Here is a 57,671-nt window from a genome sequence, read left to right as displayed (position 1 = left end):
CGACAACAATTACGCGCCGAGCAACGAGACGACGTTCGTGCCGTTTACGATCGTCGTCACCGGCACCAACGACAAGCCGACGCTCTCCGCGACCGGCGGCGAGATCACCGAGCGGATCGGCACCGGCAATACGGCGGTCGATACTGTGACCGGCACCGTCACCTTCGCGGACGTCGACCTGACCGACCGTCCCGTCGTCAGCGCGGCGATCTCCTCGAGCGATCCGTTCCGTTACTACGACGCCGAGGGCAACGATGTCACCGCGACGCTGACCCCGGAGCAACTTGCGGCAATTCTCGCCGTCGAGGTGCCGCTCAGCGTGGTACAGACAGCCGGCAACACCAATAACGGCACGGCGACCTGGACCTACAGCATCGAGGACAGCAAGTTCGACTTCATCGCCGAAGGCGAGACGCTGGTCCTCAATTACATCGCCAAGGTCGACGATGGCCATGGCGGCGTCGTCTCCATCCCGATCACGGTCACGATCCAGGGCGCCGACGTCGTTGTGGTCGGCACCAACGACGTGCCGACCATTGACACCACCAGCGATGGCTTTGCCGAGCTTTCGAGCCCCAGCCAGCCGAACCCGACCGGCTCCAACGCGCTCCATGTCGCGGCCGGCACCATCACCTTCACCGACGTCGACCTGACGGACCGGCCGGTGGCGAGCGCGGCCTTCACTTCGTTCAGCTACCTCGACGCATCCAGCGTCAACATCACCTCGCAGCTCACGGCCAAGCAGATCGCGGCGATATCAGCCGTCGACGAGCCGCTGACGGTGGTGCAGGCCGCCGGCAATACTAACAACGGATCGGCGAGCTGGAGCTACAGCGCGGCCGATGGTGCCTTCGATTTCCTCGCCGACGGCGAAATCCTGACGCTGACCTACACCGCGACCGTCGACGACGGGCATGGCGGCGTAGTGACCAAGCCGATCACCATCACCGTCACCGGCAGCAACGATACCGTCGAAATCACCAGCGATACGCAAGTTGCGACCATTGCGGAACAAGCCGACACCCACGGCTCCGTAACGCCGGATACGGCAAGCGGCGCGATCACGTTCATCGATCCTGACCTGACCGATACGCATCAGGTCAAGATCACCGGCGTCCACGCCCTCGGCGTGACGAGCGGTCTTGCCAATGGTGCGGTCCAGCTGAGCTGGCTGTCGCTGGGTGCGTTGAGCGATGCCACCGACGGCGTGCAGGGTTCGCAGGTCTGGTCGTTCTCGGCGCCGGACAGCAATTTCGATTATCTCGCCGACGGCGAATCCGTCACGCTGACCTATACGGTTGAGATCAATGACAATCATGGCGGGGTCGTTTCGCAGGACATCATCGTTACTATCAACGGCAGCAACGATGCGCCCGAGATCGCCGGCATCGCGCAGCAGAACCTCACCGAGCAGACCGACACCTCGGCCCTGACAACGACGATCCCGGTCACGTTCATAGATCGCGACCTGTCGGACGTCGGCCATACCGCCAAGATCGCCGCCGTGCAGGCGTCCGGCGTTACTGCTGGCCTTGCGCTCGATGAGGCCGCGCTGATCGCGTTGGTGACTCCGGGCGCGGTGAGCGAGGCAGCCGGTTCGTCCGCAGGCTCGGTCGACCTTTCCTTCTCCGCCGCCTCGATTGCTTTCGACTATCTCGCCAAGGGCGAGGTCCTGACGCTGACCTACACGGTTGCGATTGACGATGGCGACGGCGGCGTGACGCCGAGAACATTTGTCCTCACGGTTACCGGCACCGACGATGCGCCGGTGATCAACGCCATCGCGCAGCAAGATCTGACCGAGCAGACCGATACCGCGCCGCTGCTCGCGACGATCCCCGTCACGTTCACCGACGCCGACCTGACGGACGTCGGCCACACCGCGGCCGTCACCGGCGTTGTCGCGTCCGGCGTCACGGCCGGCCTTGCGCTCGATGAGGCCGCGCTGATGGCACTGGTAACGCCGGGCGGCGTAACCAAGAATTCCGGCTCGTCATCAGGCTCGGTCGACCTGTCGTTCGCGGCAGCCTCAACCGCATTCGACTATCTGGCGAAAGGCGAGGTCCTGACACTGACCTACACGGTCGCGATCGATGATGGCGACGGTGGCGTTAGCTCGAAGACGTTCGCCATTACCATCACCGGCACCAACGACGCTCCGGCCATCGCCTCCGACGGCGGTGGCGAGACCGCGATGATCTCGGTCCCGGAGAACACCACGTCTGTCACGACCGTGCAGGCGAGCGACGTGGATAGTTTATCGCTCAGCTATGCGATCCTCACCGGGGCGGATTCGCCGGATTACGCGAAATTCATCATCGATCCGCATACCGGTGCGCTGAGCTTCAGGGATCCGCCCAACTTTGAAAATCCGGCTAGCGCTGCCGGCAGCAACGTCTATACGGTGCAGGTACAGGTGTCGGACGGGGCCGGCGGGTATGACGTTCAAACCATCACCGTCACGGTCGCCGATGTCGCGGAGCCGCCGGTGGCGGCGGATGATTCGGTGGCCACCACCGAGGATTCTTCGGTTACGATTGCGGCCGCGACGCTGCTTGCCAACGACGTAAGCAACTCCGGCGGCACGCTGAGCATCGCCTCGGTCAGCGCGACCAGCGCCAAGGGGGCAACCATCGAGATGTCGGGTACCAACGTCATTTACGACCCGACGTCCGCTACCGCGCTCCAGGCGCTTGCGGCCGGCGAGAAGACGACGGACACGTTCACCTACACCATCGACGATGGCCATGGCGGCACCGCTACCGTGACCGTGGAGCTCACGGGCGTCAATGACGCGCCGGTCGTGCATGACGGTCTATCGGTCAAGGAGGCGAACCTGGCGAACAATCAGGGCGTGCTCGTTTTCGATGGCCACGTCTTCTTCGGCAACAGTGAGTTGACCGTCAGCGACGCCGATCACAACGCCCGGTTCGGCATTGCCGTTACCAGCGTCGACAATGCAAACGGCTATTGGGAATATGAGACCTCGCCGAACGGTCCCTGGATCAAGATCGAACTCGGCGCGGGCCAGGCGCTGCTGTTGTCGGCGGACGCGAAGGTCCGCTTCAGCGGCGCCGGGAGCGGCGACACGGAGCGGCTGACGTTCAAGGCCTGGGACGGCACCGACGGTTCGGCATCCGGCGCAATCATTTCCCTGCACGACACCGGCGGATCGACAGCCTTCAGCAGCGGCAGCTATACGATCGGCGCCAAGAATGTCAGCACCGACACCACGCAGCTCTCGATTACTGAAGATCCGCTCGGCGGGGCCACGACAGTTTCCGATACCGTCAACTTCGTCTTCCAGCAGGATGAAGCAGGTTCCGTGACGCAGACTGGAACCTCGGGCAAGGACATCATTTTCGCCACCAGCCATGACGACATTCTTACCGGCGGCGCGGGTGCCGACCGGTTCGTGTTTGCGCCGGCGAGCAATTTCAGCCACGACACGATCACCGACTTCAAGCCGGGCGAGGATACGATCGATCTTCGCAAATTCGCCGAGGTGGATTCGGACAATATTGGCGCCTGGCTGGCCAGCCATGTGGCGACGGCCGGCGCCGACACGGTGATCACGCTTGCTACCCACGACACTATCACCCTGAAGAATATCGCCATCGCCAGCCTGCACGCCAGCGATTTCATCGTGTCGCCGCATCACTAGATGCAGCTTTCCGCCTTGCGCTAGCCCGTGATATCGATGTTACCTTCTGGCTAGTCTGACGCTGTCAGTTGGCCGAACATCGGAAGCCATGAAGCGGATACAGGCGTTACCAAGGTGGTTCAAGCGGCGCATCGGCTTTGCCCGGCTGCTTTGCCTCGTGCTGCTGGTCGGGTTCGCCGCCTTGCGTGTCGCCGATCCGGCGCCGGTCGAGGAAATCCGCGTCAGGACCTTTGATGCGTTCCAGCGCATCGACCCGCGCAAGAAGACCGTGCGCCCGGTCACCATCGTCGATATTGACGACAAAAGCCTCGAAAAGCTCGGGCAGTGGCCGTGGCCGCGCACGCGGATCGCCGAACTGATCACCGAACTGACGAGGTTGGGTGCCGTGGTGATCGCGTTCGACGCGGTGTTTTCGGAACCTGATCGGCTCAACCCGGATGTAGCGGCCGAGGCCTTCCCGCAGCTCGACGAGGAAATCCGCGCCAAACTGCGCAAGCTGCCGAGCAATGACCAGATTCTGGCCGAAGCGATCAAGAAGTCGCGCGTCGTGCTCGGCGAGTCCGGGCTGCCGGAGGAAATCGCGGCCCTCGACAAAACGCTACCGGTCACTGGCGTTGCGATGCTCGGCGAGGAGCCGCAGCGCTTCATGTTCGAATTTCCCGGCCTGTTGCGCAACGTGCCGGTGCTGGAGCACGCCGCCGCCGGGCGCGGCCTGTTCACCATCAAGCCTGAGCGCGACGGCATCGTGCGGCGGGTGCCGATGATCATGCTGGCGCAGGGCCAGACCATGCCGTCGCTGACATTCGAGATGCTGCGTGTCGCCACCGGATCGGGCACCATCCTGATCAAGGCGGAGAAGGGCGGCATCAAGAGCCTCAGGATCAAGAGCGTCGAGATCCCGACCGATAAGAACGGCCAGCTCTGGGTCCACTATGCCCGCAACGACGCCTCGATCTACGTTCCCGCCGTCAACGTGCTGGAGAAGAACGTCGCGCCCGACATGATAGCGGGCAAGCTGGTCTTGATCGGCACCTCGGCGGTCGGCCTCAACGATATCAAGACCACGCCGGTCGCGCGTGCCATGCCAGGCGTGGAAATTCACGCCCAGGTGCTGGAAAGCGCGCTGACCGGCGCGGTGATCTCGCAGCCGATCTACGGCATTGTGCTCGAATTCGCGGCGGCGATGCTGTTCGGGCTTCTGGTGATTGCGTTCGCGCCGCTGTTCGGTCCGGTCTCGCTGGTCATCGTCGGCGGCGCGTTCGCAAGCGTGCTGCTCGGAACCTCCGCCTATTTTTACACGCAGCACCGGTTGCTGATCGACTTCACCTATCCCTTGATGTCGACCACAGCGGTCTACCTCACGCTTATCTTCGCAGCCTTCGTGCGCGAGCAGCAACAGCGCAAGAAGATCCGCTCGGACTTCGCGCAGTACATGTCGCCGGTGTTGGTCGAGCAGATCGCACAGCATCCTGAAAAGCTGGTGCTCGGCGGCGAAGAGCGCGAGATGACCATCATGTTCTCCGACATGCGTGGCTTCACCTCGATCTCGGAGACCTACAAGGACGATCCGCAGGGCCTGACCACGCTGATGAATCGCTTCTTGACGCCTCTCACCAACGCGATCCTCGCGCGCAAGGGCTATATCGACAAGTATATGGGCGACGCTATCATGGCGTTCTGGAACGCGCCGCTCGACGACAAGGATCATGAGCTCAACGCCTGCGAAGCGGCGATCGACATGCTGGAGCGCATCGACCAGCTCAATCAGGCGCGCGAGCAAGAGGCAAAGGAAGAGGGGCGCCCGTTCATTCCGCTAAATGCCGGCATCGGGCTCAATACCGGCATCTGTGTGGTCGGCAATATGGGTTCCGATCTCAAGTTCAACTATTCGGTGTTCGGCGACAGCGTCAACGTGGCCTCGCGTCTGGAAGGCCAGTCGAAGGAATACGGTTTTCCGATCATCGTCGGCTCCAAGACCGCGCTCGCGGTCAAGGACAGATTCGCGATCCTCGAGCTCGACTTCATCATGGTAAAGGGCAAGAAGGAGCCGGAGGTGATCTACGCCATCGCCGGCCGCGAGGACGTCGCACAGTCCGGCCGCTTCCAGCGCCTGCGCAACCTGACCATCGAGATGCTCGGCTGCTACCGCAGCCGCGACTGGGAAGGTGCGCTGGCTGCGATCGAGCGCGGCCGCAAGACCGACGAGGCCCATGCGTTGGAGCTGCTCTACGATTTGTACGAAGCCCGCATCCGTGGCTATGTCGACAACCCGCCGCCGGAAGACTGGAGCGGCGCATTTGCGTTGCTGACGAAGTAGTTCACTCACAACTGTCGTCACCCGCGAAAGCAAGTGATCCGGTACACCGCGACGTCAGCGAGTTAGCCGAAAAGCCGCGGCGTACTGGATACTCCGCTTTCGCGGAGTATGACGACTGTTATGCGCGGCGGGAATGCCCCACCTCACGCTGGCCTACTCCAGCCCGATCTGTGTCAGATCCTGGAACCAGTGCTGCGCCTGCACGAACTTCTTCACCTTCGGCGACAGCGCGTGCGGGTTGGTGTCGTGCACCACCCAGACCAGCGTGGCGTCGTCGACGATCTGCGCATGGGCCTGCGCCAATAATTCGTCCTGCTTGGTGACATCAAAGGTCTGCTTGGCCTCGTCGATCAGCGCATCGACCTTCGGATTCTTGTAGCCGCCCCAGTTGACGCCGACAGGCGCGACTTGGCCGGAGTGGAAGAAGCGCACGATGGCATAGAGCGGGTCCGACGTGACATAGGCGATGTTGTTGGAGGTGATGTTCGCGTTCATCTCATCGGCCGCGCCCTTGCGCCAATGCGTGTAGAGCGTTTCGAGCTCGACCACCTTGAAGTCGATGTCGATGCCGATTTCCTTGAAACTCTGCTGCAGGAATTCGTTCATCGGCAGCGACAGCATCTGTCCGGTGCCGCCCTGCGCTATGATAAAGGTCGTCTTCAGCGGCTTCTCCTTGGAGTAGCCGGCTTCCTGGACCAGCTTCTTCGCGGCTGCGACATCGTATTTCAGTTCGAACGAGGGCTTGCCGAACCACGGGCTCGACGGGTCGACCTGGCCCTTGGCGGGTTTTGCCAGGCCGTTCATCAGCCCGACCACGGCGTCGCGATCGATCGCAAGGTTGAGCGCCTTACGCAGACGGATATCGGTCCAGGGCGAGCCGGGCAGCACGCTTAAATGATAGTTCCAAACATGCGGCGTGACGTTGTCGACGATCTTCATGCCGGCGGATTTGAGCTGCGGCACCGCGTCCGGCGCCGGCGTCTCGATCAGGTCGACTTGGCCCGCCAGCAGCGCATTGGTACGCGTCAGCGCCTCCGGCATCGGGATCAGCACGATCTTGTCGGCCTCGGGCAGCCGCTTCTTGTCCCAATAGTCGGCATTCTTCGTCAGCTCGGCGAGCTCGCGCGGCACGAGCTTCGTGAGCTTGAACGGCCCGGTGCCGGAGGGCTGGCTGGCGAACTTGTCCCAGTCCTTGCCGAGCTTTTCATATTGCGCGGGGCTGGAGACCAGGAACCAGAGCATCTGGTACGGAAAGAATGAATCGACCGTCTTGGTCGTGATCTCGATCGTGTCGTCGTCGACCTTGGCGTAGCTTGCCACCGAGGGCAGGCGGGTCTTGACCTGCGCGCTCTGCCGCTTGTCGAACTGCGGTGCCTTCTCGTTGAGCACCTTGTCGAGATTCCAGATCACGGCATCGGCGTTGAAATCGCTGCCGTCGTGAAACTTGACGCCCTTGCGCAGGGCAAAGCGCCATTTCTTCTTGTCCTGATCGTCGACCTTCCATTCGGTGGCGAGCCCCGGCACCAGCTTGCCGGGACGGTCAGCAACGTCCATCTCCCAGGCGACCAGCGGATCGTAGATCGTATAGGCGGAAAACTGATAGGCGCCGGCGCCACGGTCAGGCTGGCCTGATGTCAGCGGGATGTCCGCCATCGATATGCCGTAGCGCACAACGCTCTCCGCCTGCGCCGAATTTGTAGGCAAGCCAAGAGGGAATCCGACGGCTATTGCCGCGGCAGCAAGAAGCATCGAATATCGGGTGCGCATGATTTAAGCTCCATCGGGCGGGGGTGGAGTTAAAAAATGCAAACTTGATGCCAGATGGAGCATGGAAGGCGCAGTTGCATGCACATACCCATGGGAGTTGTGCGGCTAAAGGCCCCCGGCGGCGCGCCATCCTTGGCACAGGCGTTGCATACCTTTGCATAAGAATTAGTCACCCAAGTCGAGAAGGGATTGCTGCATATGCGTAACGGGACAACGAGAAAGACGGCCACCGCGTGGCTGCTGGCAACGGCGCTGGTGGCCGGATTGCCGCAACTGGCGAGCGCCGAAACGGTACTGCGGATCGGCATGACCGCTGCCGATATTCCGCGCACGCTGGGCCAGCCCGACCAGGGGTTCGAGGGCAACCGCTTCACCGGCCTCACGATGTACGACGCCCTGACGATGTGGGACCTCTCGTCGGCCGACAAGGCGAGCGTGATGATCCCCGGGCTCGCGACCGAGTGGAAAGTCGATGAGGCCGACAAGAAGAAATGGACCTTCAAGCTGCGTCCCGGCGTCAAATTCCATGACGGCAGCGACTTCAATGCCGACGCCGTGGTCTGGAACGTCGAGAAGGTCTTGAAGCAGGACGCGCCGCAGTTCGACGCCAGCCAGGTCGGCGTCACCGCCTCGCGCATGCCGACGCTGGCCTCCGCGCGCAAGATCGACGACATGACGGTGGAATTGACCACCAAGGAGCCGGACAGTTTTCTGCCGATCAACCTGACCAATCTATTCATGGCGAGCCCCGCGAAGTGGCAGGCGCTTTACGACAAGGCTGAAGGCGCGGACGCCAAGGCAAAATCGCAGGCCGCCTGGGCCGCCTTCGCCAAGGACGCTTCGGGCACCGGCCCGTGGAAGATGTCGCAGTTCACGCCGCGCGAGCGGCTCGAACTCGTCAAGAACGAGGGCTATTGGGACAAGGGCCGGGTGCCGAAGATCGACAAAATGGTGCTGCTGCCGATGCCGGAAGCCAATGCCCGCACCGCGGCACTGCTCTCCGGCCAGGTCGATTGGGTCGAGGCGCCGGCCCCGGATGCCGTCAAGGAGATCAAGGCGCGCGGCTTCCATCTGCAGGCCAATGAATCCCCGCATGTCTGGCCGTGGCAGTTCTCGCGCATCGAAGGCTCGCCCTGGAACGACATCCGCGTGCGCAAGGCGGCTAATCTTTGCATCGACCGCGAAGGCCTCAAGGACGGCCTGCTTGCCGGCCTGATGGTGCCGGCCACCGGCACCTTCGAAGCCGGACATCCCTGGCGCGGCAAGCCGACGTTCGAGATCAAGTATGATCTGAAGGCCGCGCAGAAGCTGATGCAGGAAGCCGGCTACGGCCCGAGCAAGAAGTTGACGGTGAAGACGCAGACCTCGGCGTCGGGATCGGGTCAGATGCAGCCCCTGCCGATGAACGAATATCTGCAGCAGGCGCTGGCCGAATGCTACTTTGACGTCCAGCTCGACGTCATCGAGTGGAACACGCTGTTCACCAACTGGCGCCGCGGCGCCAAGGACCCGACCGCCAACGGCGCCAACGCCACCAACGTCACCTATGCGGCAATGGACCCGTTCTTCGCGCTGGTGCGCTTCCTGCAATCATCGATGGCGCCGCCGGTCTCGAACAATTGGGGCTATATCAACAATCCCAAGTTCGACGAGTTGGTCACCAAGGCGCGTCAGACCTTCGACCCCGCGGCGCGTGACGCGGCGCTCGCCGAGCTGCACGCGGCCTCGGTGGACGATGCGGCGTTCCTCTACGTCGCCCACGACGTCTCGCCGCGCGCGATGAGCCCGAAGGTCAAGGGCTTTGTGCAGCCGAAGAGCTGGTTCGTCGACTTCTCGCCGGTGTCGATGGCGCCGTAGTTCTGGACTGCGATGTTGCGCCCTCTCCCCTTGTGGGAGAGGGTGTCTTCGATGCGCAGCATCGAAGACGGGTGAGGGGTTCTCTTCGCGGACACACCTCTCTCGTTTGCATCGTCTGCATCCGCGGATAGAACCCCTCATCCGGCGCGGACCAATGCCCGCGCCACCTTCTCCCACAAGGGGAGAAGGCAAGAAGAGAGTTGCTCGTGCTCGCTTATACTGCCCGGCGTATCGTCTACGTCATTCCGATCGTGATCAGCGTCGCGCTGGTGTGTTTCCTGCTGGTGCACATCACGCCCGGCGATCCCCTGGTCGCGGTGTTGCCGGCCGATGCCTCGCAGGAACTCGCCGCGCAAATGCGTACTGCTTACGGCTTCGATCGGCCGCTGCCGGTGCAGTTCGGGCTGTGGCTATGGCGTGCGATCCATGGCGATCTCGGCGCTTCGATTGCGACCGGCCGCCCGGTACTGTCGGAAGTGCTGCGCGCCGTCGGCAATACGGTGACGCTCGCCATCGCAGCCGCGCTGATCGGCTTCACGCTCGGGCTGCTGTTCGGCCTGATCGCCGGCTATTTCCGCGACACCTGGGTCGACAAGGTCGCGACCTCCTTTGCCATCGCCGGCGTCTCGGTGCCGCATTACTGGCTCGGCATGGTGATGGTCATCATCTTCTCGGTGCAGCTCAACTGGCTGCCGGCGGTCGGCGCCGGTCCCGGCGGCTCCGGTGCGTGGGCGTGGGACTGGGAGCACATGAAATATCTCATATTGCCGGCGATCACGACGTCGGTGATCCCGATGGGCATCGTCACCCGCACGGTGCGGGCGCTGACCGGCGATATCCTGAGCCAGGACTTTGTTGAGGCATTGCGCGCAAAAGGCCTGCGCGAGACCGGCGTGTTCAAGCACGTCATCAAGAACGCGGCGCCGACCGCGCTTGCGGTGATGGGCCTGCAGCTCGGCTACATGCTGGGCGGCTCGATCCTGATCGAGACCGTGTTCTCCTGGCCCGGCTCGGGACTGCTGCTCAACTCGGCGATCTTCCAGCGCGACCTCCCGCTGCTGCAGGGCACGATTCTGGTGCTGGCACTGTTCTTCGTCACGCTCAATCTCCTGGTCGATATCGCGCAGGCCGCGATCGATCCGCGCATCAAGCGGAGCTGATCATGGCCGTGATGTCGGATACCGCGCTGCAGGCCGCCCCTATCACCAAGGCGCGCGGCTACTGGGCGACCGTCGGCCGCCGTATCGTCAGAGACAAGGTCAGCATGGTCTGCGCGTTCATTCTGGCGCTGATCTTCGCCTCCGCGCTGCTGGCGCCCTGGCTAGGCCTAGCCGACCCCTATCAGGGTTCGATGATCCGCCGTCTCCGCCATATCGGCACGCCGAACTATCCGCTCGGTACCGACGAGCTTGGCCGCGACATGCTGGCGCGGCTGATCTATGGCGGACGGCTCTCGCTGATCATCGGCATTTTGCCTGTCATTTTCGCGTTCGTGATCGGCACCTCGCTCGGTCTGGTCGCCGGCTATGTCGGCGGCCGGCTCAACACCGCGATCATGCGCACGGTCGACGTGTTCTACGCCTTCCCCTCGGTGCTGCTGGCGATTGCGATCTCCGGCGCGCTGGGTGCCGGCATCGTCAACTCGATCGTCTCGCTGACCATCGTGTTCGTGCCTCAGATCACCCGCGTTTCCGAAAGCGTCACGACAGGCGTGCGCAATATGGACTTCGTCGAGGCCGCCCGTGCCTCCGGCGCCGGCCCCTTCACCATCATGCGCGTGCACATGCTGGGTAACGTGCTCGGGCCGATCTTCGTCTACGCCACCGGCCTGATCTCGGTGTCGATGATCCTTGCCGCCGGCCTGTCGTTCCTCGGCCTCGGCACCAAACCGCCGGAGCCGGAATGGGGGCTGATGCTGAACACGCTGCGCACCGCGATCTATGTCAATCCCTGGGTGGCGGCGCTGCCCGGCGTCATGATCTTTGCGGTGTCGATCTGCTTCAACCTGCTCAGCGACGGCATGCGCAGCGCCATGGATATCAGGAACTGACGCGATGAGTGAGACATATCAGTCAGTCGAGGCGCTGGAGCAGGTCGAGGACATCGGCGGCGCGGCACAGCCGCTGCTGCAGGTTACCGGTCTGACCAAGCATTTCCCGGTGCGCGGCGATCTCTTCAGCGCGCGCAAGACCGTACGCGCGGTGGATGATGTTTCCTTCTCGATCGCCAAGGGCGAAACCGTCGGCATCGTCGGCGAATCCGGCTGCGGCAAGTCGACCACCGCGCGACTTTTGATGCACCTGATGAAGCGCGATGCCGGCAACATCATCTATGATGGCATGCAGGTCGGCCGCGCGCTCTCTCTTCGAGAGCTGCGTCGCGGCATGCAGATGGTGTTTCAGGACAGCTACGCCTCGCTCAACCCGCGCCTGACCATCGAGGAATCGATCGCGTTCGGTCCGAAGGTTCACGGCATGGCTGATGGCGCCGCGCGCACGCTGGCGCGCGAACTGCTCGGCAAGGTCGGCCTGCGGCCCGAAACCTTCGCCAATCGCTACCCACATGAGATCTCCGGCGGCCAGCGCCAGCGCGTCAATATCGCCCGTGCGCTCGCACTGTCGCCGCGGCTCGTGATCCTCGATGAAGCCGTCTCGGCGCTCGACAAGTCGGTCGAGGCCCAGGTGCTCAACCTGCTCGCGGACCTGAAGCGCGAATTCGGCCTGACCTACCTGTTCATCAGCCACGATCTCAACGTCGTGCGCTACATCAGTGACCGTGTGCTGGTAATGTATCTCGGCGAGGTGGTCGAACTCGGTCCGGTCGACAAGGTCTGGGATCAGCCTTCGCATCCCTATACGCGGGCGCTGCTCGCCGCCATGCCGTCGTCCGATCCCGACAACCGCACCGAGACGCCTCCGATCTCGGGCGATCCGCCGAATCCGATCGATCCGCCGCCCGGCTGCCGGTTTCACACCCGCTGTCCGTTTGCGGAGCCGCTCTGCGCAAACGCCACGCCAAAACTCAGCGATGTCGATACAATGGGCCATCAGGCGGCGTGCTACATGGCCATTGCAGGCTCCGGGCACAGCCGCGCACCGGCCAACAAGAACAACAAGGGAGCAACCGCCGCATGAGTAGACCCGAACCCAAACAGGTCAAGGTAATGACCGATGTCGCTGGCGTGCCGCAGGATGCAGAGGTGTCCGCGCGTATCGCCAATTCGATTGGACCTGCCTTTGACGGCTTTGCGCCGATCGCCGGCACGCTGCCGATGGATCTCGAGCCGGCAAGCTTTCTCCTGGTGCAGAACGCCAAGGTGTCGAAATGAGCGAACCGGCCCTGATGTCGCTCGTTGCGGTCGCCAAGGCGATCGCCGCCAAGAAGATCTCCTCGCGCGAGGCAACACAATCCTGTCTCGACCGCGTTGCGCAATGGCAGCCGCGCGTCAACGCCTACATGGCGATCGAAAAAGAGGAGGCGCTCGCCGCGGCTGACGCCGCCGATGCTGATCTCGCCAAGGGCGCAATTCGCGGCCCCCTGCACGGCGTGCCGATGGCGCACAAGGACATGTATTACGACGCCGGCAAGGTCGTGACCTGCGGCTCGAAGATCCGGCGCGAGTTCGTCGCGACCACGACCTCGACGGCCTTGCAGCGGCTGAAGGAAGCCGGCTCGGTCAGGCTCGGCTCGTTGCAGATGGTTGAGTTCGCCTACGGCCCGACCGGTCACAACGTGCATTACGGCGCGGTGCGTAATCCCTGGAATGTAGATCACATCACCGGCGGCTCGTCCTCCGGCTCGGGCTCGGCGGTCGCGGCGCGGCTGACCTTTGCGGCGCTCGGTTCCGACACCGGCGGCTCGATCCGGATGCCCGCGCATTTCTGCGGCGTCACCGGCTTCAAGACCACCGTCGGCCTGATCAGCCGCGCCGGCGCGATGCCGCTGTCGCAGTCGTTGGACACCGTTGGGCCGCTTGCGCAAACCGTCGAAGACTGCGCGCTGCTGGTCGGGCTGATGGCGGGTGCCGATCCCCAGGATCCGACCACCTCGACGCGGCCGGTACCGAACTATATGGCGGCGACCACGGCTTCGCTGAAAGGCGCGAAGATCGGCGTGCCCACAGCCTTCTATATCGATGACCTCGATCCCGAAGTGGCGCGGGTGCTCGACGAGACCATCGCGACGCTCAAAAAAGAGGGCGCCGAGATCGTCAAGGTCGAGCTGCCGGATCAGCGCCAGCTCACCGCTGCCTGCCAGATCGTGCTGGCCACCGAGGCCGCTGCCTTCCACAAGCGATGGATGATCGAGCGTCCGCAGGATTACGGCGCGCAGGTGCTGATGCGGCTCCAGAACGGGCTCGCGATCCCGGCCGTCACCTATCTCGAAGCGATGCGCTGGCGTGGCCCGGCACTGTCGGCCTATCTGGCGGCCGTCACCGGCACCGATGCGGTGATCGCGCCGGTGGCGCCGATGCCGGCCGCCACGATTGCCGAAAGCGATGTCGGCAACAGCCTTGAGGCGGAAGCTGTGATCCAGCGGATCACGCGCTTCACGCGCCCGATCAATTATCTCGGCCTGCCGTCGCTCTCAATCCCTGCAGGCTTCACCAAAAACGGCCTGCCGGTCGGCATGCAGTTGATCGGCCGCTCCTTCGACGAGGCAGGACTGGTGCGGATCGGCGCGGCATTCCAGCGCGCCACCGACTATCACCAACAGGTACCCAAACTGGCATGAGCAATCTCGTCGACGTCAGGGACCTCAACATCCGCTTCACCGGCGAGCGTACGGTTCACGCCGTCAACGACATCACGCTCTCGCTCGGTGAGGGCGAGGTGCTCGGCCTGCTCGGCGAATCCGGCTCGGGCAAGAGCGTGACGCTGCGGGCGCTGATGCGGCTGTTGCCGCGGAAGCGGACGCAGATTTCGGGCACGGTGAAGGTGCTCGGTCGCGACGTGCTGGCGATGAACGACGAGGAGCTCTCGGCGTTCCGCGGCCAGACCGTCTCGATGATCTTTCAGGAGCCGGCGCTGGCGCTCGATCCCGTCTACACGATCGGCCGCCAGATCGCCGAAAGCGTGATCCGCCATGAAGGCAAAAGCGAAAAGGAGGCAATGGCCCGCGCGCTGGAGATGCTTGAGGTTGTGCGCATTCCCTCCGCCAAGCGCCGGCTCGAGGCCTATCCACATGAAATGAGCGGCGGCATGCGGCAGCGCGCGATGATCGCGCTGGCGCTGGCCTGCAAGCCGAAGATTTTGCTCGCAGACGAGCCGACCACGGCGCTCGATGCCACCGTCCAGATCCAGATCCTGCTGCTGCTGCGCGAATTGCAGCGCGAGTTCGGCATGTCCGTGATCTTCGTGACCCACGATATCGGCGTCGCCATCGAAATCTGTGACCGCGTCGCGGTGATGTATGCCGGCCAGATCGTGGAGCAGGGCAAGTTGCGCGACATCGTCCGCAGGCCGGTGCATCCCTACGCCAAGGGTCTGTTGGCCTCGACCGTGCACGGCGCCAAGCGCGGCCAACGGCTGGAGACGATTCCGGGCACGCCACCTTCGCTCGACAAGGCGCCTGTCAGTTGTTCGTTCGCGCCGCGTTGCGCGGTAGCCGAGCCGCGCTGCGGCGAGCGCTTGCCGCCCAATGTGCAGGTGTCGCGGGATAGGACGGCGCGTTGTGTTCTGGCGGAGCCGGTGGAAATTTCTGCGGTCGACTAAAGCGGCGTTCCCCGGATGCTGCGCAGCGCGCCGCACTTCGCGGCGTGGTGCGCTGCTGATCCGGGGTCCAGTTGTTGTGGAGTATTGGGTCTCGGCTCTGCGTCGCATCACTGCGTGACGCGCCGCGTCCGGGACATCAGACCAGTCAGCCGCCCAGCCCTGGGTCGGCCCATTGCTCGATCTGTGACGGCCCTACGACTTGCTTCGGCTGATGGGGATTGAGGGTGCCGGCGCTGGCGGACCAGCCCTTGGCCAGGATTTGCATCGCAAACAGTTTGGCGTCGATTTCCGATTTGAAGGTGCGAGTCGAACGTGCCGTGCTTCCCGCAGCGGCCTCCGTCTTGTCCGGACCGAAAGTCACATACCAAATATCGCTTTGTTTCATGCCGACATAACGCGCGTGACATAAAAAAGTTTCACTTCGCAGCGCAGTTGGAATCCGGGACGGCTCATGCCATCGGCCGGCCCGAACCCTGGGGGACTTCAAATGGTGATTTCCAACGAAGGCATTCTCGTCATTCTTTTTGTGGGCCTGATCGCCGGCTGGCTCGCCGGCAAGATCGTGCGCGGCACCGGCTTCGGCATCATCGGCGACATCCTCGTGGGCATCGCTGGCGCGCTGCTGGCGAGCCTCTTATTTCCCAAGGTTGGCATTCGCCTCGGCACCGGCTTGGTCTCCGAGATCGTCTATTCCACGATCGGTGCCATCATCCTGCTGGTGATCGTGCGCCTGCTCCGCACCGGCGGGCGGTGGTAGCACGCTACTATTTCGCGCGGCTCACCGCGCTGATATCCAGCGCCGCACCACGGCGATCCGCGGTCGCGCACCTGCTCGGTGCGCGAGACCAGATAGATCGTCTCGCTATGCGCGGCTTCGAATGCAAAGGGCACGACCAGCTTTTTGCCGAACGAAGGCCGCGCTTTGATCAGCGGCGACATCGCGCGCGTGACGCCGAGCCCCCGCTCGGGCGCCTCCAGCATCGCCGGCAGGCTGTCGAGCCACAGATGCCCGCGCGGTGTGAGATGCTGGGCGGTCGCCAGCCTGCTCACGGCGGAAATCGAGGGATGTGGTGGCGGATCCGAACCCGAATTACGGTGCAACTGTTCCACCAGCCGGAAGGCGGATGGGTCGGCGTGCGCGCCGAGGCCAGGGGGGCGGCCGGCGGGTGGCCTGGGCGCCGGAAGCGGGGTCCTGCTCGACATCCACGGCGAGATCGGCCGGGTCTCGATGTCGGTGATACTTGTGCCGTTTCCGGGCAGCCAGAAGCCCGATTCCACCCCGGCACTGGCGCCAGCGTCAAATTAGCCGGCCAAACGCGCGATCTGTGACCCTTTCATAAGGGTGAACTGAATAGAGGTTAACGTGACTTAAAATAGACGGTGTCCAAAAACACCGGTAAAACCTGTACGTACCTTATCCGTTTGAAGAGATGCGCATTAATGGCAGCCGCCCCCGGCGTCCGGCGTTCCGAACTCGGTGAAGCGCTGCGCGCCTGCCGCAACGCCTTTATCGGCGTCGGCGTCATGAGTTGCATGATCAATATCCTGTACCTCACCGGCTCGATCTTCATGCTTGAGGTCTACGACCGCGTGTTGCCGAGCCGCAGCGTGCCGACCCTGGTCGGCCTCGTGATCCTCGCCGCCGGCCTCTACGCCGCGCAAGGCGGTCTCGACCTGATTCGCGGCCGCATCCTCGGCCGCATCGGAACCGCGCTCGATGAGGCCATCAATACGCGGGTGTTCGAGACTGTGGTGCGCCTGCCCCTGATTGTCGGCAGCCGCAACGAGGGCCTGCAGCCGCTACGCGACCTCGACAATGTCAGGTCGTTTCTGGGCAGCATGGGGCCGGGCGCGTTCTTCGATCTGCCCTGGCTGCCGTTCTATCTGGCGATCTGCTTTGCGTTTCACTGGCTCCTCGGCGTCACCGCGCTGGTCGGCGCCGTCATTCTCGTCACGCTGACGCTGGTCACTGAGTTCCTGTCGCGCCCGCCGGCGAAAGAGGCGATGACACTGGCGGCGCGGCGCAACGACCTTGCCGCCACCAGCCGACGCAATGCCGAAGTGCTGGTCGCGATGGGCATGGCGGGACGCCTGACCAAGCGCTGGAGCGAGGCCAACGAGAGCTATCTCGCCGGCAACCAGCGCGCCAGCGATGTCGCCGGCGGCCTCGGTGCGGTCGCAAAAGTTTTGCGCATGATGCTGCAATCGGCGGTGCTTGCGGTTGGCGCCTACCTCGTGATCCACCAGGAAGCCACCGGCGGCATCATCATCGCCGGCTCGATCCTGAGCGCACGCGCGCTGGCCCCGGTCGACCTCGCCATCGCCCACTGGAAAGGCTTTGTCGCCGCGCGCCAGAGCTGGCATCGCCTCTCCGGGCTGCTGGAGAAGATGCCGCCGGCGAACCAGCAGACGCTGCTGCAGGCACCTAGCACGCGGCTGTCGGTCGAGGCTGTCAGCATCGTGCCGCCGGGCGAGCAGCGCCTCGTCGCGCAGGACGTCAGCTTCGTCGTCGAGGCCGGCACCGGTCTGGGCGTGATCGGACCGAGCGGTTCGGGCAAGTCGTCGCTGGTACGCGCGCTGGTCGGCGTCTGGGCGCCGGCCCGCGGCAAGGTGCGGCTCGACGGCGCCGCGCTCGACCAATGGTCATCGGACGTGCTCGGCCGCTACGTCGGCTATCTGCCGCAGGACGTCGAGCTGTTTGCCGGCACCGTAGCGCAGAACATCTGCCGCTTCGATCCCGAGGCGAAGTCGGACGCGATCATTGCCGCCGCCAAGGAGGCAGGCGTGCACGAGATGATCATCAAGATGCGCGAGGGCTATGACACCCAGATCGGCGAGCAGGGCGCGGCACTGTCCGCCGGGCAGGCCCAGCGCGTGGCGCTCGCGCGCGCGCTCTACGGCAACCCGTTCCTGATCGTGCTCGACGAGCCCAACTCCAACCTCGACAGCGAGGGCGATGAAGCGCTGACGCGCGCGGTGCGCGCCGCGCGGGCCCGCGGCGCTATCGTCATCGTGGTGGCGCACCGGCCGGTCGGCATCGAGGCGGTCGATCAGCTTCTCGTGCTGAAGGACGGCCGCATGCAGGCGTTCGGGCCGAAGGAAGCCGTGCTCAGCCAGGTGCTGCAGCGCCCGGCCTCGCCGCCGATCAAGATCGTGTCCGAAGCGGGAGCGAAGAAGTCATGAACGCCGAGCTGAAGGGCGCACGCCGTTCGATCCGCAGCCATCTCATCGTGGGTCTTGCGCTGATGCTGGTGCTTGCCGGCGGCTTCGGCGGCTGGGCCTCGACGGTGCAGATTTCGGGTGCTCTGATCGCGCCCGGCTCGGTAGTGGTCGATTCCAACGTCAAGAAAGTGCAGCACCCGACCGGTGGCGTGGTCGGCGAGGTCCGCGTGCGCGATGGCGATATCGTCAAGTCTGGCGACGTCGTGGTGCGGCTCGACGAGACCGTGGTCAAGGCGAGCCTTGCCATTGTGGTCAAAACGCTGAACGGCCTGTGGGCGCGCGCGGCGCGGCTGGAAGCCGAGCAGCGCGGCCTCGATCAGATCAAGTTCCCGCCGCAACTCACCGAACGCGCCGACGATCCCGATGTGCGCGATATCATGGCTAGCGAAACCAAGCTGTTCGAGGTCCGCGTGTTTGGCCGCGCCGGGCAGAAATCGCAGCTGCGCGAGCGCGTTGCGCAGCTCAACGAGGAGATCGCAGGCCTCACCGCGCAGGAACAGGCCAAGGACAAGGAAATTGCGCTGGTCGAGAAGGAGCTGGTCGGCGTCCGGCAGCTCTATGAGCAGCGCCTGATCCAGATCTCGCGTCTGACGGTGCTGGAGCGGGACCTCGCCCGCCTATCGGGCGAACGCGCGCAATACATCGCCGCGCGAGCGCAGGCAAAGGGCAAGATCACCGAAACCGAGTTGCAGATCATCCAGATCGACAAGGACGTGGTCAGCGAGGTGTCCAAGGACCTGCGCGAGACCAATGACAAGATCGGCGAGTTCGTCGAGCGCAAGGTCACCGCCGAAGACCAGCTCCGCCGCATCGACATACGCGCGCCGCAGGACGGCGTGGTGCTGCAGTCGACGGTGCACACCGTCGGCGGCGTCATCACCGCGGGGGACGCCATCATGATGATCGTCCCGAAGGCCGACGATCTCTCGGTCGAGGCCAAGGTCAATCCGCAGGACATCGACAAGCTGCAGATCGGCCAGAAGACATTGCTGCGGCTCTCCGCCTTCAACCAGCGCACCACGCCGGAATTGAACGGCGTCGTCACCCGCGTCTCCGCCGACGTCACCACCGACCAGCGCACCGGCCAGAGCTACTACACCATCCGCGTCTCGATGCCGCCGGACGAAGTCGCCCGCCTCGGCGAGGTCAAGATCATTCCGGGCATGCCGGTGGAAGCGTTCGTCCAGACCGGTGACCGCACCATGATGTCGTATCTGATGAAGCCGTTCCGCGACCAGTTGATGCGCTCATTCAGGGAGCGGTGAAGTTCCTGATCCGTCCTTGCCGCGTCTTCGCATGGGCCCCGGCTCTGCGTCGCATCACTGCGTGCCGCGCCGCGTCCGGGACACGACAGCTTTTTGGGGGGCCTCCGTTCCCCGGACGCTGCGCAGCGCGAAGCGGTGCGCTGCAGAGCCGGGGCCGATGCACTGTGTCCGTAGACCTTGGCTCCTACCTCCTGTCATATTCATCCGGCCCCATCGCCCACGCCCACTCTTCGTGGCCGGCTGCGTAGGTGCGGTTGGTTTCGGCCGGGTTGCGGTTGACGAGCGGCCGCATGAACATCGGGTGGGTGGCGCTGCGCACCTCGTGCTCGACGGTGAACAGGTGTTTGCCGCTATCGAGATCGACGATGTCGCGGAAGCGGTATTGATATTGGTTGTCTTCCTGCGAGATCAGGCCGCGCTCGCCGAGGCGACGATAGGGACCGGAAAAATCCGTGATGTAGATCTGCACGTGATGACCGTCGTATTCCGGCTGCGCGCGGTCGGTCTCACGGAATTGCAGGTACTGGTTCTTGCCCGCCTTGACGCGCACGACGGTGCCGTCGCCATTCAATAGCTCTGCCTGCATGCCCATCACCGCGGGATAGAACGCAGAAATCGACTTCGCGCTTCCGACCGGCACGTCGAACTCGACGTAGGGAATGCCAAGCGTGATGCGCCCGAAACGTGCCGCATCCGGCTCATAGCAGCGCACGCGGTTGCCCCAAGGGCAGATCGCCTCGACATGGTCGTTGCGCTCGCTGAATGAGAATGCCGTCCCTTCCAGCTTCTTGGCCACCGACGCCAGCCGATCGAGCAGGGACTCGCGTCCGGCGATGACGAGGCCGGTATGGCCGCGCAGCACCTGCGCTGCGCCCTGCGGAAGATGAAACTGACTCCTACCGACATTGACCCACATGTTGCTATCGGAGACCATGAGATAAGGATCGCGCGTCAGCCCGAGCCCGGCGACATAGAACAGCGTCGCCAGCCGTTGATCGGGAATGGTGACGTTGACGTGCTCGAGATGGATTGAGTTGCCGAGATCTTCTGCGGCGCGGTCGAATTGTTGCATGATGCGATCCTCATGTGGGTCTACATTCCTAACTCTCGTAGCGTGGGCAAAGCGCAGCGTGCCCACCGTTCTTTCTTTCCTTGGATCAAATGGTGGGCACGCTTCGCCTTGTTTGCCTACCCGACGAATTCATCGTCACTTCGACAGATTCTCCAGCAACAACTCCAGCGCCGTCTTCGCAAACGCCTGCATATTTGCTTGCCGGTCATTGCTCCCCGTCTCCAGCGTGACCACGGTGCGTTGCGGGCCCGCGACCGCCGTGCAGCAATGCCCGGCGGCGTCCCCGTAGCGGTTGCCGGTCGGTCCTGCCGCGCCGGTTTCCGACAAGCCCCAGTCCGTTGCAAAACGCTCGCAGACCTTGCTCGCCAACAGCTTCGCGTAGGGCTCGGAGGCGGAACGGATGCCCTTCATCGCCTCATCGGGAATATCCATCAACAGCCGCCGCGCATCCCGCGTGTAGACCACGCCGCCGCCGAGGAATTAGGCGGACGCGCCCGGCACCGACAGTAGTGCCGCCGAGATCAATCCACCGGTTGAAGATTCGGCGACCGCAATCGTCTGTTTGCGCGCGATCAATTGAGCGGCAATCTTTTCGGCTATTGTTATGAGTTCTTTCATCTCACCTCCCAAAAATCCCGCCAGTCATGTCTTCCTAGCACAGGAGGTTCACGTTTGCCGAGTTGCGGCGCGCGGGCCGCCCTGATTGAATGGCTCGAACGACCGCTTGAAGCGGCACACGGGGAAACACCATGACGTCGCCGCTTCCCGGCGGCGTGGATTGCGATCTGCATCCCGCCGTTCCGCATTTGACCAGCCTGTTGCCCTACATGAACGACTATTGGCGCGACCAGGTAACGACGCGCGGCATGACCGATCTGGTCTCGCAATCCTATCCGACCAACTCGCCGATCTCTGCGCGGCCGGATTGGCGGCCTGCGCAGGGCAAGCCGGGCTCGGACCTCGCCGAGATGCAGAGGCAGGCGCTCGACCGGTTCGGCACGGCTTACGGCATCTGCAATCCGCTCTATGGCGTGCAGATGGTGTTTTCCGAGGACATGCAGGACGCATTCTGTCGTGCCTTGAACGACTGGCTCGCCAAGGAATGGCTCGACAAGGATGACCGCCTGCGCGGCTCGATCGTGATCCCCACGCAAAGCGTCGAAAAGTCCGTCGCCGAGATCGAGCGCTGCGCCAAGGACAAGCGCTTCGTTCAGGTGCTGATGCTGGTCATGGGCGACATGCCGCTTGGCAAGCGCGCCTATTGGCCGATCTACGCCGCGGCCGAACGGCTGGGCCTGCCCATCGGCATCCACGCCGGCAGCGCCTATCACAACCCGCCGACCTCGGTCGGCTGGGGTTCCTATCACATCGAGGATTATGTCGCGCAGGCGACCGCATTCCAGACCCAACTCACCAGCCTGATCGTCGAGGGCGTGTTCGCCAAGTACCCGAACCTGAAAATGGTGATGCTCGAGTCCGGTTTTACCTGGCTGCCGGCCTATCTGTGGCGGCTGCACAAGTTCTGGCGCGGCATCCGGATGGAGACGCCTTGGGTCGACCGCGCACCGCTGGAGATTGTGCGAAGCAACATCCGTTTCTCGCTGCAGCCCGTCGATGCGCCGCCCGATCCCGCAACCCTGAACCGCCTGTTTGACCATATGCAGTCGGACGAATTGCTCCTATTCTCGACCGACTATCCGCACTGGCAGTTCGACGGCGACGAGGTGCTGCCGCCGGGATTGTCGCCCGATCTGGTCCGCAAGATCATGATCGACAACCCGCTCGCGACATATAGCCGGCTGCAGATAGTCAGGGAGACGACGCCATGAACGTCCAGTTTCGCCCGGGGTCTTCGGCTTCCGTCATCATCAAGACCGCGATCGCCGATTGTGACATCCATCCGGCGCGCGCGACCAATGAAGAACTCTTTCCTTATCTGGCTAAACGCTGGCACGAACATCTCGAGGCCTACGGCAAACAGGCCTATCACGGCATGATGGAAGGGCCGCCCTATCCGAAGGCGCAGCCGAATGCCTCGCGCCGCGACGCCTGGCCGCCGGAAGGCGGGCCGCAAGGCTCCTCGCTGTCCTTCATGCAGAAGCAGCTGCTCGATCCCTATAATGTCGCGCTCGGCGTGCTCAATCCGCTCAACAGCGGGCAGGGGCTGCGGAACCAGGACTTGGCCGGTGCGATCTGTTCAGCGATCAATGACTGGCAGATCGAGAAATGGACCAGCAAGGACAAGCGTCTGAAGGCATCCATTGTCGTCGCCAATGAGGACGGCGTGACCGCCGCCGCCGAAATCCGCAAGCGCGCCGGCGATCCCAACTTCGTGCAGGTGTTGCTGCTCTCCCGCAATGTCGAGCCGCTGGGACAGCGCCGCTACTGGCCCGTCTACGAGGCGGCACAGGAGATCGGGCTGCCGGTCGGCGTGCACGCCTTCGGCTTTGGCGGCAATCCGCTCACCCCATCGGGCTGGCCGAGCTTCTACATCGAGGAGATGGTCGGCCATGCGCAGTGCCAGCAGACCGTGCTCGCAAGCCTCGTGGTGGAAGGCGTGTTCGAACGGTTCCCGAAGCTCAAGATGGTGATGATCGAGGCCGGCTTCGGCTGGGCGCCATCGCTGGCCTGGCGGCTCGACAAGCATTTTGAGAAACTTCGCAGCGAGGTGCAGCATCTGAGGCGCAGGCCGTCCGAATATATCCGCGACCACATCTGGTGGACCACGCAGCCGATGGAAGATCCGGAACGGCGCGATCATCTGTTCCAGGTGATCGAATGGATCGGCTGGGACAAGCTGTTGTTCGCGACCGACTACCCGCATTGGGATTTCGACGAGCCGTCGCGCGTGCTGCCGCCCGGCGTCAGCGACGCCAACCGCGAAGCGTTCTATCTGGGCAACGCAAAGAAGCTGTACGGGATATCCTGATGGTGCGTCACGTCATCGCCCCGGTGGACGAGCTGCCGCCGGGGACGCGAAAATTCCTCGACATCGACGGGCGGCCGATCGCGATCTTTAACGTCAAGGGCGAGCTCTTCGGCCTGTTGAACCGCTGCCCGCATCAGGGCGCGGCGCTATGTGAGGGACCGCTGATTGGGCTGGCGCAGTCCACCAACCCCGGCGAGATCGAATACACAAAACTCGGCGAAATCATTCGCTGCCCCTGGCATGGCTGGGAATTCGATATCCGCACCGGGAAGTCCTATTGCGACCCAAAACGCTTCCGCGTCCGCGCCTATCCTGTCAACGTCGAGCCGGGATCGGCCGTGGTGAAGGGGCCGTATGTCGCGGAGACGATCGCGGTGTCCGTCGAGAGCGACTACGTGGTGGTGGACTTGTAGTCGCCCGCGCCGTTACTCTCCCGCCCCATGCGCCATCGCTTTGCGCTCCATCGCATAGCGCACCAGCGCCACAAACCGGTAGATGCCGTGGACGAACTTGCCGTAGGGCATGGTGATGAACAGCGAAAACACTACGCCGAGATGCAGCGCCAGCAGCGGGCCCATCGCCGCCGTCTCGCGCAGCATCAACAGCGCTATACCGGTGAGACTGGCCAGGAACAGCATGACGATGAACGCGACGTCCATGCCGTAACGCGTTTCATCGACCAGCACGGTGTCGCGCTTCGATCGTTCGGCAAGCAGGCCGATCGGCCCGATCAGAAGCCCGATGCCGCCCAGCGTACCAAGCACGACGGGCAGGTCCCACCATGGGTAGGGCGCTTCTCGTGCAAGCAGATAGTGATACAGCGTGGCGACGCAGGTGGACGCAAAACACAGCGCGAAGCCGTAGAAGGTGAAATGGTGATAGAGCCGGCGCCGGTCGGTCGGACGGTCGTCCTCGTTGAAGCAGCCGACGCCGCCGCCATCGAGATAGCGTAGCTCGCCGGCATCGCGCATCGCCTGGAACAACGCGCCTGCATCGGTCTTCATGCCGACGGGCTCGCCGATGTCGCGCCAGAACGCGCGTACGCCCATCGCCAGCGCCACGATTGCGTAGAGGAATGCCGCGCCGAACAGCGCCGCCATCGCGTTGTGCGGCATCAATTTGTAGAACGCGCCCGGCCCGGTATGGATGCCGAACAGCACCTGCCGGTCATGCCAGGCTGCGAAGCCGAAAATGAATGCGGCGACGCTGAAGGCCGCGACCAGGCCGATGACGAGCCCGTTGCGCGCAAACGCGCCGGCGAAGGCGCGCGGCCAGACATAGGCCGCCCAGGATTCCGCGCGCGCTATTGCCAGCGTCTTCGGCACATTGACGTCGAACTCATGCGGCGGCGAGAACTGGCAATCGGTGTAGCAGGCGCCGCAGGCGTGGCAGAGATTGGCGAAATAGTTGAGGTCGCCGTCGGAGAACGCGCGGCGCATCTCCATCGCCGGGAAGACCGCACACAGTCCCTCGCAATAGCGGCAGGAATTGCAGACCGTCATCAGGCGGTCTGCTTCCTCGAGGATTTGCGTTCCGTGCATCAATTGCTTCCTGCCCCTTACGCGAGCCCGGTCACTTCGTCAGGCCCTTTCCCTCGAGCCATTTCTGGATCAGGCCCGCGACCTCAGCGTTGTTCTTGTCCATCATGATCATGTGCGAATTTCCTTTGATGCCGGCCTGCGGCAGGTCGACGACGTCGACGCTGCCGCCCGCCGCCCTGACGGCGTCCGCAAACGCAAGGCCGTTGGCGCGGATCTTGGGCCAGCGCGAATCCTTCTCGATGTAGTCGCCATAGATGATCAGCGTCGGAATGTTCTTCAGCGCGTCGACCTTGGCGGGATCGCCGAGACCGGCCGGCTCGACCGCAATCAGCGCCTTCACCTTGTCGGGCCGCGCCTGCGCCACCTTGAAGCCGAAACTGCCGGCCTGGCTGTGGAACAGGATGATGGAGGGACCGACGCGGTCGATCTCGGCGATATAGGCAGCGATGATGGCGTCGTCGGTCGTGGTCCAGCGCGGCACGTTCTGCTTGACGAAGTTCTCATAGCCCTCGTTCGGAAACTGGCTGCCCGGCATCAGCTTGCGCTTGGCGGGATCAGGATCGTAGGAGCCGGCGCCGTCACCGATCCGAAAGCGCTCGAACGGGTTGGCGGTGGTGAGGAACACCGGTTCGCCCTTGAAGATATCAGGGTATTGCGCCCAGCCGGCGCGGCCGCGCTCGACCGCATCGGAATTGTAGACCGCCCAGCCCTTGCGCAGGAAATAGTTCAGCCAGCCCTCGCGGCCATCAGGCGTCGTCTCATAGGTGACGCCGGTCAGCCCGCCGCCATGCCACATCAACAGCGGGTAAGCTCCCTTCTCGTTGGCAGGCAGAAAATACTGCACATACATCTGCTCGACCTGGTAGGTGCCGTTGGGATCGACCCTTGCCGGCACGCCGCCCGGCGTGAAGGTGACTTCTTTCACCGGCTTGCCTGAGATTTCAACCAGCCGCCCGCCGACATGAAACGAACCCATGTCGCGCAGCGCGATCGGCTCGGCGGCGTCGGCAAGTGTTGCGGACATCAGAACCGCAACGGCAGAAGCAATCCCTATGCGCACCATCGAATCCTCCCTGTTGCTTCTCCCTCTCCCCGCGAAGAGCGGGCGAGGTTACTTTCTAGTTCCTCGCATTCTTCGCCGCTTCCCGTCCCGCGACGCGGCCGAACACGCTGCCGATGGTCATGCCGATGCCGGCCGCATAACCCTTGCCGAGCACATTGCCGGCCATGATCTCGCCGGCGGCGAACATGTTGGCAGAGGGCTTGCCGTCCTTCATCACCATGCGCGCCTGCTTATTCACGCGAGTGCCGAGATAGGTGAAGGTGATGCCGGGCCGCACCGGATAGGCAAGGTAGGGCGGCGTCTCGATCCTGCGCGCCCAATGCGTCTTCGGCGGCGTGATGCCTGCCGTGCGGCAATCGTCGAGGATCGTGTGATCGAAGGTGCCGGGCTGCACCGCGGCGTTGAAATCGGTAACGGTCTTTTCCAGCGCGGCCGGCGCGAGGCCGAGCTTGCCGGCGAGCTCGGCCAGCGTTGTGCCTGCGATCGGCGGAAATAGCGTGGGCATGAAGCTGGTGAGCACGGTCGAATCGAAGATGATGTAGGCGATCTGGTCCGGCTGCGCCGCCACCAGGCGCCCCCAGATGGCGTAGCGCTTCGGCCAGATGTCCTCGCCCTCATCGTAAAAGCGCTCAGCGTGCTTGTTGACGACGATGCCGAACACGACCGAGTCGTGCCGCGTGATGATGCCGCCGTCGAATTTCGGCGCTCGGGCGTCGATTGCGACGGCATGACACTGGGTGGGATCGCCGATGTCCTGCACGCCCTTGTCGAGTAGCATTTTCAGAATCGAGCCGCGGTTATAGGGCGTGCCGCGGATCAGGAAATTGTCGGCTGCCTCGCCCCAATACTCCTTCAGCCATTCGATGTTGGCTTCAAACCCGCCCGCGGCCGCTACCAGCGCGGAGGCGCGGATTTCGCTTGCGCCATCGATCGGCTGCTTCAGCTTCGCTGACAGGAACATGCCGCCCTCGATCCTGATATCGACGACCTCCGCGTCATAGGCGATCTCGATACCGAGTTTTTCCGCCGTGAGATAGAGCGCATTCAGCATTGCCCGTCCGCCGCCGAGGAAGAACGAGTTGGTGCGGCCGAGGCTCAGCGTCCCGCCGAGCGACGGCTGCCAGCGCACGCCCTGTTCGACGATCCAGTTCAGGATGTCCTTGGACTCCCGGATCATGAATTTGGCGAGTTCCTCATCGGTCTGGCCGCCGGTCAGGCGCAGCAGATCATCCCAGAACTCTTCCTCCGTATAGGGGCCGGTGAGAATCTCGGTCGCGGCATCGTGCGCGCAACGCATGTTGCGGGTGTGGCGGGTATTGCCGCCGCGATAGAATTTAGGGGCGCCTTCCAGCACCAGCACGGAGGCACCCGCGCGTCGTGCGCTGATGGCGGCGCAGAGCGCGGCGTTGCCGCCGCCGATCACCAGCACATCGAACTTCTGCTTCAAATCGGCCATGCGCTCTTGTTGTCGTTGTTGGCCTGGAATCAAACCGGCGCTTGGCCAGGCAAATCCATCCGTCCCAGCGATTGTCTAGCCTGATGCAGCGGCCGCGTCACGCCTCTCGTGGCGCACGCATGCGTCATTTGCGCGGCTGCATGCGACGATGTCGCATGCGTGCGCGGTGCGGAATTTTCGCGCTCAGGGATGGTTCTGCACGGAGCCGAGCAGCCATTGCCGGAACGCGGACAGCTTTGGCGGATCGGCGCGCCCGGCGGGCGAGACCAAGTAGAAGCCAGCATCAACCGGAAAGGCAATCTTGAAAGGAACGACCAGGCGACCTTTGGCGATGTCCGCCTCGACATAGGCGGTGCGACCCATCGCAACGCCGAGGCCGTCGATGGCGGCCTGCACTGTCATGAAGATCATGTCGAAGGTGACGCCCGGCTGTTTGGAAAAATCGGCCGGCAGCCCGGCGGCCGTCAGCCACAGCCGCCAGTCGTCGCTGTTGGCGGCGCTGGTGTGCAGTAACACGTGATCCCTGAGGTCTTCGGGGCATTTCAGCGGCTTGCTGCCGTTTAGCAAAGCGGGACTGCATACCGGAAACAGTTCGTCCGCCATCAGCCAGTCGGCGCGGACGCCTTGCCACTGGCCGCGGCCATAGCGGATGCCGGCGTCGACCTTGTCACGCTGGAAATCGATCAGATTCGTCGAAGTGGTGATGCGCACATCGATGCCGGGGTGGGCTTCCTGGAAATTGGTGAGCCGCGGCAGCAGCCATTTGGCGGCGAGCGAGGCCAGCGTCGACACCGTCAGCACATGGTCGTCATCCTTGCGCAAGAGGCGGTCGGTTGCCAGGCGCAGGTCGTTGAAGGCGGCGCGGATGCCCGGAAGGTAGTCCTGCGCCTCCGCCGTCAGCGCGAGCGAGCGGTTCTGGCGGATGAACAGGCGAACCCCGAGCTCTTCCTCCAGCCGCTTGATCTGATGGCTGATCGCGGTCTGCGTAACATTCAGCTCGGACGCCGCCTGCGTGAAGCTCAGGTGCCGTGCCGCGGCTTCGAACGCACGTAGCCCATTCAGCGACGGCAGCCTGGCAGTCATCCCGTGATCCCCCGAAACATGAGTTTATTTCATCCGAAACGGTACAAAGTGTCGTTTGTGGAAGGCCCTGTAGAGGCAGATATTAGCGCCAACAGATTACTACAGGAGCCTAAAATGTCTACTTTCACCCATGAATCGATGATAAATCATCATGGCCCGGGGGTTTTGAGTCAATTGGCCGAGACCTTCCATGTCTGGCGGCAGCGCTACCAGGCCCGCAAGGAGCTGGCGAGCTGGTCGGAGCGGGAGTTGCACGACATCGGCGTCTCCTGGAGCGACATCGCCTACGAGACCGAAAAGCCGTTCTGGCGGGCCTAAATGGCGGCCGGGCTGGCGCCGCCTTCTCGAAGGGGCGCCGGCCATTTCCTTCAGCTCCACGGGAGCGACCCATGACCACGATGCGTCTCGACGATCTCAGGCAATATTCCGACGTGCTACGCTCCCGGCACGGCAAGGCCGTGACCGTGCGTTTCGTCGAGCCGCGCGATGCCGAGGCACTGCAGAGCTACTTCCGCTCGCTCTCGACGCGCTCCCGCTACAGCCGCTTCCTCGGCGCCGCCAGCGAGCTGCCGCCGTCCGAACTCGAGCACTTCATCCATGTCGGCGAAGCCGATCGCTTCAGCGTCGTTGCGACCATGCTGGTTGACGGCCGCGAGACCATCGTCGGCGAAGCCCGCTATGCCTTCGACAGTGCGGCCGCCTCGATCGAACTCGGCCTATCGATCGACGACCGCTGGCAGGGCCACGGCATCGGCGCGGCGCTGTTGAAGAATCTCGAGTGCCGCGCGGCCTCGCTCGGTGCCGAGCGCGTATTCGGCGACACGCTGCGCTCCAACGAGGCCATGATCGCGCTCGCCCGCAAGGCCGGCTACGCCTTCACCAACACGCCCGGCGACTGGCGGCTGACGCGCTTCCTGAAGCAGATCCAGAAACGAATTAAGGTCGAACCGCAGGAAATCCCTTGCGCCGGTTGGCGGCTCACCGCCGTCTCTCCCAGTGCAATGTCCTCGCTTGCGGTTTGACAACTGAGCCCGGTTCTGGCTCCGCACCAGGACCGGGCTATTTTCTCCAGAAGATAACCTGATCCTCAATTCCCCCGGAACACCGGCTTGCGCTTTTCAATGAACGCCTGCACCGCCTCTTTGTGATCGGCAGTCGTGGTCAGGCGAGTCAGGCGTTCGGCCTCGTGGTCGCGCGCGGTGGCGAAGTCGAATTGCAGCGCTTCGTCGAGATTGTCCTTAATGTAGCGCAGCGCCAGCGTTGGTCCCTCGGCCATGGATTTGGCGAGTGCAAACGCCTCGGCCTGCAGTCTGTCGTCAGGCACTACGCGGTTGACGAGGCCGATCGTCTCGCATCTCGCTGCCTCGACCTTGTCGCCGGTGAACATCAATTCGCGCGCCCGCGAGGTGCCGACCAGCCGCGTTAACAGCCAGGCGATGCCGTAGTCGCCGGAGAGCCCGACGCGGACATAGCCGGTGGCGACGAAGGCCGATTGCGCGGCGATACGGATATCGCAGGCCAGCGCGAGCGCGAGGCCGGCGCCGACCGCGGGGCCGGGCAGCGCGGCGATGGTGGGCTTGCGCACCGAGACCAGCGCGCCGGTCAGCAGGCGCTGCCGCTCCTGCAGGTCGGCGACCTTGTCCTCATAGGACATCTCCAACCTCTTCTTGTCGCGGTGCGCGCCCATGCCTTTGACGTTGCCGCCGGCGCAGAACGCTGGTCCAGCGCCGGTCAGCAGCAGTGCGCCGACGTCAGGGTTCTCGCCGCACGTCTTGATCATGGTGCGCAGCGCCGGTGTCAACGTATCCGAGAACGCGTTGCGCGCCTCCGGGCGGTTCAGCGTGATGATGGCGACGCGGTCGCGGATCACGCAGAGCAGCTCGTCGGTGCCGGTGTCGATCTTGGTTTCGGTGGTCATGGTTTCCCCTATGTTTGTTCTGTCATTGCGAGGAGCGAAGCGACAAAGCAATCCATCCATCCGTTATGCGGCGCGATGGATTGCTTCGCGGAGCCTGTCATCCGGCGGCGCTTCGCGCCGACCGGGTGGCTCGCAATGACGGCGGTGGGTGTCAAAACTTCTCCACCCACGGCCGCACCTCGATTTCCCAGGTCCAGGCGCTGCGCGGCTGCTGCAGCACGTTCCAATAACTCAATGCAATCGCGTCGGGATCGAGCATCGAGTCCGGCTTGTCGTCGGGCTCGGTGCGTGTGGCACTCCTGATGCCACCGTCGATGACGAAATGCGCGACATGGATGCCTTGCGGGGATAGTTCGCGCGCCATGCTCTGGGCCAGCCCGCGCAGCGCGAACTTGCCCATCGCGAACGGCGCCGATTGCGGATAGCCCTTCACGCTGGCGGACGCGCCGGTGAACAGGATCGCGCCGTGCTTGTTCGGCAGCATGCGCTGCGCCGCCTGCTGCGCCACCAGGAACCCGCCAAACGCCGAGACCGTGATCGCATTGGCGACCTCTGCCGGCACCAGATCGACAAACGCGCCGCGCGCCCGGCCGCTGGCGTTGTAGACGACGAGATCGGGCGTGCCGATCTCGCGCTCGACCAGGCCGAACAGCCGCTCGACCTCCTCGGGCTCGGTGGCGTTGCAGGCGAAGGCGCGGGCGCCGGTCTCCGCGCAGAGCGCGCCCAGCTTTTCAATCTTGCGCGCGGCGAGCGCAACCTTGATGCCTTCCCGCGCGAACAGCCGCGCAAGCGATGCGCTGAGCCCCTCGCCAGCGCCGACGATCAGGGCAATTTTGTATTTTGGCAATTCCATGGGAGAAGTCCTTAGCTAGTGGGACTTGCGTAATCTAGGAGCCGGATTCCGTCTGGCAATCGTCCGCCATGGGGAGGCCCTCCAATTATGCTTGTTGACGGCCCGCCCGCCTGCGCTATCGGTAGTTGATCAACATCGGGCAGAACGAACAAGGCTCAAAATATGCATCCACTCATGCATGATCGTACGGCGGCATCGGCCAATCAGCCGGGACTCCTTGCGCCTGATACGACCGGGATGAATTTCTACCGCGCCGATCCGGCGTTGACCGATCTGCTCAGGCTTCATCTCCCCGATGCGCTGTTTCGCCATATCGAGCCGCATCTCGATCGCCTCGGCGAACTCGCCGGCGGCTATCTCGACGAATGCGCGCGGCTTGCCGACCGGCATACGCCAGTGCTGCATCAGCGCGACAAGTTTGGCCGCGATACGCAAATTATCGAATATCACCCGGCCTATGGCGAGCTGGAGAAGGCGGCATTCGGCGAGTTCGGCATTCACGCGCTGTCGATCCGCAAGGGCATCATGGGCTGGCCCGACAAATATCCGGTCGTTGCCAAGCACGCTTTCACGTTTCTGTTCAACCAGACCGAATTCGGCATGGGCTGCCCGATCAACGTCACCGACGGTTGCGCAAAACTGCTCAACAATTTCGGCAGCGAGGCGCTGAAGGCAAAATATCTCGACGGCCTGACCCAGACCGACATGACCAAGCTGACGCAGGGCGGCCAGTTCATGACGGAGAAGGAGGGTGGCTCCGATGTCGGCACGCTCACGACGAAAGCCGTGCAGGAAGGCGATCACTGGCGGCTCTATGGCGAAAAATGGTTCTGCTCCAATGCCGACGCCAAGGTGGTGATGCTGCTGGCGCGGCCCGAAGGCGCAGGGCCTGGCACGCGCGGCGTCGGTCTGTTCCTGATGCCGCGTTTTCTCGACGACGGCTCGCAGAATCACTACCGGATCGTTCGCCTCAAGGACAAGCTCGGCACCCGCTCGATGGCGTCGGGCGAAATCAAGTTCGAAGGCGCGATCGCCTACGCCGTCGGCAAGCTCGACCGCGGCTTCGTGCAGATGGCCGAAATGGTGAATTCGTCGCGGCTTTCCAACGGCGTCAAATCGACCGCGCTAATGCGGCGCGCGCATCATGATGCGATGGTTGTGGCGAAGAATCGCGTGGTGTTCGGCCAAAGGATCATCGATTTGCCGCTGGCGCGGCGGCAGTTGATGAAGATCATGTTGCCGACCGAGCAGGCACTGTCGCTGAGCTTCCTCACCGCCGATGCGCTCGACCGTGCCGAAGCCGGCAGCCAGGATGCCGCGGCGCTGCTGCGCATCCTGACGCCGACGCTGAAATTCCGCGCGACGCGTGACGCCCGCAAGGTCTGCGGCGACGCCCTGGAGATGCGCGGCGGCATCGGCTACATCGAGGAATTCGCCACCGCGCGCTTGCTGCGCGACGCCCATCTCGGTTCGATCTGGGAGGGCACCGGCAACATCGTCGCGATCGATGCGCTGACGCGCGCGGTCGGCCGTCACGGCGCCGATGCCGCCCTCGCCGCCGACCTGCATGCCCGCCTCGACGATAGCCCCAAGGTGCCGCAGGCCTGGCGCAATACCTTGCGCGAATTGACCGACCGCGCCGTGGGTTTTGCGCGCGAAGTAGCCAGAAGCCGCGACAATGAGGGCGATGCGCGCCGCGCCACCAGCCTGCTCTACCATGTCGCCAGCGCCGTCGCGCTCGCCTGGGAAGGCGGCCGCATCCACGAGATGCGCGGTGACGCAAGAAGGCTGCTGCTCTCGCGCATGGTGATCGACCATCGCGTGGCAGTGGGCGATCCGTTCCGGCTTGCGGAAAATACCACCCAGCGCGCCATTACCGACCATCTGCTCGGCGAGCGCGATGTCGGCATGGCCGAGGTTGGCGAATTGCTCGTCGCAGCGTAGGCTGCGGCCAGTTCAATCATAAGAACAGAAACCAATGGGGAGACACCGATGAAGGCCGCCGTTCTGCATGAGGTCAACAAGCCGCTGGTGATCGAAGAGGTCAGCGTCCCGAATCCCGGACCGCGCGAGGTCCTGATCCGCACGCGCGTCGCCGGCCTCTGCCACTCCGACCTGCATTTCATGGAGGGGCTCTACCCGCATCCGCTGCCGGCGGTGCTCGGGCATGAATCGGCCGGCGTGGTCGAGAAGGTCGGCTCCGACGTCAGCTATGTGAAGCCCGGCGATCACGTCGTGACATGTCTGTCGGTGTTCTGCGGTACCTGCGACAACTGCACCACCGGCCGCACGGTGCTGTGCACCGACACCACGGTGAAGATGCTGCCCGGCCAGTCCAACCGGCTGTCCTGGGCGCGCGAGGAAAAGCTGCACCAGTTCCTCAATCTCTCTTCGTTCGCCGAGCAAATGCTGGTGCACGAGAACGCCATCGTTAAAATCCGCAAGGACATGCCGCTGGAATTGGCGGCGCTGATCGGCTGCGGCGTGATCACCGGCTATGGCGCGGTCGTCAATACGGCCAAGGTTCAGGCCGGCGAGACGGTCGCGGTGATCGGTTGCGGCGGCGTCGGCATGGCCGCAATCAATGGCGCGGCGATCGCCGGCGCCGGCCGCATCATCGCGATCGATACCAACCCGGTGAAGCTGCAGCTTGCCACCAAGCTGGGGGCTACCGACATCGTCGATCCCGCCAAGGGTGACGTCGTGCAGCAGGTGCGCGAACTCACCGGCGGCGGCGTGCATCATTCCTTCGAGGTGCTCGGCCGCAAGGAGACCGCGGAGCAGTCGTTCGGCATGCTGGCGCCCGGCGGCACCGCGACGATCGTTGGCATGATCCCGTTCGGCCAGAAGATCGAGCTGCACGGCTTCGACTTCCTGCGCGAGCGCAAGATCCAGGGCTCATCGATGGGCTCCAACCATTTCCGCGTCGACATGCCCCGCCTCATCGAGTTCTACATGCGCGGCAAGCTGCACCTGGAAGACTGGATCTCGGCCAAGCTGAAACTGTCGGAGATCAACGAAGGCTTTGCCAACATGAAAGCCGGCAAGACGCTGCGCAGCGTGATCGTGTTCGATAGCTAACGCTGCTTGTCATCGCCCGGCCTTGTGCGCAATTGCGCACTGGGACCGGGCGATCCAGTACGCCGCGGCGGCAGACGTACGCTTCAACTAACGGCTCGGGTTACTGCATGTCCCGCTTGAAGCGGGGCATGACAGCAGTGGGTGGGTCGTCACCGCGACACGTGTGCTGATACAGCTAACCATCTCCCGTTCTGCTTCGCCCAGCAATCGGTATAGCGGCCGTGCGCCTGTTGCCCATCCGGCGTGGTGTAGCTGGTGGCGGCGTGGATGATGGCGAAGTCGCCGAGGATACGGATTTTGACGTCATGCGCAGTCAGATTCCTGATCGTCACCGGCACCGCGGTCTGCTTCAGGAATGCCGCGCGATCGACCAGCGACTTGTCGGGATTGGAGCAGTAGAAATCGGGGCTAAGGATTTCGTCGAAGCGCTTGACGTCGGAATTCTGCACGGACGCGACATAGTCGTGGTTGAGCGCCGTCAGCTCGGCGAGGTCGTTGTTCATGATTTTCCTCCGGTTTGTTGGTCAATGCAGAGCGGCCATCACGCCGTTCTCGTCGAGCGCTTGATCGCGGCGCGGGCGAGCGAGCCAAGCACGTAACCCGCAAGCGAGAAGGCGACGGGCGGCAAAAGCCCGTTGAGATCAGAGATGGCGCGAGACAGGAATTGTCCAAGCGCCGGTGGCGCCAGCAGAAGGTCCAGGTTCAGGAAAACAAGCGGCGATATCACGAAGAGCGCCAGGCGCAGCCGGTGTTTGGCGAAGACGCATAGTAGCGCAACGATGACGGCTGTGGCGCCGAACAGGCCGTAGGCAATCTCGAAGCCGAGGGCGTGGCGGATGTTGAAACCGGTGGCCAGCAACAGACCCCAAACAAGGCCGGCAATCAGAGGCGCCGTGTCGTCAATACTCCTGAAAGCCGGTAGATAGCCTAGTGCCAGGAATACTAAAATCGACAGAGTGGGCCAGGCCGCGACAAAGGTGCCATGCATCAGCCCCCATAACTGGAATGTTGGCCAGCCAAGCGCGGCATAGGCATAGCCGAGCGGCCACATCAGCAGGAAGCCGGCAATGACGGCGATGACGCTCCGAATGAAAGTCCGCATGGCGCTTTCAACCGTACCGCTTCACCCTCGCTCCTCGCAACGACGTTGCAGGTAAGTTTCGTCCCTCAATCGTCGAACATCGGCGGCGGCTTGAAGCCGCCGAATTCGCGCTCGATCAGTTCGGCCAACTTCAGCGGCGTGCGGTCCTCCAGCCATGGGCCGACGATCTGCACGCCGACCGGCAGCCCCTCCGGCGAGAAGCCGGTCGGTAGCGCGGTCGCGGGCAGGCCGGGCAGGGTGGCGATGCCAGGCCAGGCGAGCTGGTCGGGATAGACGTGATCCTCGCCGTCGATCCTGACGCGGCGCTTCTCCTGCTCGTCGGAATGATCGTGCGGGTAGGCCGGTGTTGGCATGATCGGGCAGATCACGGCATCGAAGGTCTTGAACAGCTCGCGCCATTGCGCGCGCAGGCGGGCGCGGGCGACGTCGTCCATCAGCCAGTTGCGATGGCTGATCGCAATGCCGCGCAGGCGCTCGGCGCCGAGGCTGACATCGCTCGCGGGCAGCGCGGCTGCGGCGGCCTGCGCGCCGGCATAGACGTCCGGCGGGAAGGAAGCAGCGAGGAACGACATCAGCATCCGCATGTAGAGCCGCGATGTCTCGGCAAAGTTCGGTAGCAGTGGGCTGGTGCGGTCGACCTTGACGCCGGTCTTTTCGAGATTGGCGGCGAGCCGGTGAATCGTGCCGCGCACCACCTCGTCGGTCGGCATGATCGGATCGGTGTCGACGACCAGCACACGAAAATCCTTGAGTGCAGCGTGGCGCGGCCCCGGCAGCGCGAGCTTGTAGCCCTTGCCAGCCTCCAACGGATCGGGACCGGCCATGACGTCCAGCAGCAGCGACAGATCGGCGGCGCTGCGCGCCATCGGGCCGGTCACGGCAAGATCGCGATCGAGCGGCAGCGGCTGGAACGGCGGCGGCGTGTGGCCGCGGCCCGGCACCAGCGCGAAGGTGGGCTTATGCGCATAGACGCCGCAGTGGAAGGCCGGCACGCGCAGCGAGCCGCCGATGTCGGAGCCCAGTGACAGCGGGCCATAGCCGGCGGCCAGCGCGGCGGAGGAGCCACCGGACGAGCCGCCCGGCGTGCGGCCGAGATCGAATGGATTGTTGGTAGTGCCGTAGATCTCGTTGTAGCTCTGCCAGTCGCCGAGCCCGAGCGGCACGTTGGTCTTGCCGAGGATGACGCCGCCGGCGTCCTTGACGCGCGAGACCGACAGCGCGTCTTCAGTCGGCGTGAAATCCTTGTGCACGGGAATGCCCCAGGTCGTTGGCAGTCCCGCGATATTGTAAGATTCCTTCACGGTCACCGGCAGGCCGAGCAGCGGCTTCGTCACGCCGCGCGCCCGCTCGGCGTCGGCGGCGCGGGCAGCGGCCAGGGCACGATCGAAATCGCGAACGCAGATCGCGTTGATCTTGGCATCGTGCCGCTCGATGCGGCCGATCGCATCCTCGGCGAGTTCGACCGCAGAGACCTTTTTCGCAGCGAGTGCGGCTGACAGTTCGACGGCGGTTTTGAAGCTCCATTGCGATTTGGCCAAGGCGTATTCCCCGCTCTGTTATGAATAGGCGCGGATGATGCTCAGTTTAAATGCACGCCGCAAGAGCAATAGCTACACAGCGGCGCGCTCTTCACCTTGCTGTCGTTGGCGATTGAGGTGCTTCTAGGCCGCCCCGATCAATATCCCGACCGCGAGCACGATGGCCCCTCCCAACACGATCTGAAACACCGCCTGCAGGAATGGCGTGTCCATGTAGCGCGCGCGGATGAAGGCGATCGCCCAGAGCTCGAAGAACACGATGACGCAGGCGATCGCGGTGGCGATCCAGAACGCGTTCGGCCAGCTGTCCGGTACCAAATAAGGCAGGGTATGGCCGATGCCGCCGAGCGTCGTCATCAGCCCGCAGGTGATGCCGCGCAGCCACGGCGAGCCGCGCCCTGTCAATGAGCCGTCATCCGACAGCGCTTCGGCAAAACCCATGCTGATGCCGGCGCCGATCGAGGCGGCGAGGCCCACCAGAAAGGTCTGCCAGTTCTGATGGGTAGCAAAGGCGGCCGCGAACAGCGGCGCCAGCGTCGAGACCGAGCCGTCCATCAGACCGGCGAGCCCCGGCTGGACATATTGCAGCACGAACATGCGCCGCCGCGTCCTGTCCTCTTCGGCGCGCACGTCGGGCTTGAGGATTTCGCCGGTCAGTTTGACCGCAAGCTGCTCGTGGTGCTTCTCCTCCTCGGCGAGGTCGCCGAGCAGGCGCCGCACGCCGACGTCTTCGGCCTGCTCACTGGCCTTGGCGTAGAAGCGCTCCGCCTCAAGCTCCATTGTCTCGACTTCTTTGCGGATGGTGTCGAGCGGCAGGTTCTTGGTCAGCCAGATCGGGCGACGTCTCAGAAAGCCTTTGACGTCCTCACGGCGGATCGGCGGCAGATGCGGACCAAAGCGCTTCTCATAGAGTTCGAGCAGGCGATGCCGGTGGCCGCGCTCCTCCTCCGCCATCTCCTCGAACACTTTTGCCGAATCCGGGTAGCGCTCGGCGAGGTCCTCGGCGAAGCTCATGTAGATGCGGCTGTCTTCCTCCTCCGAGGAGATAGCCACGGCCAACACCTCGCGCTCGGTCAGGTCGGCGAAATTCTTCACGGCATGCGCCTTCTTCTTAATTTAGAATTATTCTAATCTTGGCGCTTGCCAGGGTCAATTGTCGGACCCGCTCTAGTCTGCCTTCGTCGTCGCTTCATGCAGGAATTGCACCAGCAGCCGGCTGACTTCGCCCGGCTGCTCCTGCTGCACCCAGTGCCCCGCACCCTCGACGAGATGGCAGCCGATCAAGTTGGTGCAGGCTTTGGTCTGCATCGCCTCGAGCACGCCAGGCCGCTGATAGGTGCCCCAGTCCTGCTTGCCCGAGATGAAGGCGGAAGGCACGTCGATGGTGCGGCCGGACCATAGCTGCAATTCCGCCGTGAACGCGCCGGAGGTGCCGCAGCGATACCATTGCAGCCCGCCCTGGAATCCGTTGCGCTCATACTCGGCGGCGTAAAAGGCAAGCTCACTGTCCGGCAGCCATTTGTTGGCGGCAATCTCGGCAGGTGAGGGCATCTCCTCGGCGACGGTCGCGGCCATGCCCTTGGCGAGGTCCATCACATAATAGGTCGGCAGCTTTGCGACTTCGTCCGCTGTCCAAGCCTTAAGCGGATACGGCTTGTTGTCTTTCCAATCCGCGCTCTTGTGATGATAGTAGGCACGCAGAAAAGCATGCAGCCCCTGCGGCGCGCGATGCATGTCGTTATCAGCCTCGCGCGTCGAGTAGTACCACTGGTAATGTTTTCGCGGGCGCGGCAGTGCAGCGAGGTCGCGATGGATGGGATCATCGGCGGGCTTGGCTGGCTCGTTCACCGTGTTGAACGGCAGCGACGGCGGTCCACCGAACGGTGCACTCATCATCACGACCGATCTGAACACGTCAGGCCGGATCAGCGCACACCAGGCCGCAACCGGCGAGCCGAAATCATGCCCGATAACGGCGTCGACGCTGCGATAGCCGAACGCCGACACCAGCCCCAGCACATCGCGCACCAGATTAGGAAAGCGGAACGAGGCGAGATCGCCGTCATAATCAGGGTCCCATCCGGTGGTGCGGCCATAGCCGCGCTGGTCCGGCGCGATCACGTGGTAGCCGGCTTCGGCGAGTGCCGGCATCACCTTGCGCCAGCTATAGGCCAGCTCTGGAAACCCGTGCAGGAGCAGCACGCAAGGGCGGCCGCGCGTCTCAAAGCCGGCTTCCAGCACATGCATGCGCAGGCCGTTGATGCCCTCGACATAGCGCGAGCGGATGGTGGAGGGCAGCGGAATGTCGGGGACGGAAGCAGTTGTATTCATCTGGCGAACCTCCTTGTCGTCCCGGACAAGTGAGCGTAAGCGAGCGCGATCCGGGACCCATCACCACAAATGTTTGCCGCGATAAAAGGCTGTAGCCCCAGCTTTGTAAAGCGATCAACAGCGGTGATTATGGGTCCCGGCATTCGCCGGGACGACAGTGGAGAGACTTACGCCTTGGTCGCGGCCTTCGGCCAATATCTGTCGCGCAGATGGCGCTTCACCAGTTTCCCCGTCGGTGTGCGTGGCAATTCCGCTTCGAAATCGATGCTCTTCGGGCACTTGATCGGCGACAGATGCTGGCGGCAGAACGCGATCAGTTCGGCTTCCAGCTCCTTGCCGACCTTGGCCATGTCGTGCGGCTGTACCACGGCCTTGACCTCTTCGCCCATTTCCTCGTTCGGCACGCCGAACACCGCGACATCGGAGACGGCGGGGTGGGTGATCAGGACGTCCTCGGTCTCCTGCGGGTAGATGTTCACCCCGCCCGAGATTATCATGTAGCTCTTGCGGTCGGTGAGATAGAGATAGCCTTCTTCGTCGAGATAGCCGACGTCGCCGAGCGTCGACCAGCCCTTGTCGTTATAGGCTTTCTTCGTCTTCTCGGGATCGTTGTGATAGGTGAAGGCGGGTGCGTCGGCGAAGTATACCGTGCCGATCTCGCCGACCGGCCGCTCCTCGTCATTCTCATCCAGAATTTTCACCTTGCCGACCACGGCGCGGCCGACGGTGCCGCGATGGGTCAGCCATTGCTGCGAGGTCGACACCGTCACGCCGTTCCCTTCGGAGCCGGCGTAATACTCGATCAGGATCGGCCCCCACCATTCGATCATCTTGGCCTTCACGTCGACCGGGCACGGCGCCGCGGCGTGAATCGCGCCCTTCAGCGTTGAGACATTGTAGCGCGCCCGCACCTCGTCGGGCAGTTTCAGCATGCGCACGAACATGGTCGGCACCAGCTGCGACTGCGTCACCTTGTATTTCTCGACCAGCCGCAAAAATTCCTCGGCGTCGAAATGCTCCATGATGATCGAGGTGCCGCCGAGCGTGATCGCCATCATGTTGAAGCGCAGCGGCGCGGCGTGATAGAGCGGCGCCGGCGACAGATAGATGCTGTCGGACGACATGCCGCACATGTCGGCGCAGAGAATTTTCAGGAGCGGATTAGGCTCGTCGATCGCCTTGCCCTCGAACGCCTTCTTGATGCCCTTGGGCCTTCCGGTGGTGCCGGACGAATACAGCATGTCATAGCCGGCGACTTCATCCGCGATCGGTGTCGTCGGCATCGCCATCGCTTCCTGGTCATAGGCACGGAAATAGGGTTCGGGCTCGTCCATCATGTAGAGCAGGGGACCGCCCACCTGGCCGACCAGGCCCTTGACCTGTTCGTGGCATTTCGGCGTGGTGATGAAGACTTTGGCGCCGCAATCCCCAACGATATAGGCGATCTCGTCCTGCGTCAGATAGCGGCTGATCGCGGTGTAATAGAGGCCCGCGCGCTGCGCCGCCCAGCAGATCTCCATGAAGGCGAGGCGGTTTTCCATCAACAGCGCAATGTGGTCGCCGGCCTTGAGCCCGAGCGAACGGAACAGATGCGCGCCCTGGTTCGAGAGCTCGTCGAGCTCGCGATAGGTGATCGCCTTGCCGGTGCCGGCCATCTGATAGGCGATCTTGTTCGGTGTGGTGCGGGCGTGAACGGACGGATGCGACACAGGTGCCTGCCAAGGATTGAGTTGTCGTCCCGGCCTTGAGCCGGGACCCATAACCACCAATCTAAGTCATTGAGACGCGCCGGAGCTCCAAGCTCGCCATAACCACGCACTCCTGTGATTATGGGTCCCGGCTCAAGGCCGGGACGACTCCCTTATGTAGAGACTTTCCGCGCGCTTCTTACAGTCTTTCCACAATCGTCACATTGGCCATGCCGCCGCCTTCGCACATGGTCTGCAGGCCGTAGCGCTTGCCCCGCTGCTTCAGCGCATTGACCAGCGTCGTCATCAGCTTTGTGCCGGAGCCGCCGAGCGGATGGCCGAGCGCGATGGCGCCGCCATTGACGTTGAGCCGCTCAGGGTCGGCGCCTGTCGTCTGTAGCCACGCCACCGGGACAGCCGCAAACGCCTCGTTGACCTCGAACAGGTCGATGTCATTGATCGACATGCCGGCCTTTTCCAGCGCGCGCTTGGTGGCGTGCAGCGGGGCGTCCAGCATGATCACGGGATCGCCGCCCATCATGGTCATGTGATGGATGCGCGCCAGCGGCTTGACGCCGAGCGACTTGAGGCCCCGTTCGTTGACGACCATTACGCCGGAAGCGCCGTCGCAGATCTGGCTGGCGCTGGCGGCGGTATGCTTGCCGTTCTCGGCGATCAGCTTGACGCCACGGATGCCGTCGAGGCTCGCATCGAAACGGATGCCTTCGTCGATATGGTGGGTGTCGGTCGAGTTATCGGCTCGGGTGATCTGCAGCGGAACGATCTCGTCCTTGAACTTACCGGCTTGGGTGGCGGCAATCGCGCGCTGGTGGCTGTTGTAGGAGTATTCGTCGAGCTGGTCCTTGGAGAGCCCGTACTTCTCCGCCATCATTTCGGCGCCGGTGAACTGGCTGAACACGATGTTCGGATATTTCTTCTCGATGCCCGAGCTCTTGTAATGACCAAAGCCGTTCTTGGCCGGGAGCTGCGAGGCAAGGCCCATCGGCACGCGGGTCATCGATTCCACACCGGCGGCGATCACGATATCCATGCTGCCGGCCATCACCGCCTGCGCAGCAAAGTGAAGCGCCTGTTGCGACGAGCCGCACTGCCGGTCGACCGAGGTGGCGGGCACACTCTCGGGCAGCTTCGAGGCCATCACCGCGTTGCGGGCGATGTTGTTGGACTGTTCACCGGCCTGCATCACGCAGCCCATGATCACATCTTCGACCTGGGCCGGATCAACGCCGGTGCGGTCGACCAGCGAGTCCAGCACGGAGGCGGCGAGATCGGCTGGGTGCCAGCCCGCCAGACGCCCCCCCTTGCGGCCGCCAGCGGTGCGCGCGGCGGCAACGATATAGGCCTCAGCCATGTCTGTTCTCCCTGGTCATTGTTGTCTGTTGGAAAAGTCGGGCCGGATTTAAGGGGCGCGACGGCATTTAGTCAATCAATCAATTAACTCTTGAGCGCAGCCGCGGCATGCGCTTATGTGCGGCCAGATTTCCTTCCCTCAGGCTGCGATGGGATCTCAGTTGAATACCAGCGTACCGACCAAGCTGCCGAGCGGCCGAAATGCCACCGCCGAGAAGCTGCTCGTCGCGGCGAGCGAGTTGATGATCGAACGCGCCTCGATCGAGGTCTCGCTGTCGGACATTGCGCAGAAGTCGGGCGTCAACGCCGCGCTGGTGAAATATCATTTCGGCAACAAGGACGGGCTGCTGTTGGCGCTCTTGGCGCGCGACGCCGCCACCGAAATGTCGGGCCTCGAATACCTGATCAGCCAGCCGATCACGCCGACCGCGAAGCTGCGGCTGCATATCGGCGGCATCATCCGCGCCTATCACCAGTTCCCCTATATGAACCGGCTGATCCACTACCTCCTGCACGAGAGCAGCGCGGAGGCCGCTGACGAGGTCTCGCAATTCTTCGTCGCGCCGCTGCTGGACTTTCACCGCCGGCTGCTCGCCGAGGGCGTCAAGGCCGGCGAGTTTCGCAATATCGATCCGGTGCTGTTCTACACCAGCCTAATCGGCGCCTGCGATCACCTGTTCTTCGGCCGCCACGCGATGTCGCGGGCGACCGGGGTGGGTCCGGTCACCGACGAAGTCTGCCGCGATTACATCAAACATATGGAAGCGCTGATCTTCGGCGGCATGTTGAATGGGCAAATAGCGAGTAGCGAGTAGCGAGTAGCGAATGGTCGTCCATTCGCCGGTCTAGAGAAGAAACCACCAAGGAAAGGCTCTCAAAAATGCAGTTGAAAGACGTTGCCGTAATCATCACCGGCGGTGGCTCCGGCTTAGGTGCCGCGACCGCCCGCGCCATGGCTGCCAAGGGTGCCAAGATCGGCGTGCTCGACCAGAACAAGGAAAACGCCGAGAAAGTCGCGGCCGAGGTGAAGGGCGTTGCGCTTCATGCCGACGTCACCGACGAGGAAGGCATGAAGGCCGCGATCGCCACGGCGGAAGCGGCGCATGGCGTGGCGCGCGTCCTGATGAACTGCGCCGGCATCGGTGGCTCGCAGCGCGTAGTCGGCAAGGACGGCGTCTATCCGCTGGCAAAGTTCGTGCGCATCATCAATGTCAATCTGATCGGCACCTTCAACGCGCTGCGCCTGTTCTCCGAACGGCTTGCCACCGCGGCGCCGATCGGCGAGGAGCGCGGCGTCATCATCAACACCGCCTCCGTCGCGGCCTATGAAGGCCAGATCGGCCAGATCGCCTATTCGGCTTCGAAGGGCGGCATCGTTGGCCTCACGCTGCCGGCGGCGCGCGACCTCGCCAGCCTGAAGATTCGCGTCAACACCATCGCGCCCGGCATCTTCTTCACGCCGCTCTTGATGGGCCTGAACGAGGAGGCCCGCAAGAGCCTCGGCGCCCAGGTGCCGCACCCGGCCCGCCTCGGCGAGCCCGACGAATACGGCGCGCTCGCGGTGCACATCGTCGAGAATGCAATGCTCAACGGCGAGACCATCCGCCTCGACGGCGCCATCCGCATGGCGCCGCGGTAGGTCACGCACTAGCGTCGTCCCCGCGAAAGCGGGGACCCATACTCCGCGGCTGTTCTTGTTGCAGAAGGTCTCTGCCACCATGCCTCATCGATATGACACGGCCTATGGGTCCCGGCTCAAGGCCGGAACGACGATGGATGGGAGAGTTGCGTGACTCAACCGCTATTGATCGCACATCATGACGGCGTCGATTGGGTCACGCTCAACCGGCCCGACAGCCTCAACGCGCTCGATCCCTCGCTGATCGATGCGCTCAACGCCTATTTCGAAGGCGTGCAGCGCAACCGCTCGACCCGCGTCGTGGTGCTCAGGGGGGCCGGTGCCTCGTTCTGCGCTGGGCTCGATCTGAAACATGCGATGAAGCGCCGCGCCGGGCAGCAGGAGCCACCTGGTGTGACCGAGTCGCTGGATTCGCAGCGACGGATCGCCGACATCGTGATGCTGATGCGGCGCTGTCCGCAGCCGATCATTGCGTTGATCCAGGGCGCGGCCGCCGGTGGCGGTTTTGCGCTGGCCCTCGCCGCAGACATCCGTATCGCCACGAAGTCCGCGCGGATGAACTGCGCCTTCATCAAGCTCGGTCTTGGCGGCTGTGATATCGGCACTTCCTATTTTCTGCCGCGGCTGGTCGGCGTCTCCGTCGCATCCGAACTGATCCTGACCGGCCGCTTCATCGGCGCCGAGCGCGCGCTGGCGGTCGGCCTCGTCTCTGAGGTCGTCGAGGAGGGCGGGCTCGATGCCGCAGCCGAGCCTTACGTCGATGCAATGATGACGGCCTCGCCGGTCGGCCTGCGCCTATCGAAAGAGTGCCTCAACATGAGCATCGACGCCGGCTCGATCGAGGCCGTGATCGCGATGGAAGATCGCAATCAGGTGCTCTGCAGCCGCTCGGAAGATTTCAACGAAGGCATCAGGGCCTTCCTTGAGAAACGAAAGCCTGTCTATATCAGGCGCTAGAACGAAAAGAGCTACGAGATCCGCAAAGGACGAATTCCGGGAGACGCAATATGAGTGGGAGTGCCGCCGCGGTGTTGAGCAAGCCAGCCTTTCGCAAGATTGAATGGCTGGCGCGCGACATTGCGGTCGAGCGTCGCCCCGATGGCGTCATCGTCCTGAAGTCGCGCATTCCACTGCAGTCTTACGAGAAGCATATTCCGGCTTCGCTGGCGAAATGGGCGAAGGAAGCGCCGGAGCGCACCTGGCTGGCGCAGCGCGGCGGAGCGGAGCGGCAGTGGCGAAAGGTCTCCTACGGCGAGGCCAAGCGCATCGTCGATGGCCTGACGCAGGGCCTGCTCAACCTCGGCCTTGAAGAAGGCCGGCCCGTTGCGATCCTGTCCGGCAATTCGATCGAGCATGCGCTGATGACCCAGGCGGCGATGCAAGCACGCTTGCCGGCAGCGCCGGTGTCGCCGGCCTATTCGCTGATGAGCCAGGATCACCTCAAGCTCAAATACCTCTTCAACCTGATCAAGCCCGCAGTCGTGATGGTGCAGGACGGGCCGACCTTCGAGAAGGCGTTGAAAGCGCTCGATCTCACCGGCATCACGGTCGTCCATGTTTTGCGGCCCTGCGACGGCATCGAGAGCGTGCCCTTTGCCGATCTGGCCGCGACACCGGTGACAAAAGATGTCGAGGACTCGATTGCGAAGATCACGCCCAAGACCGTCGGCAAGCTTCTGTTCACGTCGGGCTCGACCGGCATGCCCAAGGCTGTCATCAACACGCAGGAGATGATGTGCGCCAATGCGGCGATGATGATGCAGGTGCGCCCGCGCGATCCCGGCGGGCCGATCGCCACGGTGCTCGACTGGATGCCCTGGAATCACACTATGGGCGGCAATGCCGCGTTTCATCCGATCCTGGTCGATGGTGGCACGCTCTATATCGATGGCGGCCGGCCGATGCCGGGTCAGTTCGAGGAGACCATTAGGAATCTGCGCGAGGTGTCGCCGACCTATTACGCCAACGTGCCTGCCGGCTACGCGGCGCTCGCCGCCGCGATGGAGAAGGATGACGCGCTGTGCCGCAGCTTCTTCAAAAACCTTTCCATCATGGCCTACGGCGGGGCGCGGCTGCCGGACGATCTCTACGACCGCATGCAGGCGCTGGCGGTGAAGACCACCGGCGAGCGCATCGTGTTCTATACCGGCTGGGGTTCGACCGAGACCGCGCCGACCTCGACCGGCACCTATTGGGATACCGAGCGCGTCGGCCTGATCGGCCTGCCGTTCCCCGGTGTCGAACTGAAGCTGGTGCCGTGCGGCTCGAAGTACGAACTGCGCCTGCGCGGCGTCAACGTCACGCCCGGCTATTTCGGCCAGCCGGACCTGACGATGAAGATGTTCGACGAGGAAGGCTTTTATTGCATCGGCGATGCCGGCGTGTTCGTCGATGACAACGATCCGCTGCAGGGCATCATCTTCGCCGGACGCGTGGTCGAGGATTTCAAGCTCACGACCGGCACCTTCGTCCATGTCGGCTCGCTGCGCACCGATGCGATCGCGGCCGCGACGCCCGTGGTGCATGACGCGCTGGTCGCCGGGCAGGACCGCGAATTCATCGCCCTGCTCGCCTGGCCCAATCTGCATGCCTGCCGCCAGATCGTCGGCAACGCCGACGCAACCTTCGGGGACGTGATCAGGCATCCTGACGTCATCGCGTGTTTCAAGAGCGGGCTGGAAGCCCACAACGCTTCCGCCACCGGCAGCAGCATGCGCATTGCCCGCGCGATGCTGATGGCCGAGCCGCCCTCGATCGACGGCAACGAACTCACCGACAAGGGCTACATCAACCAGCGCGCCGGCCTCGAACGCCGCGCCGCACTGGTGGAGAGGCTCTATGCCGCTCAACCGGGAGAGGACGTAATCATTTTGAACTGACCGTAGGATGGGTAGAGCGCAGCGAAACCCATCAGATCCGACCAAGCCATCGATGGGTATCGCTTCGCTCCACCCATCCTACGAAACTGTTGCAACGCGAGTAGGCCAACATGAACTTCGATTTCTCCGACGACCAAAAACAGATGCGCGACGCGGCGAGGAAGTTTCTTGCCGAACAGTGCCCGCCGAAAGCCGTGCGCGAGGTGCTCGATGGTAAGGCGCCATATGACAAGGCGCTGTGGAAGGGGCTCGCCGAGATGGGATTTCTCGGCGTCGCGATCCCCGAGGAGTTCGGCGGCGCCGGCGCTGGCCATCTCGAGCTCTGCGTGATCGCGGAAGAAATGGGCCGCGCCAACGCGCCTGTGCCGTTCTCTTCCACCGTCTATCTCGCCGCGGAAGCGCTGCTGATCGCGGGGTCCGACGCGCAGAAGCGGAATTGGCTGCCGAAGGTTGCTTCCGGCGAAGCGATCGGCACGCTGGCGCTGTTCGAAGGCAAGGGCAATCCGTCGCCGAAGGCGATCAAGCTGCAGGCGTCCGGCGGTACGCTCACGGGCGTGAAGAAGCCGGTACCGGATGGCGCGATCGCGGATTTCGCGGTCGTTGCCGCGCGCACCGGCGTGACCGGGCGCGATAGTGATATCTCGCTGTTTCTGGTCGATCTGAAGGCCGGCGGTGTCGAAGCCAAGGCGCTGACCAATATCGATCCGACCCGTGGCCAGGCCGAACTCACTTTCAAGAACGCCAAGGCCGAGCCGCTCGGCGCTGCCGGCGAGGGCTGGAGCATCCTCACGCAGGTGCTCGACCGCGCCGCGGTGCTGCTGGCGTTCGAGCAGGTCGGCGGCTCCGACCGTGCGCTGGAGATGGGCCGCGACTATGCGCTCGACCGTATCGCCTTCGGCCGGCCGATCGGCTCGTTCCAGGCGGTCAAGCATATGCTGGCCGACATGTATGTCTCGGCGACTCTGGCGCGCTCGAACTGCTACTACGGCGCCTGGGCGCTCTCCACCAACGCCGGTGAATTGCCGGAAGCCGCCGCGGCCGCGCGCATCAGCGCGACGCAGGCGTTTCAGCACTGCTCCAAGAACAACATCCAGGTTCACGGCGGCATGGGCTTCACCTGGGAGTTCGACTGCCACATGTACTACCGCCGCGCCAACGCCACCGCGCTGACGCTCGGCAGCCTGTCCTATTGGGAAGATCAGTTGATCGACCGCATGCGCAAGAAGAACGCGGCTTAACGAGGCTCGCGTCCCGGACGCGATGCAGCGCTCTTCGCGCTGCTTCGCACAGCCGGACCCACAGGGACCAACGATGGACCCCGGCTTAGCAGCGCACCGCTTCGCGCTGCGCCGCATCCGGGGAACGCGAGAGGAAAGAGAAGCGACATGAACTTCGACGACACTCCGCAGGAAGCCGCATTCCGCGCTGAGGCGCGCGCATGGATTCAAGCCAACGCGCCGAAGCAATATGAGGAGGAGTTGCGCAAGACCTCGCTCGGCCGCTCCGGGCTGAAGGGCGCCAACATGCTCGAAGTCGCAAAAGCCTGGCAGAAGAAGAAGGCCGATGCCGGCTGGGCCTGTCTGCACTGGCCGAAGGAATATGGCGGCCGTGGCGCCTCGCCGATCGAGCGCGTGATCTGGCAGCAGGAAGAGGGCCCGTTCGGCAAGCTCTCCGGCATGTTCATCATCGGCCACGGCATGTGCGGGCCGACCATGATGGCGTTCGCCGGCGAGGAGCAGAAGCGCAAATATCTGCCGCCGCTCGCCTCCGGCGAGAAGGTCTGGTGCCAATTATTCTCCGAGCCCGCCGGCGGTTCTGACGTCGCAGGGCTCCGAACCCGCGCGGAGAAGAAGGGCGACGACTGGATCATCAACGGCCAGAAGATATGGACCTCGGGCGCGCATTATTCCGACTACGGGATCCTGCTGACGCGCACCGATCCGACCGTGGCCAAGCACAAGGGCCTCACCATGTTCTTCCTGGACATGAAGAGCCCGGGCGTCGAAGTGCGGCCGATTAAGCAGGCCAGCGGCCAGTCCGACTTCAACGAGGTCTACTTCACCGACGTGAAGATCCCCGATTCGCAGCGCCTCGGCGCTGTCAATGACGGCTGGAACGTTTCGCTGACCACGCTGATGAACGAGCGCATGTCGATCGGCGCCGGCGTTGCGACCGGCTTTCCTGAACTGTTCGACTTCTGCAACAGCTTGATGCTGGAAGATGGCCCCGCGATCGAGGACCGCAGCGTTCGCTCCCGCCTGGCGAACTATGCCGTGAAGGCGAGCGGGCTCCGATACACCAGCATGCGCGCGATCTCGGCGTTGTCGAAGGGCGAGCGCCCGGGGCCGGAAAATTCCATCGGCAAGCTGGTGGCGGGATCGATGGTGCAGGAGGTCGCGATGTATGCGCTCGACCTGCAGGGTGCCGCCGGCGTGCTGAGCGGGCCGGAGGATGCCGAGGTTGCCGGCAAGTTCCAGGCGATGCTGCTGCGCGCGCCCGGCACCCGCGTCGAGGGCGGCACCGACGAGATCATGCGCAACATCATCGCCGAACGCGTGCTTGGTTTGCCCGGTGACATCAGGGTCGACAAGGACGTGCCGTTCAACCAGATCCCGACGAAGGGAAGATAGACCACGTGTCCCGGACGCGGCGCGGCGTTCTTCACGCCGCTCCGCAGAGCCGGGACCCACACGATGCCAGTTCGATGGGCCCCGGCTCTGCAGCACACCGCTTCGCGCTGCGTCCGGGGCACGTTTCCAGAGACAAAGGAGAATGCCGCCATGAACTTCGACGACACCCCGCAGGAAGCGGAATTCCGCAGCTTGGCTCGCAAATGGATCGATGCCAACGCGCCGAAGCAATATGAGGCGGAGCTTTCAAAATCCTCGCTCGGCCGCATCCGCCTGGAGAAGGAAGAGATCGTCGATGTCGGCAAGGCCTGGCAGAAGAAGAAGGCCGAGGGCGGCTGGGCCTGCCTGCACTGGCCGAAGGAATATGGCGGCCGCGGCGCGACGCCGATCGAGAAGGTGATCTGGCAGCAGGAAGAGGGCGTCTACGGCAAGCTGACCCAGCCGTTCCAGATCGGCGAGGGCATGTGCGGCCCGACCGTGATGGCGTTCGGCAGCGAGGAGCACAAGCGCCACTATCTGCCGAAGCTGGCGTCCGGCGAACATATCTGGTGCCAGCTGTTCTCCGAGCCGGCGGGCGGCTCCGACGTGGCGGGGCTGCGCACCCGCGCGGAGAAGAAGGGCGACAACTGGATCGTCAACGGCCAGAAGATCTGGACTTCCGGCGCGCATTATTCCGATTACGGTCTTCTGATCACCCGTACCGATCCCAATGTGCCCAAGCACAAGGGCCTGACGATGTTCTTCCTCGACATGAAGAGCGAGGGCGTCGAGGTGCGGCCGATCAAGCAGGCCAACGGCATGCAGGAATTCAACGAGGTCTATTTCACCGACGTCGTGATTCCGGACAGCCAGCGCTTGGGTGCGGTCGGTGATGGCTGGAACGTGTCGTTGACCACGCTGATGAACGAGCGCATGTCGATCGGCTCGCGGCTCGCCACCGGCGTCCCCGAGATGTTCGAATTCTGCTCGAACTTGGTGCTGGAGGAGGGGCTTGCGATCGACGATCCCGCCGTGCGTTCCAAGCTCGCAAGCTGGGCGGTGAGGGCGAGCGGGCTGAAATACACCAGCTACCGCGCCATCTCCTCGTTGTCGAAGGGCGAACGTCCCGGTCCGGAAAACTCCATTGGCAAGCTGGTGTCGGGCATGATGCTGCAGGATATCGCGGCTTACGCGATGGATCTGCAGGGCGCGGCCGGCGCGCTCACCGGCACTGACGAAGAGCTGGTGCGTGGCCAATTCCAGCAGATGCTGCTGTCCTCGCCCTCGATGCGCATCGCCGGCGGCACCGACGAAATCCTGCGCAACATTATCGCCGAACGCGTGCTCGGTTTGCCCGGGGATATCCGCGTCGACAAGGACGTGCCGTTCAACAAGATCCCGACCAAGGGGCGGTGATCTTTCCGCAGAACAACTCTCGTGTCCCGGACAAGGTGCAGCGTGAAACGCTGCTCCGCCGAGCCGGGACCTAGTGTGATGGGCCCCGGCTCTGCGACGCGTCACTTCGTGCCGCATCGCGTCCGGGGCACGAAAGTGAGCAAGGCATGGATGCCAGCGTAAATCAGCAAGACCGCATCGGCGTGCTCGAAGAGCTGCTGAACGAGCGCTATTCCGTGCGGGCGTTCCTGCCGCGGGAAGTGCCGCGCGAGACCATCGAGCACGTCCTGAAAGTCGCACAGCGCACGGCGTCATGGTGCAACAGCCAGCCCTGGCAGGTGCTGATCGCGAGCGGCGAGGCCAAGGAGAATTTTCGCAAGTCGATCTATGCCGAGGCCGCCTCGGGGGCGAAGGACAATCACGACTTTGCGCCGCCGCGCGAATATCTCGGCGTCTATCTGGAGCGCCGCCGCGAGAGCGGTTTCCAGCTCTACAACACCCTGGGCATCGCCCGCGGCGACAAGGCGGCCTACGCCAAACAGGCGCTGGAGAACTATAATTTCTTCGGCGCGCCGCATGTCGCCATCATCCACACCGATGAACCGCTCGGCATCTATGGCGCGGTCGATTGCGGCGCATACGTCGGTAACTTCATGCTGGCGGCGCAGGCGCTCGGCCTCGGTACCATTCCGCAGGTTGCGCTCGCCCGGCATTCGGGGTTGATCCGGCGCCATTTCAATCTGCCGGATGACCGCCGCGTCGTCTGCGGCATCTCGTTCGGCTATGCCGACCACGCCCACAAGGTCAACAGCTACCGCACCTCGCGGGCAACCATCGCCGATACCGTGACGTTCGTGGATTAGCCGAGCAATTCCTCGGTAACGTCATCCGAAAACCGCTTCTTTTTTCCAGCGACGATCACATGGTCGGAATCACCGGGAATTGCGGTCGCGCCGGGCATGCCGTGATCGCGCAAGGCGCGCGCGCAGCCGACCCAGTCACCGCCTTCGACCGGTTCGTTGCATGAGGCCCATCCGAGCGTGCCGCAGGCATTGTCGCCATGGCCGTGCTGTTCCGTCCATTCGGCGCCGTGTTCGAGCAGAAACCGCGTCAAAGCCGAGTTGCCGCTAAACACGGCAAGATTGAGCGCGGACGCGTCCCAATCGCCGCCGCGCACGGCGATCGGCCAGCCGAGGCGGACCATCAGCCTGACGATATCATCGGCGCCGGCCGCGGCCATATCGGGTAGCAGGCGCAATTGCTTCGGTGAGAGCGAGGCTGGCAGATCAGGTCGCCGACCTTGAATCGCGCGTGCCTCGGCTTCGTCGCCACTTGCGCAGGCGGCAACGAAACGCTCTTCATCCGAAACGTCAGGCACGTCGGTTTGCGTCCGCAGCAGGGCCGCAATGTCGGAGAGTCCGAACTGCAGTGCAAGCCGGTATGGGCTGACGCCATCAGCCGTTGGCTGCGACGCGTCAGCGCCGGCCTCCAGCAGTGCGCTGGCATGGCGGGGGCGCCGGCGGTATATGGCCCATGCGAGCGGCGAGCCCCAATCGCTCAACGGCGCATTCCGAGCCGGCTCGTTCGGATCGCCGCCGTGCTGCAGCAACAATTTCAGCGCACTGTCATCTTCAAGATCGATCGCGCGGTAGATCGCATTGCTCTCGGCGATGCGCGCGCCGTGCTCCAGCAGCAAACGTGTGCATGCCGGATTCTCCAGGGAATGATAGAGCGATTCGCCGTCATTCGGGTTTGCGCCGGCTTCAAGCAAAAGCTTGGTTAGTGTCGCATCGTGATTGCTGCCGGCCGCGCCATAAAGCGCCGAGAGCGGATAGCGCTGGTCCGGCTTATCAAGCGATCCTGGCGGCCAGCGGCTGAAAATGTGCTGGTTGACGTCGGCGCCATCAGCGATCAGCCGCTGCGCGCAGCGATGCAGCCGTTCGCCGAATTCTTCCACGCGCAGCAGGCTCGAATGGGCTACCGCAAACAGCGGCGGCAGCCGTAACGGGCCACCGGGCCGGTTGAGCCAGGATGGGTCGGCTTCCGTCGCCTGCTGGAGCGCGCGTTCGTCACCGATGGTGCAGGCAAGATAGGGATCATCCGCCACCAGTTCGGGATCATCCGCCAGCATCCGCAAAGCAACGCGCGGATGGGCGCGGTTGACCGTACCGCTGATATCGCCGGAATAGAGCAATTGCGCCCAGTGCAGCACGCGGGCAGAGCGCTCGCTGTGCGCCGCTATCTGCACTTCAACGTAACGCTTCAAGTCGGGCCATGACGCAAACCCGTGTTCGCGCGCGATGCAGGATTGCGCGTCGTGCAGGCGAAACTGCAGCGAGGAAATGGCCTGATCGCTATGCCCGGCGGCAGCCGGCAGCGCCGCGCGGAATCGCGCCATCGCCGCCGCATCGCCATCGCGATAGAGGCGAATCAAATCCTTGGCTTGCTTCTTCAGATGATCGAGATTCAAGCGATCGGGCGACCGGTCCATCAGACACCTCCGTGCGTGACATCGCCGAAGGCCCGCAATACCGGCTGCACAAAGGCTCTAGATGTCGCTCGAAAGCTGCAAGTGGGTTCAACCCTTCCCGCGGGCCCGGGAGCGGCTTGCACCGCATGCGCCACCATATGGCCGGCGCGGGCCACGGTCAAATCGGCCGGAAGTGCGTGGTTCCAGCCGGAAAAATCCCGGCCGCTGTTCGCGACCGGGATTCTTGCTTCAGAGACGTTCGATCAGTAGGCGCAGACGTTCACGGTGCGCAGGCGCATGCCACGGCGGGTTTCGACCCAGCGCTGCTGCAGGCAGCCGTTCACGGGGGTGTCGACATAGACGCCGCCGAAGCCGACGCCGATGGCGGGACCCCAGCCCCAATGATGGCCCCAGTGATGGTGATGAAATCCACCGGCGGAAGCGGGCGCCGCGGCGGCAAGGGTGAGCGAGGTGGCGGCGATCAGTCCGAGGGTGATCTTGCGAAACATCGTTAAAATTCTCCAGTTACGTGGCATGAGGCCATTGTTGCGTCCCTGCCCATCAGTCGGACCGACCGCAATTCGCGTTCATGCCAAAGCGGGAAAATCGTGTTTCAGAACTGTTTCGTGCGACTGGCGTCAGAGAAACTATCGTGTCCCGGACGCGGTGCAGCGCGCAAGCGTTGTGCCGCAGAGCCGGGACCTATGTGATAGACCCCGGCTTAGCAGCGCACCACGCCGCGAAGGCATAGCGCGTCAAAGACGCGCGTGAACGCGCTGTTGGCGCTGCGCAGCATCCGGGGAGCGCCCAGCCGCTCAAAACCGCGGCGGCCGCTTTTCCGCAAACGCCTCGATGCCTTCCTTGATCTCGTCGCTGCGCATGCTTTCGCGGTGGCGGCGGTCGGCGGCTTTCTCATCGAGCGCGCCGCGCGCGAATTCATTAATGGCGTGCTTCATGCCGCGCATCGCAATCGGCGCGTTGCCGGCGAGGATCGCGGCGAGGCGATCCACTTCCTCGTCTAGTGCTTCCGCCGGCACCATGGCGGTGAGATAGCCGATGCGCAGCATCTCCGGTGCGGTGACTTTTTGCGCGGTCAGAAACAGCTTTTTGGCATTGTCGACGCCGAGCCGTGAGACGTAGCGCTTGATGCCACCGGGGTAATAGTGCAGCCCGAGCCGTGCCGCCGGCATGAACATTTCGGCGCTGTCGACGCCGATGCGGAAATCGCAGGCCAGCGCCAGGTCGGTCGAGCCGCCATAGACGCCGCCATTGAGCCGGCAAATCGTCGGCACGCCGAGATCCTCCAGGCGGTTGACGACGACCTCGAACGCCGAGCCCGCGCTCTGCTGCTCCGTCTCGCTGGTCGCCCGGTCCGCCACCGAATTGAGATCATAGCCCGCGCTGAAGGCGCGGCCGGTGCCGGTCAAAACCAGCACGCGAATCGCGCCATCGGCCTCGATCCGATCGAACAGCTTCATCATCTCGCCGAGATCCTCGCTCTGCAGCCGGTTCAGATGCTTTGGCCGGTTGAGACGGATGGTGGCGCGCGCGCCGCTGATTTCGAGGATGGGCGCGCTCGCTGAATCGGCCGTGTCGGGCATCGTTGTCTCCATTGTTCTTGTTGGTTTTGCTTACTTGTTCTCTTGCGCGCGCCGCTTGGCCTCGGCGTCGATGGTCTCGGCGAGGTCGGGATGCCGCGCCATCAGGAGGCGGAAGTCGACGAGGTCGAGCACCAGAAGCCGCGTCACCTTGGTGGTCGTGACATTGGCGCCGCGCACGCTGTTGCCGAGCAGCGCCATCTCGCCGAAGAATGCACCCTCGCCGAGCGCCACTTTCTTGCCGGGCAGTTCGACCTCGGCTTCGCCGGCGGCGATGAAATACATGCAGTCGCCCTTTTGGCCCTTGCGGATGATCATGGTGCGCGCCGGCAAATCCATCGTCCGCAGCATGTGGGTGACGTCGGCGATCGCGGCGGGGCCGAGGGTGGCAAAGAACGGCACCTTGCTGACCGTCTCCCATGTCTTCAGAAAATTGTCGCGGCGGGTCTCGGCGGCAAAGCCGGTCGCCAGGATACCGGTCCAGAGCCCGAACACGCCGAGGCCGGAGATCATGACCAACGCCGCGACCATCCGGCCGAGCGGCGTGATCGGCACCACGTCGCCATAGCCGGTCGTGGTCAGCGTCACCACCGCCCACCACAGCGCCGCCGGCACGCTGCCGAACGTTGCCGGCTGCACGTCGCGCTCCAGAAAATATTCCGCAACGGAAGCCAGAAAAACCACCATCAGGAAAATCACGAGCACGCTGAGCAGGGGCCCCGATTCCAGCACCAGCACGCGGCGCAACTGCCGCAGCCCGGGGATGCCGGGCACGACTTTCAGCACCCAGAGGATGCTGAGCAGCCACGCCGTCCGCGGCTCGACGCCCGCGAAAAGCGCGAGCGGCACGGCCAGAGCGCCGATCGCGTCGACCACCCCGCTTGAGGAAAGCAAATAGAGCGACAGCCGGTCCTGCCGCGCCATGTGCCGCAGCCGCACCACCCACTCGAACACGAAATAGGCGAGGCACGCCCATAGCACTGCGTCGACCCAATGATGCGCCGCCTCGTAGGCCGGGCCGGTCGTCAGCACCGCCATCGCGGCGACGCCGGCGGCAACTGCGACATAGGCTGCCGTGGTCATGTTGCGACCGGCCGTCTTGGCGGTGAACTGAGCCAGTGACGAGAAAATGAGCCGCTTGGACATCGGATGTGGGGGCCTGGGCAATAAGGCTTAGACGGCGGTCGGGTCGCAATGGCGACCAATGGGCGGCAAAGTGCCTGCCGGCGGGAGGCCCGTCAACGATGGCCCTGTGCCCACAGCACCATCGGGAGAGCCGATTTGGCCCATGGTAGCGGCGCCCTGGGAGGCGATTTTTCCCCGGAAATAGTGAGAAACCGGACAAAACGTCAGCCTTTCCTCGTATACCAAAAGGGACCGGCCGACGTTAGATAGCTGGCACGGCTGCAGAATCGCGAAAAAATTCAATCCCTGAAGAATTTGGTTGGCCTCCATGGATCCGTCTCATCTGGCACAACACGCAGGAACTGCGGGCGCGCTATTCGCGTCCATCTTCGTGGTCGCCACCACCACGATGAAGACCATGATCCCACTCCGGGTGTTCGGCATCCTCGCCAACGTGGTGCTGATCGTGACGGCTATTCCAACCCACAATTACCTGGTGATGGGCGTTCAGGCGGTCATGCTGTTCGTCAACTCCTACCGCCTGCACCAGATGCTGCAGCTGGTGCGCGACGTGAAGAAATCCGTCAACAGCGACCTCTCGATGGAATGGCTGAAGCCGTTCATGACCGAGCGCAATTGCGCGGCCGGAGAAATCCTGTTCTACAAGGACGAGAAGGCCGAGGACATGCTCTATATCGTGAGCGGCAAGTTCAAGCTGGTCGAATCCGGCATCGTGCTGCCGGTCGGCGCGATCGTCGGCGAACTCGGCATGCTGTCGCCGTCGAACACGCGAACCCAGACGCTGGAATGCGTCGAGGCCGGGCTGATCCTGAGTGTCAGCTACACCAAGGTCGAGGAGCTTTACGTGCAAAATCCCGCGTTCGGCTTCTACTTCCTTCGTCTCGCCAGCGCCCGCCTGTTCCAGAACCTCGAGGCGGCGGAAAAGCGGCTGGCCCAGGTGATCGCGGCCAACGCCGCCGAGTCGAAGCCCGCGTAGGAGCCGGAGCGAAGGGGTGGCCGACCGCGGTATAGTATCGTCGCTGCGTTACCTGTTCGCCGATTTCATCGGCGAGGATGACGACGAGCCGCCGTTCCTGCCCGAAGGGTTGCCGGCGGCGGTGATG

50 protein-coding genes and 1 pseudogene (2 of these 51 cut by a window edge) are annotated in these 57,671 nt (G+C 63.7%); 29 read left to right on the top strand and 22 right to left on the bottom strand.

What is annotated here, in order from left to right:
* On the top strand, window positions 1–3,664 hold the 3' portion of the coding sequence (locus RX331_RS35875) for a VCBS domain-containing protein (RefSeq protein ID WP_317254286.1). The gene continues 1,535 nt to the left of window position 1, outside the view; 3,664 of the gene's 5,199 nt are visible here — the last part of the coding sequence; its start codon lies off the left edge, out of view; its stop codon occupies window positions 3,662–3,664.
* A gap of 88 nt (window positions 3,665–3,752) precedes the next feature.
* Window positions 3,753–5,981, top strand: a complete 2,229-nt coding sequence (locus RX331_RS35870; RefSeq protein ID WP_317254285.1) for an adenylate/guanylate cyclase domain-containing protein — start codon at window positions 3,753–3,755, stop codon at window positions 5,979–5,981.
* 153 nt (window positions 5,982–6,134) lie between these two features.
* Here the strand turns inward: RX331_RS35870 and RX331_RS35865 are convergent, their stop codons facing one another.
* The gene (locus tag RX331_RS35865; RefSeq protein ID WP_317254284.1) at window positions 6,135–7,748 is read right to left on the bottom strand and encodes an ABC transporter substrate-binding protein; all 1,614 of its coding nucleotides are present in this window, start codon (window positions 7,746–7,748) and stop codon (window positions 6,135–6,137) included.
* Between the two features lie 198 nt (window positions 7,749–7,946).
* Here RX331_RS35865 and RX331_RS35860 point away from each other — a divergent pair, with 198 nt between their 5' ends.
* The 7 genes from RX331_RS35860 to RX331_RS35830 all read left to right on the top strand — a co-directional run bounded on the left by RX331_RS35860 (window position 7,947) and on the right by RX331_RS35830 (window position 15,319).
* Window positions 7,947–9,605 carry an ABC transporter substrate-binding protein gene (locus RX331_RS35860; protein WP_317254283.1) on the top strand — a complete coding sequence of 553 codons (1,659 nt, stop codon included), beginning with the start codon at window positions 7,947–7,949 and terminating at the stop codon, window positions 9,603–9,605.
* Window positions 9,606–9,811: 206 nt separating this feature from the next.
* Complete coding sequence (locus RX331_RS35855) at window positions 9,812–10,765, top strand: ABC transporter permease (RefSeq protein ID WP_317254282.1); 954 nt, start codon at window positions 9,812–9,814, stop codon at window positions 10,763–10,765.
* 11 nt (window positions 10,766–10,776) lie between these two features.
* Window positions 10,777–11,655: an ABC transporter permease gene (locus tag RX331_RS35850; protein WP_410708344.1), complete on the top strand. Its 879-nt coding sequence runs from the start codon at window positions 10,777–10,779 to the stop codon at window positions 11,653–11,655.
* A 4-nt stretch (window positions 11,656–11,659) separates the two neighbouring features.
* On the top strand, window positions 11,660–12,739 hold the full coding sequence (locus RX331_RS35845; protein ID WP_317254280.1) for an ABC transporter ATP-binding protein: 1,080 nt from the start codon (window positions 11,660–11,662) through the stop codon (window positions 12,737–12,739).
* Window positions 12,736–12,933: a hypothetical protein gene (locus RX331_RS35840; protein ID WP_317254279.1), complete on the top strand. Its 198-nt coding sequence runs from the start codon at window positions 12,736–12,738 to the stop codon at window positions 12,931–12,933. Before RX331_RS35845 ends, RX331_RS35840 begins: the two co-directional genes overlap by 4 nt.
* A complete protein-coding gene (locus RX331_RS35835; RefSeq protein WP_317254278.1) occupies window positions 12,930–14,339 on the top strand; it encodes an amidase in 1,410 nt (469 codons plus the stop codon). Before RX331_RS35840 ends, RX331_RS35835 begins: the two co-directional genes overlap by 4 nt.
* The gene (locus RX331_RS35830; protein ID WP_317254277.1) at window positions 14,336–15,319 is read left to right on the top strand and encodes an ABC transporter ATP-binding protein; all 984 of its coding nucleotides are present in this window, start codon (window positions 14,336–14,338) and stop codon (window positions 15,317–15,319) included. The genes RX331_RS35835 and RX331_RS35830 overlap by 4 nt, the downstream gene beginning before the upstream one ends.
* 145 nt (window positions 15,320–15,464) lie before the next feature.
* On the opposite strand, the gene RX331_RS35825 is transcribed toward RX331_RS35830, so the two are convergent.
* Window positions 15,465–15,704, bottom strand: coding sequence for a hypothetical protein (locus tag RX331_RS35825; protein ID WP_317254276.1), 240 nt, complete (start codon window positions 15,702–15,704; stop codon window positions 15,465–15,467).
* Window positions 15,705–15,806: 102 nt separating this feature from the next.
* Here RX331_RS35825 and RX331_RS35820 point away from each other — a divergent pair, with 102 nt between their 5' ends.
* On the top strand, window positions 15,807–16,076 hold the full coding sequence (locus tag RX331_RS35820) for a GlsB/YeaQ/YmgE family stress response membrane protein (RefSeq protein ID WP_317254275.1): 270 nt from the start codon (window positions 15,807–15,809) through the stop codon (window positions 16,074–16,076).
* Here RX331_RS35820 and RX331_RS35815 read toward each other — a convergent pair.
* Window positions 16,007–16,369 carry a hypothetical protein gene (locus RX331_RS35815; RefSeq protein WP_317254274.1) on the bottom strand — a complete coding sequence of 121 codons (363 nt, stop codon included), beginning with the start codon at window positions 16,367–16,369 and terminating at the stop codon, window positions 16,007–16,009. The two genes, RX331_RS35820 and RX331_RS35815, sit on opposite strands and share 70 nt — an antisense overlap.
* Before the next feature lie 390 nt (window positions 16,370–16,759).
* Here RX331_RS35815 and RX331_RS35810 point away from each other — a divergent pair, with 390 nt between their 5' ends.
* Both RX331_RS35810 and RX331_RS35805 read left to right on the top strand, forming a co-directional pair.
* Entirely contained in the window at window positions 16,760–18,502 is a 1,743-nt protein-coding gene (locus RX331_RS35810; RefSeq protein ID WP_317254273.1) for a type I secretion system permease/ATPase, read from the top strand.
* Window positions 18,499–19,806, top strand: a complete 1,308-nt coding sequence (locus tag RX331_RS35805) for an HlyD family type I secretion periplasmic adaptor subunit (protein WP_317254272.1) — start codon at window positions 18,499–18,501, stop codon at window positions 19,804–19,806. Before RX331_RS35810 ends, RX331_RS35805 begins: the two co-directional genes overlap by 4 nt.
* A gap of 184 nt (window positions 19,807–19,990) precedes the next feature.
* Here RX331_RS35805 and RX331_RS35800 read toward each other — a convergent pair whose 3' ends face one another.
* Together RX331_RS35800 and RX331_RS35795 are read right to left on the bottom strand one after the other, a co-directional pair.
* Complete coding sequence (locus tag RX331_RS35800; protein WP_317258321.1) at window positions 19,991–20,881, bottom strand: hypothetical protein; 891 nt, start codon at window positions 20,879–20,881, stop codon at window positions 19,991–19,993.
* Between the two features lie 132 nt (window positions 20,882–21,013).
* A pseudogene (locus RX331_RS35795) lies at window positions 21,014–21,496 on the bottom strand (CinA family protein).
* 131 nt (window positions 21,497–21,627) lie between these two features.
* On the opposite strand from RX331_RS35795, the gene RX331_RS35790 reads away from it, so the two are divergent.
* Genes RX331_RS35790 through RX331_RS35780 form a run of 3 tightly spaced genes read left to right on the top strand, consistent with a single transcriptional unit; the run spans window position 21,628 to window position 24,220 of the window.
* Entirely contained in the window at window positions 21,628–22,707 is a 1,080-nt protein-coding gene (locus tag RX331_RS35790) for an amidohydrolase family protein (protein ID WP_317254271.1), read from the top strand.
* Complete coding sequence (locus RX331_RS35785; protein WP_317254270.1) at window positions 22,704–23,807, top strand: amidohydrolase family protein; 1,104 nt, start codon at window positions 22,704–22,706, stop codon at window positions 23,805–23,807. Before RX331_RS35790 ends, RX331_RS35785 begins: the two co-directional genes overlap by 4 nt.
* Window positions 23,807–24,220, top strand: a complete 414-nt coding sequence (locus tag RX331_RS35780) for a Rieske (2Fe-2S) protein (protein WP_317254269.1) — start codon at window positions 23,807–23,809, stop codon at window positions 24,218–24,220. Before RX331_RS35785 ends, RX331_RS35780 begins: the two co-directional genes overlap by 1 nt.
* Window positions 24,221–24,232: 12 nt before the next feature.
* On the opposite strand, the gene tcuB is transcribed toward RX331_RS35780, so the two are convergent.
* The 4 genes from tcuB to RX331_RS35760 all read right to left on the bottom strand — a co-directional run bounded on the left by tcuB (window position 24,233) and on the right by RX331_RS35760 (window position 28,950).
* The gene (tcuB, locus tag RX331_RS35775) at window positions 24,233–25,348 is read right to left on the bottom strand and encodes a tricarballylate utilization 4Fe-4S protein TcuB (RefSeq protein ID WP_317254268.1); all 1,116 of its coding nucleotides are present in this window, start codon (window positions 25,346–25,348) and stop codon (window positions 24,233–24,235) included.
* Between the two features lie 31 nt (window positions 25,349–25,379).
* A complete protein-coding gene (locus RX331_RS35770; protein WP_317254267.1) occupies window positions 25,380–26,411 on the bottom strand; it encodes an esterase in 1,032 nt (343 codons plus the stop codon).
* Between the two features lie 55 nt (window positions 26,412–26,466).
* Complete coding sequence (gene tcuA / locus RX331_RS35765; protein ID WP_317258320.1) at window positions 26,467–27,858, bottom strand: FAD-dependent tricarballylate dehydrogenase TcuA; 1,392 nt, start codon at window positions 27,856–27,858, stop codon at window positions 26,467–26,469.
* A 192-nt stretch (window positions 27,859–28,050) separates the two neighbouring features.
* Window positions 28,051–28,950 (bottom strand): transcriptional regulator GcvA, encoded by a 900-nt coding sequence (locus RX331_RS35760; RefSeq protein WP_317254266.1) that lies wholly within the window; start codon window positions 28,948–28,950, stop codon window positions 28,051–28,053.
* A gap of 114 nt (window positions 28,951–29,064) precedes the next feature.
* Between RX331_RS35760 and RX331_RS35755 the strand changes: the two genes are divergently transcribed.
* Window positions 29,065–29,268, top strand: a complete 204-nt coding sequence (locus RX331_RS35755) for a DUF1127 domain-containing protein (protein ID WP_317254265.1) — start codon at window positions 29,065–29,067, stop codon at window positions 29,266–29,268.
* A 71-nt stretch (window positions 29,269–29,339) separates the two neighbouring features.
* Entirely contained in the window at window positions 29,340–29,972 is a 633-nt protein-coding gene (locus RX331_RS35750) for a GNAT family protein (protein ID WP_317254264.1), read from the top strand.
* Between the two features lie 65 nt (window positions 29,973–30,037).
* On the opposite strand, the gene RX331_RS35745 is transcribed toward RX331_RS35750, so the two are convergent.
* Together RX331_RS35745 and RX331_RS35740 are read right to left on the bottom strand one after the other, a co-directional pair.
* Entirely contained in the window at window positions 30,038–30,868 is an 831-nt protein-coding gene (locus tag RX331_RS35745; protein ID WP_317254263.1) for an enoyl-CoA hydratase, read from the bottom strand.
* Window positions 30,869–31,019: 151 nt separating this feature from the next.
* Window positions 31,020–31,721, bottom strand: a complete 702-nt coding sequence (locus RX331_RS35740) for an SDR family NAD(P)-dependent oxidoreductase (RefSeq protein WP_317254262.1) — start codon at window positions 31,719–31,721, stop codon at window positions 31,020–31,022.
* 174 nt (window positions 31,722–31,895) lie between these two features.
* Here RX331_RS35740 and RX331_RS35735 point away from each other — a divergent pair, with 174 nt between their 5' ends.
* Together RX331_RS35735 and RX331_RS35730 are read left to right on the top strand one after the other, a co-directional pair.
* A complete protein-coding gene (locus RX331_RS35735; protein WP_317254261.1) occupies window positions 31,896–33,665 on the top strand; it encodes an acyl-CoA dehydrogenase family protein in 1,770 nt (589 codons plus the stop codon).
* 48 nt (window positions 33,666–33,713) lie between these two features.
* The gene (locus tag RX331_RS35730) at window positions 33,714–34,802 is read left to right on the top strand and encodes a Zn-dependent alcohol dehydrogenase (RefSeq protein ID WP_317254260.1); all 1,089 of its coding nucleotides are present in this window, start codon (window positions 33,714–33,716) and stop codon (window positions 34,800–34,802) included.
* A gap of 149 nt (window positions 34,803–34,951) precedes the next feature.
* Here RX331_RS35730 and RX331_RS35725 read toward each other — a convergent pair whose 3' ends face one another.
* From RX331_RS35725 to RX331_RS35695, 7 genes are all read right to left on the bottom strand, one after another.
* The gene (locus RX331_RS35725) at window positions 34,952–35,305 is read right to left on the bottom strand and encodes a nuclear transport factor 2 family protein (protein WP_317254259.1); all 354 of its coding nucleotides are present in this window, start codon (window positions 35,303–35,305) and stop codon (window positions 34,952–34,954) included.
* Between the two features lie 38 nt (window positions 35,306–35,343).
* Window positions 35,344–35,904, bottom strand: a complete 561-nt coding sequence (locus RX331_RS35720; protein ID WP_317254258.1) for a hypothetical protein — start codon at window positions 35,902–35,904, stop codon at window positions 35,344–35,346.
* A 65-nt stretch (window positions 35,905–35,969) separates the two neighbouring features.
* A complete protein-coding gene (locus RX331_RS35715; RefSeq protein ID WP_317254257.1) occupies window positions 35,970–37,442 on the bottom strand; it encodes an amidase in 1,473 nt (490 codons plus the stop codon).
* Between the two features lie 123 nt (window positions 37,443–37,565).
* Entirely contained in the window at window positions 37,566–38,537 is a 972-nt protein-coding gene (gene mbfA, locus RX331_RS35710; RefSeq protein ID WP_317254256.1) for an iron exporter MbfA, read from the bottom strand.
* Between the two features lie 72 nt (window positions 38,538–38,609).
* Window positions 38,610–39,773, bottom strand: coding sequence for an alpha/beta hydrolase (locus tag RX331_RS35705; protein ID WP_317254255.1), 1,164 nt, complete (start codon window positions 39,771–39,773; stop codon window positions 38,610–38,612).
* A gap of 167 nt (window positions 39,774–39,940) precedes the next feature.
* Window positions 39,941–41,482, bottom strand: coding sequence for an acyl-CoA synthetase (locus RX331_RS35700; protein WP_317254254.1), 1,542 nt, complete (start codon window positions 41,480–41,482; stop codon window positions 39,941–39,943).
* 178 nt (window positions 41,483–41,660) lie between these two features.
* Window positions 41,661–42,833 carry an acetyl-CoA C-acetyltransferase gene (locus RX331_RS35695; RefSeq protein WP_317254253.1) on the bottom strand — a complete coding sequence of 391 codons (1,173 nt, stop codon included), beginning with the start codon at window positions 42,831–42,833 and terminating at the stop codon, window positions 41,661–41,663.
* 148 nt (window positions 42,834–42,981) lie between these two features.
* Between RX331_RS35695 and RX331_RS35690 the strand changes: the two genes are divergently transcribed.
* The 8 genes from RX331_RS35690 (at window position 42,982) to RX331_RS35655 (ending at window position 52,217) form a co-directional block, all read left to right on the top strand.
* Window positions 42,982–43,647 carry a TetR family transcriptional regulator gene (locus RX331_RS35690; protein ID WP_317254252.1) on the top strand — a complete coding sequence of 222 codons (666 nt, stop codon included), beginning with the start codon at window positions 42,982–42,984 and terminating at the stop codon, window positions 43,645–43,647.
* 65 nt (window positions 43,648–43,712) lie between these two features.
* Window positions 43,713–44,471: an SDR family NAD(P)-dependent oxidoreductase gene (locus RX331_RS35685; RefSeq protein WP_317254251.1), complete on the top strand. Its 759-nt coding sequence runs from the start codon at window positions 43,713–43,715 to the stop codon at window positions 44,469–44,471.
* A 150-nt stretch (window positions 44,472–44,621) separates the two neighbouring features.
* Entirely contained in the window at window positions 44,622–45,428 is an 807-nt protein-coding gene (locus RX331_RS35680; RefSeq protein ID WP_317254250.1) for an enoyl-CoA hydratase/isomerase family protein, read from the top strand.
* A gap of 50 nt (window positions 45,429–45,478) precedes the next feature.
* On the top strand, window positions 45,479–47,350 hold the full coding sequence (locus RX331_RS35675; protein WP_317254249.1) for an AMP-binding protein: 1,872 nt from the start codon (window positions 45,479–45,481) through the stop codon (window positions 47,348–47,350).
* A gap of 110 nt (window positions 47,351–47,460) precedes the next feature.
* Window positions 47,461–48,588 (top strand): acyl-CoA dehydrogenase family protein, encoded by a 1,128-nt coding sequence (locus RX331_RS35670; RefSeq protein ID WP_317254248.1) that lies wholly within the window; start codon window positions 47,461–47,463, stop codon window positions 48,586–48,588.
* Between the two features lie 147 nt (window positions 48,589–48,735).
* Window positions 48,736–49,980 (top strand): acyl-CoA dehydrogenase, encoded by a 1,245-nt coding sequence (locus RX331_RS35665; RefSeq protein WP_317254247.1) that lies wholly within the window; start codon window positions 48,736–48,738, stop codon window positions 49,978–49,980.
* A 150-nt stretch (window positions 49,981–50,130) separates the two neighbouring features.
* Window positions 50,131–51,375, top strand: coding sequence for an acyl-CoA dehydrogenase (locus RX331_RS35660; RefSeq protein ID WP_317254246.1), 1,245 nt, complete (start codon window positions 50,131–50,133; stop codon window positions 51,373–51,375).
* A 146-nt stretch (window positions 51,376–51,521) separates the two neighbouring features.
* On the top strand, window positions 51,522–52,217 hold the full coding sequence (locus RX331_RS35655; RefSeq protein ID WP_317254245.1) for a nitroreductase: 696 nt from the start codon (window positions 51,522–51,524) through the stop codon (window positions 52,215–52,217).
* On the opposite strand, the gene RX331_RS35650 is transcribed toward RX331_RS35655, so the two are convergent.
* The 4 genes from RX331_RS35650 to RX331_RS35635 all read right to left on the bottom strand — a co-directional run bounded on the left by RX331_RS35650 (window position 52,214) and on the right by RX331_RS35635 (window position 56,568).
* Window positions 52,214–53,845, bottom strand: a complete 1,632-nt coding sequence (locus RX331_RS35650) for a hypothetical protein (RefSeq protein ID WP_317254244.1) — start codon at window positions 53,843–53,845, stop codon at window positions 52,214–52,216. The two genes, RX331_RS35655 and RX331_RS35650, sit on opposite strands and share 4 nt — an antisense overlap.
* 242 nt (window positions 53,846–54,087) lie before the next feature.
* Window positions 54,088–54,333, bottom strand: coding sequence for a hypothetical protein (locus RX331_RS35645; RefSeq protein ID WP_317254243.1), 246 nt, complete (start codon window positions 54,331–54,333; stop codon window positions 54,088–54,090).
* A gap of 306 nt (window positions 54,334–54,639) precedes the next feature.
* On the bottom strand, window positions 54,640–55,425 hold the full coding sequence (locus RX331_RS35640) for an enoyl-CoA hydratase/isomerase family protein (RefSeq protein WP_317254242.1): 786 nt from the start codon (window positions 55,423–55,425) through the stop codon (window positions 54,640–54,642).
* A gap of 30 nt (window positions 55,426–55,455) precedes the next feature.
* A complete protein-coding gene (locus RX331_RS35635) occupies window positions 55,456–56,568 on the bottom strand; it encodes an ion transporter (RefSeq protein WP_317254241.1) in 1,113 nt (370 codons plus the stop codon).
* A 307-nt stretch (window positions 56,569–56,875) separates the two neighbouring features.
* Here RX331_RS35635 and RX331_RS35630 point away from each other — a divergent pair, with 307 nt between their 5' ends.
* Window positions 56,876–57,544 carry a cyclic nucleotide-binding domain-containing protein gene (locus tag RX331_RS35630; RefSeq protein ID WP_317254240.1) on the top strand — a complete coding sequence of 223 codons (669 nt, stop codon included), beginning with the start codon at window positions 56,876–56,878 and terminating at the stop codon, window positions 57,542–57,544.
* 16 nt (window positions 57,545–57,560) lie between these two features.
* A protein-coding gene (locus tag RX331_RS35625) for a DUF6537 domain-containing protein (RefSeq protein WP_317254239.1) crosses the window boundary here: on the top strand, window positions 57,561–57,671 show its 5' end (the start). Its footprint extends 777 nt past the window's final position; only the first 111 of its 888 coding nucleotides appear in the window; it begins with the start codon at window positions 57,561–57,563; its stop codon lies off the right edge, out of view.

This window comes from Bradyrhizobium sp. BWA-3-5 (genome assembly GCF_032917985.1).
Taxonomy (GTDB): domain Bacteria; phylum Pseudomonadota; class Alphaproteobacteria; order Rhizobiales; family Xanthobacteraceae; genus Bradyrhizobium.
The sequence above is the reverse complement of the archived record's forward strand: the minus strand, read 5'-3'. Positions and strand labels throughout refer to the sequence as shown.

Excerpts from the sequence above, each read along its gene's own strand:
- RX331_RS35665 (WP_317254247.1), top strand. The coding sequence starts at position 48,736 with ATGAACTTCGACGACACTCCGCAGGAAGCCGCATTCCGCGCTGAGGCG.
- RX331_RS35725 (WP_317254259.1), bottom strand. The coding sequence starts at position 35,305 with ATGAACAACGACCTCGCCGAGCTGACGGCGCTCAACCACGACTATGTC.
- RX331_RS35785 (WP_317254270.1), top strand. The coding sequence starts at position 22,704 with ATGAACGTCCAGTTTCGCCCGGGGTCTTCGGCTTCCGTCATCATCAAG.
- RX331_RS35845 (WP_317254280.1), top strand. The coding sequence starts at position 11,660 with ATGAGTGAGACATATCAGTCAGTCGAGGCGCTGGAGCAGGTCGAGGAC.
- RX331_RS35695 (WP_317254253.1), bottom strand. The coding sequence starts at position 42,833 with ATGGCTGAGGCCTATATCGTTGCCGCCGCGCGCACCGCTGGCGGCCGC.
- RX331_RS35810 (WP_317254273.1), top strand. The coding sequence starts at position 16,760 with ATGGCAGCCGCCCCCGGCGTCCGGCGTTCCGAACTCGGTGAAGCGCTG.
- RX331_RS35705 (WP_317254255.1), bottom strand. The coding sequence starts at position 39,773 with ATGAATACAACTGCTTCCGTCCCCGACATTCCGCTGCCCTCCACCATC.
- RX331_RS35780 (WP_317254269.1), top strand. The coding sequence starts at position 23,807 with ATGGTGCGTCACGTCATCGCCCCGGTGGACGAGCTGCCGCCGGGGACG.
- RX331_RS35805 (WP_317254272.1), top strand. The coding sequence starts at position 18,499 with ATGAACGCCGAGCTGAAGGGCGCACGCCGTTCGATCCGCAGCCATCTC.
- RX331_RS35650 (WP_317254244.1), bottom strand. The coding sequence starts at position 53,845 with ATGGACCGGTCGCCCGATCGCTTGAATCTCGATCATCTGAAGAAGCAA.
- RX331_RS35825 (WP_317254276.1), bottom strand. The coding sequence starts at position 15,704 with ATGAAACAAAGCGATATTTGGTATGTGACTTTCGGTCCGGACAAGACG.
- tcuB (WP_317254268.1), bottom strand. The coding sequence starts at position 25,348 with ATGCACGGAACGCAAATCCTCGAGGAAGCAGACCGCCTGATGACGGTC.
- RX331_RS35745 (WP_317254263.1), bottom strand. The coding sequence starts at position 30,868 with ATGACCACCGAAACCAAGATCGACACCGGCACCGACGAGCTGCTCTGC.
- RX331_RS35760 (WP_317254266.1), bottom strand. The coding sequence starts at position 28,950 with ATGACTGCCAGGCTGCCGTCGCTGAATGGGCTACGTGCGTTCGAAGCC.
- RX331_RS35690 (WP_317254252.1), top strand. The coding sequence starts at position 42,982 with ATGGGATCTCAGTTGAATACCAGCGTACCGACCAAGCTGCCGAGCGGC.
- RX331_RS35750 (WP_317254264.1), top strand. The coding sequence starts at position 29,340 with ATGACCACGATGCGTCTCGACGATCTCAGGCAATATTCCGACGTGCTA.
- RX331_RS35820 (WP_317254275.1), top strand. The coding sequence starts at position 15,807 with ATGGTGATTTCCAACGAAGGCATTCTCGTCATTCTTTTTGTGGGCCTG.
- RX331_RS35870 (WP_317254285.1), top strand. The coding sequence starts at position 3,753 with ATGAAGCGGATACAGGCGTTACCAAGGTGGTTCAAGCGGCGCATCGGC.
- RX331_RS35830 (WP_317254277.1), top strand. The coding sequence starts at position 14,336 with ATGAGCAATCTCGTCGACGTCAGGGACCTCAACATCCGCTTCACCGGC.
- RX331_RS35850 (WP_410708344.1), top strand. The coding sequence starts at position 10,777 with ATGTCGGATACCGCGCTGCAGGCCGCCCCTATCACCAAGGCGCGCGGC.
- RX331_RS35660 (WP_317254246.1), top strand. The coding sequence starts at position 50,131 with ATGAACTTCGACGACACCCCGCAGGAAGCGGAATTCCGCAGCTTGGCT.
- RX331_RS35720 (WP_317254258.1), bottom strand. The coding sequence starts at position 35,904 with ATGCGGACTTTCATTCGGAGCGTCATCGCCGTCATTGCCGGCTTCCTG.
- RX331_RS35645 (WP_317254243.1), bottom strand. The coding sequence starts at position 54,333 with ATGTTTCGCAAGATCACCCTCGGACTGATCGCCGCCACCTCGCTCACC.
- RX331_RS35790 (WP_317254271.1), top strand. The coding sequence starts at position 21,628 with ATGACGTCGCCGCTTCCCGGCGGCGTGGATTGCGATCTGCATCCCGCC.
- RX331_RS35755 (WP_317254265.1), top strand. The coding sequence starts at position 29,065 with ATGTCTACTTTCACCCATGAATCGATGATAAATCATCATGGCCCGGGG.
- RX331_RS35865 (WP_317254284.1), bottom strand. The coding sequence starts at position 7,748 with ATGCGCACCCGATATTCGATGCTTCTTGCTGCCGCGGCAATAGCCGTC.
- RX331_RS35730 (WP_317254260.1), top strand. The coding sequence starts at position 33,714 with ATGAAGGCCGCCGTTCTGCATGAGGTCAACAAGCCGCTGGTGATCGAA.
- RX331_RS35740 (WP_317254262.1), bottom strand. The coding sequence starts at position 31,721 with ATGGAATTGCCAAAATACAAAATTGCCCTGATCGTCGGCGCTGGCGAG.
- RX331_RS35630 (WP_317254240.1), top strand. The coding sequence starts at position 56,876 with ATGGATCCGTCTCATCTGGCACAACACGCAGGAACTGCGGGCGCGCTA.
- RX331_RS35685 (WP_317254251.1), top strand. The coding sequence starts at position 43,713 with ATGCAGTTGAAAGACGTTGCCGTAATCATCACCGGCGGTGGCTCCGGC.
- RX331_RS35640 (WP_317254242.1), bottom strand. The coding sequence starts at position 55,425 with ATGCCCGACACGGCCGATTCAGCGAGCGCGCCCATCCTCGAAATCAGC.
- RX331_RS35670 (WP_317254248.1), top strand. The coding sequence starts at position 47,461 with ATGAACTTCGATTTCTCCGACGACCAAAAACAGATGCGCGACGCGGCG.
- RX331_RS35735 (WP_317254261.1), top strand. The coding sequence starts at position 31,896 with ATGCATGATCGTACGGCGGCATCGGCCAATCAGCCGGGACTCCTTGCG.
- RX331_RS35835 (WP_317254278.1), top strand. The coding sequence starts at position 12,930 with ATGAGCGAACCGGCCCTGATGTCGCTCGTTGCGGTCGCCAAGGCGATC.
- RX331_RS35860 (WP_317254283.1), top strand. The coding sequence starts at position 7,947 with ATGCGTAACGGGACAACGAGAAAGACGGCCACCGCGTGGCTGCTGGCA.
- RX331_RS35770 (WP_317254267.1), bottom strand. The coding sequence starts at position 26,411 with ATGGTGCGCATAGGGATTGCTTCTGCCGTTGCGGTTCTGATGTCCGCA.
- RX331_RS35655 (WP_317254245.1), top strand. The coding sequence starts at position 51,522 with ATGGATGCCAGCGTAAATCAGCAAGACCGCATCGGCGTGCTCGAAGAG.
- RX331_RS35840 (WP_317254279.1), top strand. The coding sequence starts at position 12,736 with ATGAGTAGACCCGAACCCAAACAGGTCAAGGTAATGACCGATGTCGCT.
- RX331_RS35675 (WP_317254249.1), top strand. The coding sequence starts at position 45,479 with ATGAGTGGGAGTGCCGCCGCGGTGTTGAGCAAGCCAGCCTTTCGCAAG.
- RX331_RS35635 (WP_317254241.1), bottom strand. The coding sequence starts at position 56,568 with ATGTCCAAGCGGCTCATTTTCTCGTCACTGGCTCAGTTCACCGCCAAG.